Origin of the sequence: Ewingella sp. CoE-038-23 (assembly GCF_040419245.1) — a bacterium.
GTDB lineage: Bacteria > Pseudomonadota > Gammaproteobacteria > Enterobacterales > Enterobacteriaceae > Ewingella > Ewingella allii.
The window spans coordinates 3732925-3790595 of sequence record NZ_JAZHOH010000001.1; the positions used below are offsets into that span (position 1 = coordinate 3732925).

Here is a 57671-nt window from a genome sequence, read left to right on the forward strand (position 1 = left end):
TAAAGTTAGAGAGGCCATCGCCGACACCATTCGCGTTTCGCATCAGCAGAATATCGAGCCGCAGCAGCTTCACGCCATGTTGGCAATCCAGCAACAGCGCGACCGCCGCATGGCTGAACGGCTGCTAGCCGCGCCAACGCCGGCTTTGCTGATCGTCGGTGGCTATCATGCCAAACGTAATGTCGGGGTGCCGGTGCATCTTCGCGATTTACAGCCTAAGGCGCAGGTGACGGTAGTCATGCTGGCGGAACAGGGGGCGGAAGTGGATAACCAGCAGGCGGATTATGTGTGGATAACCCCGGCGGCGGGTAAAAAGCAATAATAATAAGAAGAAAGAAGCCGCCCCCGGCCAGAGCCAGAGGGCGGTGAATGTCTTAAGCCAGCGCTTTTTCAGCTTTCTTCGCCGCGCGGCGGAAAGTGATAATACAGAGCACAAAGCCAACCAGCCCCAACGACCCGGCCGCCAGCGGAACCGCCGTCAGACCCAGGCCACGAGCGATAACCGCGCCGCCTACCCAGGCCCCCAAGGCATTACCGACGTTAAAGGCGGCGATGTTGAGAGTCGACACCAGATTCGGCGCATTCTTGCCATAAGTCACCACGTTAATTTGCAGCGCAGGCACGGCGGCAAAGCTGACCATCGCCCAGAAGAACAGCGTCACTTCCGCCGCCAGCAGGTTCACGCTGGTCCAGCTAAACAGTGCCGAGAAGATGGCAATCAGCAAGAAGATCAGGGTCAGCGTAGCGCCTAAACGCCAGTCAGCCAGACGTCCGCCAAGCACGTTACCGATAGTCAGCCCCAGGCCGATCAGCAGCAGAGTCCAGCTCACGCCGTGCTCGGACACGCCGGTGATTTCCGTCAGCATCGGCGCAATATAGGTGAACAGGGCAAACATCGCGGCGGAGAAGAACACGGTGATCGACAGCGACAGCCACAGGCCCAAACCACGCAGCGCGCCCATCTCTTTGCGCAGGTCCGTCGGCTCTTCGTCTTTGGTGTCCGGCAGTTTTTTATAGAGTGCAAACAGCGATGCCACGCCGATAATTGCCACCGCCCAGAAGGTAGAACGCCAGCCGAGCGCCTGGCCCAGCGCGGTACCTAAAGGTACGCCCAGCACGTTCGCCAGCGTCAGGCCGGTAAACATCAGGGCCACGGCAGACGCGCGGCGGTTCGGCGCCACCAGATTGGCCGCCACCACGGCACCAATGCCGAAGAAGGCGCCGTGACACAGCGCCGTGATAACCCGCGCCAGCATGAGGAAGCCGTAGCTGTAAGAGAGCGCACACATCAGGTTGCCGAAGATGAAGATAGTCATCAGCAGCAACAGCGTTTTTTTACGCGGCAGTTTGGCGGTCAGCACGGCCATGATAGGCGCGCCGATGGCCACGCCCAGCGCGTAGCCACTGATAAGCCAACCCGCCAGCGGAATACTCACCTGTAAATCATTGGCCACATTGGGCAACAGCCCCATGATGACAAACTCAGTCGTGCCGATCGCAAATGCGCTCAGCGCCAGTGCCAGTAACGAAACAGGCATAGGAAACTCCCCATTAATTAATTATTTACCCAACGAACACCACTAAAGCGGGCTGACTCGTGCAGTCAGTCCGCGAAAAGTAAGCAAGAGATCAAGATATCAGGATGGTGAAACGGGCCGCTAAAACCCGTCGCAAAGTACATTGCTGCGTTAATTCATTTGTTAGCGCAATGTTGTATCTTGCCAACAGAAATACCACGCAGATCACACTTTTGACCAGTTAGCGGCCGAATCAACGGCACAAATTGTTAGGGAATAAGTGATAACTCACTGATAAATAATCAGTTAGAAGATGTGTGCAAATATTTCGAAAAATGGAGTTTAGGCCCCGGCCATGACCCAGCGAGGATTTCCGGCAAACCATGCCACCAGAAAATCCAGCAAGGCGCGCAATGCGGCTGGCATTTGGCGGCGCGACGCATAGATGGCGTAAATCCCCAAGGTTTGCGGTTGCCATTGCGGCAGCAGCGCCACCAACTGCCCGCTGGAAATTAGCGGCGCGGCGGAGTAGTAGGGTTGCATCACAATCCCTGCCCCCTCTACTGCCCCGCTCAGCAATACCTGCGACTCGTTGGCGCTAAGATTGCCACTCACCGGTATCGCCAGCTTTTCGCCTTGGCGCTCCAACTGCCACAGGCTTTTGCCGAAATAGCTGTAGGTCAGGCAGTTATGCAGCGCCAAATCCTCCGGCTTTTGCGGGGTGCCGTGGGCCGCCAGATAGGTAGGAGAGGCGCAGATCACCGAGGCACACTCGGCCAGCGGCCGGGCAATCAGGTTCGGATCGAGATCATTGGTAATGCGCAGCGCCAGATCGATTCGATCTTCCACCAGATTGATCGCCTTACTCTCCAGTTGCAGATCAATACTCACCTGCGGGTGTAGCCGCAAGAACTCGGTCACGGCGATCGCCACCGCCCCCTGCCCGAAGGACTGAGAGCAGCTCAGGCGCAGCAGGCCGCGCAGCGCGTCATCTTCGCTCTCCCCCGCGCAGGCCATTTCCGCCGCCACCGACAGCATTTTCCGGCAGCGCGCCAGCGTGTTCTCCCCGGCATCGGTCAGGCTGAGTTTGCGCGTGGTGCGGTGCAGCAGGCGCGCGCCGGACCACTTCTCCATTTCAGATAAATAGCGCGTGACCATCGCACGGGACATATCCAGCGATTCGGCGGCGCTGACCATGCTTCCCCGTTCAACAATGGCGACAAAGACTTCGGCTGCGGTGATCCTGTCCATATCATTCATCCGATTTACGCAATAAACAGTTGCGCATTATCCGGTTTTTCTCTCGATTTATGCAACGTAAAGTAGCGGCATTAACCCACATTATTTGGCGACAACGCCCAACCTCCGAGGACACATTATGCGCCTGAAAAAATTGGCTCTTACCGCCGCGCTGCTTCTGGGCACTAGCCTGACGGCTCGCGCTGCCGACATGAAAATGGACGTTTACAATCCGGGTCAAAACAGCATTTTTGCCGTTTCCTCAGAAATTGTCTCTGGCGAGAAAGACGCCGTGCTGATTGATGCCCAGTTCCAGCGCAACGATGCGCAGAAGCTGGTGGAGATGATCAAAGCCAGTGGCAAGAACCTCACCACTATTTACATCAGCCAGGCAGATCCTGATTTCTACTTCGGCCTGGATACCCTGCACGCCGCCTTCCCTAAGGCCAAAATCGTCGCCACTCAGGCGACAATTGATGAAATCAACGCCACCAAAGACGGCAAAGTGGCGTTTTGGGGCCCGCAGTTGAAAGACAACGCGCCAAAAACGGTGATTGTCCCTGAGCCGCTGAAAGGCAATTCTTTCGAGCTGGAAGGCAAAAAGTTTGAAATTAAAGGGCAAACTCCCGCCCGCACCTTTGTATGGATACCGGCGCTAAAAACCGTAGTCGGCGGCGTTATTGTGGATGGTAATACCCAGCATCTGTGGGTCGCAGATACACAAACGCCTGAATCACGCCAAGCCTGGATTGCCACGCTGGACCAGATCACGGCGTTGCAGCCAACTACGGTGGTGCCGGGCCACTTCCTGCCCGGTGCGGCACAGACGCTGAAGTCGGTCGAGTTCACCAAGCAGTATTTACAGACGCTGGAGAAAGAACTGCCAAAAGCTAAGAATGCGGAGGCGCTGGTGAAAGCCATGAAAGGACATTACCCGGCACTGAAAGGCGATGAGTCATTAGAAATGAGCGCCAAAGTGCTGAAAGGCGAAATGAAGTGGCCGCAGTAAAATAAGTCAATTTTTGCATAAAACGATTTGATGGGTCCTTAAAAGTGGACCCATTTTTTAACGTCATAACAAAACCAGGTTACTGAGCAATAATTAGCAGACTGATAAGAATACACCTCGAAAAATACTCAATAATCCTGTCCCAATCTCCTTCTTAAGAATTTCCTCACACTATTAACGCCAATCGATAAATCTTCAATTTTCGAACAAATAGTTTTTACGGGACTATTTCTCCATAAATTTCCGCCAGTAAGGCAAATAGTGCTCTCTAAATAGAGAAAATCGGCTTTTTGGCGGCGTTGTCGATTCTTCCAGCAGTATCTTCAGAAAACTCTTACTTCCAACCCTCAAATAACCAAACTCTAATTATCTTATTGTTTATTATAACTATTTAATTAATTATGTTCAGTATTATCTTAATAACCAATCACTTCAAACGATCAGTGAAAGCATTTCAATCGTCAAAACCTATTAAAAGTAATCCCAAACATCGGGTTAAACGATTTGTTTCGAACTTTATATAATTTATATTGATTGTTAATTATTCATAAAAAACTCACCAACCTTTTGCGCAGAAAATTCTTTTCTGGGCTTATGCTTTATGCTTTTGGGTGGTTTTTTTCTCTGTGTGAATCGCCTTTTTGACTGGATTATTTGTGTTACATGGAAGGCTATCATGCCAAGAGTTATTATATGGAGTGAATGTCAATTCACTCAACTGGCGCTTGAGACACTTATTCTAAAGTTGCCTTTCCACGTTGATGTTTTAAATTTCCCACAAAATAAAAATAATATTATTTTCGACTCTTCTGACTATTTTATCCTTGACCCTTCACATAAAAGCTTCTCTCGATGCTATGAGTTTTTATTAGCGCATCACGAGAGAATGGATGATAACCGGATGATTTTTTACTCTGAGTCGCTGGACGCTACCATCATGTCCACGCTGCTGAAAAGAGGAATTCGTTCTTTTTCTAAAAACAACAACTTACAAGAGACGACCAGCCTCATTACCAAGTTTATCCTGCTGAAAGATATTTCAGACTTATGCGATCAGCACTTTCTGGTGATCACCAAAATGGAAATAAAGATTCTTTCTATGCTGGTATCAGGCGTTTCTATCCGCGATATCTCAATGATATTAAAAAGAAGCATCAAAACGGTCAGTGCACATAAATGCAATCTATTTAAAAAAATAGGCATAACGAATAATCAGGAACTATTCTTTCTCTTTAACCACAGCGTTGCGGATATGACTGCGCTCTAGAGCGATAGTCTGGCGATGTTGCAAATACCAGCCGCGATAAATATAGAGAAAGAAGAATGGACCCAGCTTCGGCGTCAGAATTCTATTTTGTTTTCGAGCCCATCGTCGACCCGGCAGGCAATGTGCTGGGTTTTGAAATGCTCACGCGGCAAAATTCGCTCAATGGGCCATGCCGAAGCATTGAACATCTATTTTCTCAGCTGCATCCTGAACACAAGTTCGATATTTTTTACACCCAATTGAATACGCTGAGCCATCAAGCGGAGTTCTTCTTAGAGCACCGGTTTAGCGTCTCTTTAAATGTGGATACGGAGATTGCCGAGGGCATCGTTCGCTCCGTGGCATTAACCAATAGACTCAAATCTATGGGTTTTATTCGTTTAGAGATCAACGAGCACTTCTCAGAACTCTTCCACCCAAGCCCCCAGCCTCTGCTCAGCAAGTTAGCCGCCTGCTGCCCACTTTGGCTCGATGACTTCAGCGCCGATCATCAACGCTTATCGCCCGTCATGCTCAACCAGTTTGAGTGCATTAAAGTGGATAAACATTTCTTTTGGCAGCATCAGGGCAGCGAGGAGCTGAAGTCGGTGATTCAGCAGCTAGGCCGCAGCTGTCAGGGCGTCATTGTCGAAGGGGTGGAAACCTCCGAGCAGCTCAGAGGTTTAAAATCACTGAATATCAAGGGGATGCAGGGTTATTTATGGCCTGCCAGATTCCAACATAATCTGCAAAGCAGAGTGAGTATCGACTGATTAAGGCTGTACGCGAACAAATGTCCCCGCAGCCTGCACGTTCATGCCAAAGCCACAGTCACCGTCGGTATGCAATTTGACAGTTTCTGGCGCGAATTCCATGCTCACTTTACACTCTCCGCCGCCCGCGTTCTGGTCATCTGCCTGATTGTAAACCGCTTTGCCGTCTTTCACGGCCGTCACCACCGAGAATTCGCCGGTATTCGGCCCGTAATAGAGCGACATCAGCCCCATGTACATGCCGCTGAAATCGATTTTAAACTGGGCTTCTTCCGCTTTGACATCCACTTCGTTCCAACTGCCGTAACCGGCATATTGCCAATACTGCCCGGCCACGCTGGGTGCGGCAGGCAAGGCATCGAGCTGGGGTTGGATTTGGCTAAGATTAAATTGTGATTTTTTATCATCCGGCGCCAGCATCAGCCAGGCTTTAGCTTTGCGATATTGCCCCTGACGGATATAGGTCAGCGCGATGTTGTTGTAGGCCGTGGCGATAGTGTCCTGCGGCTTGTGGCAAAACTCGCTCCAGGCCACCTGATCGCGGAATAGCTCGCGCGCTTTGTCATAAGCGCCTTGCTGATAAGAGACTTTCCCCGCCGCCGCGTAAATCCCCGCCTTCAGACAATCCTTTTCAATATCAGGCTCATCGATTTTCGCCAATACCTGAAGACTGACAGAACAGCCCGCCACCAGCAGCAAATTCAACCCCAATTTCATCGAACACCTTTTTCTTATAACCAAATGGAACTTTTTGCAGGAAAAACATCCTTACATGTGTGCCATTGCCCTCTCGCGCTGGCTGACCCATTCTGGGATGATTACGCATTCACAACATGAATATATTGAAACATGGCTATTTATGACTAACAAACCTGGGAAATCGGCACCTTGGCGTGCTGTCTGGCAGTTGATTAAGCCTTATTGGCTTTCCGAAGAGAAGTGGCGTGCCTGGGGCATGTTATCCGCCATCATTATCCTCTCATTGGCCGGCGTCTATCTGAGCGTCCAGCTAAATGAATGGAACAGAGTCTTTTACGATGCGCTGCAAAATCGTAATTACCCCGTATTCAAAGCCCAGCTGTTGAAATTCACCTGGCTTGCACTGATCTTTATCGTCATTGCCATCTACAAAGTCTATCTGACCCAGGGCCTGCAAATGAGCTGGCGTCGCTGGATGACCGAAGAGTATATGGACAAGTGGCTGGGCAATCACGCCTATTATTACACGGAGTATCAGCATCAGGTCGATAACCCCGACCAGCGTATTGCTGAGGACCTCAACGCGCTGACCAGCGGCACCCTTTCGCTGGTGCTTGGCCTGCTATCCAGCGTGGTCACGCTGTTCTCCTTTGTCTTTATTCTGTGGTCGATCAGCGGCCCGCTGACCTTTATGTTTTCCTCCCATGAATTCACCATTCCGGGCTACATGGTGTGGTTCGCCCTGCTCTACGCGGTGGTCGGCTCGGTGATTGTCTGGTGGGTGGGTAAGCCATTGGTTCGTTTAGGATTCAACCAAGAATGGTTCGAAGCAAACTTCCGTTTTGGCCTGATCCGTATCCGTGAGAACAGCGACGCCATCGCCCTTTATCACGGTGAGAAGAGTGAACGCGACCAGCTGAGCAGCAAGTTTGAATCCATCAAAACCAACTGGTGGTCGATTATGAAAGTGACCCGTCGCCTCAACGTGGCGTCCACTTTCTATGCCCAGTTCGCTAACATCTTCCCGATTCTGGTGGCTTCGCCGCGTTACTTCTCCGGCGCCATCCAGATGGGTTCCTTGATGCAAATCTCCTCGGCCTTTGGTCAGGTGCAGGGCGCATTGTCGTGGTTTATCGGCGCCTTCACCGATTTAGCCAGCTGGAAAGCCTGTGTTAACCGTCTGGCCGGTTTTAACGCCGCCATTGAACAGGTGAACGCCCAGCCGCGCGGCATTGACGTGCGCGAATCCGACAAACTGGATCTACAACTCGACGATTTAACCCTCAAGCTGCCGAACGGCACCGCGCTGTTCAGCAATGTCTCCGCCAGCCTGCAGGCCGGTGAGCGCGTGCTGATCGCCGGCCCGTCTGGCTGCGGTAAGTCCACCCTGCTGCGCGCTATCGCCGGTATCTGGCCTTACGGCGCGGGCAGTATTCACCTCGCCGCAGGCAAAAATTATTTGTTCCTGCCACAGCGCAGTTATATTCCGATTGGCACTTTGCGCGAAGCGCTAAGCTACCCGCAGTCAGATCGTGAATACACTGACGACCAGCTGATTACCGTGTTGGAACAGTGCTGCCTGCCGCATCTGCAAAGCGTGCTGGATGACTATGCCAACTGGAGCCAGCGCCTGTCGCCGGGTGAGCAACAGCGCCTGTCGTTTGCTCGTGCACTGCTGATTAAGCCTGCCATTCTGTTCCTCGACGAAGCCACCAGCGCGCTGGATGACGAAACCGAGCAGCGCATGTACAGCTTGTTAGTCAGCGAATTGCCTGGCACTTCGGTGATAAGCGTAGCGCACCGCAATACCGTCGCCAAGTACCACCAGCACTGCTGGCGCTTCAAACGCAGCGAAGAGGGCGGCAGCCACTTCTCGGCGTCCGCGCTATTACCTGAGTAAGCTTTAACACTCGCCTTCCTTGCCTCTTCTCGCCCCTGCGCGGGGAGAGGCAAGACAAAACCCATCCTAGCGCACAATTCTCCGCCTCAAATTTGTTCAATTGTATACCCCGCTATACAATTAATTTTGACAACCGGAGGGCTGATGAAAATCGACAAAACCTCGTTCGTACCGCTTTATCTACAAATAGAACAGCAGCTTACTGAACGGATCAGCGCCGGAGAGATCAAACCTGGCGATCCGATCCCCACCGAAGCCGCGCTGTGTGACATTTATGGCGTCTCGCGCATGACAGCGCGCAAGGCGGTGGACTATCTGGTGCGCCAAGGTCGGGTCGAACGTTTTCGCGGGCGCGGCACCTTTGTGGTGAAAAAGGCACTGACGCGCAAAGTGAACCTGCCTCTCGACCGCCACCTGACCTCCAGCGAGCTGGCGGTTGAAATCAACGCGCCGATTGAAAACCGCGTGCTGGCTTTCGAGTGCGTCTCGGCCACGCCCGACATCGCCAACGCGCTGCAAGTCCCGGTCGGCACGGCCCTGCACTTTATGGTGCGCCTACGCCTGCTGGGGGAAGAGCCTTTTGTTTATGAGCAGTGCTGGCTACTGGCGGATCTGTTCCCCGACCTGACACCACGGCATCTGGAAACCTCGAAATACGCCTATCTGCGCTCTAGAGGTTATGAACCGGCAGGCAGCAATAAGCAGATATCGGCAGAACTTCCCGCCAATGAAATCCGTCTGGCCCTGCACCTGTCGCGCGATGAGCCGGTGCTACACGCCCACGCCATCTCGGAATTCACCGACGGTACGCTGTTTGAAGTCTCAGACGTGTATTACAACCAGAAGCACTACAGCTTCAGCATTCGGGCCAGAGTCAAAGGCAAAGAGCAAAAATAAAGGCTGACCCCAGGGCCAGCCTTCTTACTTCTTACTCTTCTTCAACACGCATTAGCTAATACCGGAAAGCTCGGCTTTCACCAGATTCGCCACCTGCTCGACCTGCGGGCCGTAAATCACGTGCACGTCATTGTCAGTCACGCGCTTCACGCCCATCGCCCCGGTTCTCAGCAGCTTGTCATCTTGCACCTGCGACATATCCTTCACCTTCACGCGCAGGCGGGTAAAGCAGCAATCCACCTGAGAGATATTGCCTTCGCCGCCCAGCCCAAGAATGATGTCTTTGGTCTTCTGGTTGCCTTCGGCGGGCTTGGCGCGCTCTTCGGCATCATTCTCATCTTCACGCCCCGGCGTTTTGATCTGCATGCGTAAGATCACCCAGCGGAAGCTGAAGTAGTAGATTGGCGCGTAGATGATCCCAAGGATCAGCGGGTACCACCAGTGGGTTTTCGCCCCGCCCAGCACCCCAAAGATCAGGAAGTCTATCGCCCCACCCTGCACGTTACCGATCATCACGTGGAACATCTGCATCAGCACAAATGAGATCCCGGTCAGCACGGCGTGCAGCACGTAGAGTACCGGCGAAACAAAGATAAAGCAGAACTCCAGCGGCTCGGTGATCCCGGTGGTGAAGGAGGCCAGCGCCCCGGCTAGCATCAAGGCTTTCACCCGCCCTTTGTGCTCGGGCCGCGCGCAGTGATACATCGCCAGCGCCGCCGCAGGCAGTCCAAACATCATCACCGGGATTTTACCCTGCGCCAGGAAGCGCGTGGCCTGCTGGGTGACGGTATCGGTAATAGCGCCGGGATTGGCCAGCGAGGCGTTGAAAATATTCAGCGCGCCGACGATGCTCTGATTATCCACCGTCGTCACCCCGCCGATTGGCGTGAAACGCACGGTTTCGTTGATGATGTGATGCAAACCGGTGGGGATCAGTAAACGCTCAGAGGTGGCGTAAATAAAGGTGCCTATCTCGCCGGTGCGCCCGATTAACTCTCCCACCCACTGAATGCCCTCAGCGACGGTCGGCCAAACCAGCGACATCAGCACGCCGACGATTGGCAGCACCAGCACGGTAATAATCGGTACAAAGCGCCGACCGCCGAAGAAGGCGATGGCCGTCGGTAAGGTGATGGTGTAGAAGCGATTGTGTAGCCACATGGTGATCAAACCGACCAAGACCCCGCCCAGCACGCTCATGTTATAGGTGAAAATACCCAGCGTTTGGGTGAACTCAGCGGCGTAAATCATCGCCTCACTTTGCGACATGCCCTGCGCGGTAAGGTGCGCCACGCTGATGGTGTCTGGCGTAATATTCTGCGCCAGTAAGCTATAATTAACCCCAACGTGCAGCCCCACAAAGCCGATCACTGCAGAGAAAGCCGCCGTGGCTTTCTCTGCATTGGCCAGCCCCATTGCCGTCGCAACGGCAAAGAAAAGCGGCAGGTTGGCGAACAGCGCGCCGGAAACCTGACGAATAAAGCCGATCACCAGTTGTAAGGATTTTATCTCAGCGAACGCTTCGCCGGTCACCGCAGGGTTCTGCAATGCCGCCGCCAGCCCCAAAAATATCCCGGCTGCCGCGATCACCGAGATCGGTGTCATCAGCGCTTTACCCAGATCGTGGATTTTGCTGCCTAATTTGATCATCCGTTCCCCTTAATCAGTTGGCGAAAAAAGAACCACCTATTGAGTAAAGACCATAATGTATAGTTGTATAGACATAATGACCGAGAGTATGAATGGGATCACAGTTTGGGGGGGAGTTGGAGCTGGTTGATATATCGCCTCAAGAAATCTAAAACCTCCTTTTTTTCATTCATGATTTGCCGATTAGTGAAGCGCAGCACGGTCATTCCTAAACCGCCAAGAAAATGTGTTCTCACTTCATCAGCTGATTTTTCTTCATCAGAAAAATGGCTATCTCCGTCAATCTCTACGATAAGCCTGACTTCTGATGCATAGAAATCAACAATGTAGCGCCCGAATCCCTGTTGACGGCGAAATTTGACACCGAGTGATTTACCTCTCACTGCCTGCCAGAAAATAAACTCGGGATAGGTTAAGTTGTGTCTCAATTTCCGCCGAAAAACCTTTTGCTTCGAATCATTGAACATGACATTCGTTCCCTGTGTGAATACCCCATCCCAGCCTTCCCCTTTCCAGGGGAAGGAGTCGCCCCAGCATAAAATTAACTGCGGTGCCTAGACTGAATTTTGGAAGAGTTATGCGAGAGACATTCCAATAATCATCTGATATTTAATAAGAAATAGGAGCCTTAGCTCCTCCCCCTGATAAGGGGGAGGCTGGGAGGGGGTATTGCAGACATCACCAAACTCACCCAATACCACCAAGAATCCACAGCCACCCCCCCAACTTCCTACAAAACATCTCCTTATGTTAAAATTGTTAAAAATATTACTACCCATAACAGCCTTACTTTTACCGCGCCTCTCCAAACGCGGGTTAATCAAGACTCTTTAAGGAAGCACTATGGCTATCTCTCGCCGCGATTTTCTCAACGGTGTGGCTATTACCGTCACTGCCGGCATGACGCCGTGGCAGGCGCTGCAGGCCTCGCCGCAAACCGCGACGCAAACGCTCTATTATCCGCCTTCGCTCACTGGGCTGCGCGGCAACCATCAGGGCTCTTATGAGGCGGCGCACCTGCTTGGGCGCGAAGGCAAAAAAGTGGATCCTTCCAGCCTGCCGATTGAGGGTGAATTTGATCTGGTGATTGTCGGCGCGGGCATCAGCGGGCTGGCGGCGGCGTGCTTCTGGCAGGAGCAGCATGGCAAGCAGCAACGTATCCTGCTGCTGGATAACCACGACGACTTTGGCGGTCACGCCAAGCGCAATGAATTTCACGTCGAAGATAAAACTATTCTCGGCTACGGCGGCAGTGAGTCTTTTCAGTCACCGCGCACCAATTTCAGCCCGGTGGCGATGGGCCTGCTGAAGACGCTGGATGTCGATGTCGAGCGCATGGCGAAAGACTTCGACCAGACCTTCTACCCGGACCTGCACCTCAGCCGCGGCGTCTATTTCGACCGCAAAAACTTCGGCGTGGATAAAATCGTCAGTGGCGATCCGGGCCGCGCCGTGGCCGATGACATCCCGCCAGAGCGCCTCAACGGCCGCGACATCAGCGACTTTATTAGCGATTTCCCGCTGTCGGACGCCGACCGTAAAGCCTTGATTGCGCTGCATACGGAGTCGAAAGATTATCTGGCAGGCATGAGCAAAGAGCAGAAAATCGAGTGGGTCGATAGCCACAGCTACACCCAGTTCCTGCGCGAAAAAGTGGGCTTGAGCGAAATCGCCATTCGCTACTTCCAGCAGCGGACCAACGATTTTCAGGCCGTGGGCATTGACGCCACCTCGTGCAGCGACGCGCGGATCTGCGCCCTGCCGGGTCTGGAAGGCATGGGCTTACCGCCGCTAGACGCCGAATCCCTCGCCGACCTCGACGAGCCTTACATCTTCCACTTCCCGGATGGCAACGCCGGTCTGGCGCGGCTGATGGTGCGCCATCTGATCCCGGAAGTGGCGCCGGGCAGCACCATGGACGACGTGGTGCTGGCGAAATTCGATTACAGCCAGCTCGACCGCGACGGCGCGCCGGTGCGCCTGCGCCTCAACAGCACCGGCATGCACGTCGAAAACATTGAGCATCAGGGCAAGCCTGCGGTGGAAGTCACCTACATGACCGGCAGCAAGCTGCACCGCGTGCGCGCCGGGCAGGCGGTGATGGCGGGGTATAACATGATGATCCCCTATCTGGTGCCGGAGATGCCGGAAGAGCAGAAAGCCGCGCTGAAGGAGAACGTCAAAGCGCCGCTGGTTTATTCCAAAGTGGTGATCCGCAACTGGCAGCCGTTCATCAAGCTTGGTGTGCATGAGATTTACTCCCCCGCCGCGCCCTACAGCCGCGTCAAGCTCGACTATCCGGTCAACATGGGCGGCTACCAGCACCCGCGCGACCCTAACCAGCCCATTGGTCTGCATATGGTTTACGTGCCGACCCTGCCGGGCAGCGGCCTCAGCCCGCGCGAGCAGTCGCGCAAGGGGCGCGCGCTGTTACTGGGCACCTCGTTTGACGCCCACGAGAAGATGATCCGCGAGCAGCTGCAAGGCATGTTCGGCGAAGCCGGTTTTGACCATGAGCGCGACATCATGGCGATCACCGTCAATCGCTGGTCCCACGGCTACTCCTACTTCCTCAGCGGCATGTTCGATGATGAAGCCGAAGCGCAGAAAACCATTCAGCGCGCCCGCCAGCCGGTCGGCCGTATTACCATAGCCAACTCCGACGCAGACTGGAGTCCGTACGCCAACTCGGCCATCGATCAGGCGTGGCGCGCCGTCAACGAACTGACCGCCATGAAGAAGGTGAACGCATGAAAAAGTTGATGATGTTTACCGCGCTGATGGTGGCCAGCTCCTCGGCGCTGGCGATGTCCGAAGGGGAATATGTCGCCAAAGCTGCCGACTGCGCCGCCTGCCACACTGCGCCGCAGGGCCGCGACATGGCGGGCGGGCTGCGCTTTGCCACGCCGATTGGCGACATCTACTCCACCAATATCACGCCAGACAAAACCGCCGGAATCGGTAATTACAGCTTTGACGATTTCGACAAAGCCATGCGCCAAGGCATCGCCAAAGACGGCCACCCGCTCTACCCGGCCATGCCTTACACCTCCTACGCCAAAATGAGCGACAAGGACATGCGCGCGCTTTACACCTATCTGATGGATGAGGTGAAACCCCAGCCAGAAGCCAATCGCGAAAACCCCATCAGCTGGCCACTGTCAATGCGCTGGCCGCTACGGGTGTGGAACTCGCTGTTCCTCTCCTCCGGCGAATTTAAGCCACGGGCCGACCAGAGCGAGGAGTGGAATCGCGGCGCGTACTTGGTGCAAGGCGCGGGGCACTGCGGTGCCTGCCATACGCCACGGGGCTGGGCGCAGCAGGAGAAAGCCGAGGATGAAAGCGACGCTAAATTCCTCAGCGGCGGCGAGCTGGACGGCTGGTACGCCCCTTCCCTGCACGGCATAAAAGGCAGCCAGCAAGAGCTGGTCACCCTGCTTAAAACGGGCCGCAACACCCACGCGGCGGTCAGCGGGCCAATGGGCGAGGTGATCACCAACAGCACGCAGTTCATGACCGACGCCGACCTCAACAGCATGGCGGTTTATCTGCTGAGTCTGAAGTCTGAGCCAGCAGCCTCTCCAGCAAAACCGGCACAAGTCACCGCCAGCGGCCAGCAGACCTACGCGCGCTACTGCTCGACCTGTCACGGCACTCAGGGCGAAGGTCAGGACTTCAACATTCCGGCGCTGGCGGGCAATGTGACGGTCACCTCGCCGAATCCACAAACCCTGTTGCGGGTTATCCTGAGTGGCGGGCAGACGCCAGTCACCGCCGAGCATATGTCGAAAACCATGCCGGGATACGGCTGGGCGCTGAACGATCAGCAAGTGGCGGAGCTGACTAACACGCTGCGCGACAGCTGGGGAAATCAGGCCGAAGCCGTCACCGCCGAACAGGTGAAAGCGGCACGCGACGCCTCAAAATAGGCCCAAAACCAAAGCAAAAAGGCCAGCTCAGCGCTGGCCTTTTCTTTAGCTGAATCTAAAACCTTACTGACCTACATCGCCATTCCAGCCGCCGCCCAGCGCGGCAATCAGCTTAACGCTGGTGACCATCTGGGTGCTGAGCAGGGACAGGACGTTTTGCTGCTGGCTGAGGCTGGTGTTCTCAGTGGTGGCGACGTCGAGATAGTCAATCATCCCCGCCTGATATTGGTTGTAAGTCACCCGCGCCGACTCCTTGGCAGCGTCGGCGGCGCGCTGCTGGGCCAGCGTCTGGGCATCCAACGTGCGCAGCTCGACCAGATAATCCTCCACTTCCTGCAACGCCCCTAACACGCTCTGGCGATAGGCGGCCACCTGCGCGTCATAGGCCGCCTCGGCCTGCGCTACGCGGCTGCTGGTCGCGCCGAAGTCGAGCACCGTCTGGCTCAGTTCCGGCCCCAACGACCAGACGCGGTTCGGCAGGGAGAACAGGTTGTGGAAGGCGTCGCTGGCAAAACCGCCGCTGGCGCTGAGGGTCAGATCCGGATAATAGGCCGCAGTCGCCACGCCCACCGCCGCGTTGGCCGAGGCCATGTTGCGTTCGGCAATAGCGATATCAGGGCGGCGCTGCAACAGCTGTGACGGCAGGCCCGGCGGGATCGACGGCAGGGTGAATTTGATCTCCCGCGCGGTCAGGGTGAACTGTGCCGGAGGCTTGCCAATCAGCACCGCGATGGCGTGCTCCAACTGGGCGCGCTGCCACTGGGCCTCCAGCGCCGAGGCGCGGGTGCTTTCCAGCTGAGTTTGTGCCTGAGCCAGCGTGGCGCGCGAGGTATTACCGCCTTCATACTGGTTCTGGATCACCGTCAGGTAGCGCTCGTAGGCGGCAATGCTGCGCTGATAGAGCGCGATTTGTTCATCCATCACCCGCAGTTGGAAGTAATCCTGCGCCAGCTCAGACTGGGCGCTCAGCGTGGCGTTTGCCAGCTCGGCCTTGCTGGCCTGCGCGCTGGCCCGGTCCTGCTCCTCGGTGCGACGCAGTTTGCCCCACAGGTCGAGCTCCCAGCTGGCGCCAAGCTTGGCCGACTGCTGCTTGGTCACCGCCTGCGCCGTGCCGCTGCGCGTGCTGTCGCCGGTAGCACTAATCGTCGGGAACAGCCCGGCGCGCGCCTCGGAAACCAGCGCCTGCGCCTGGCGATACTGCGCGGCGTACTGGGCTACGTTTTGGTTGGAAATCTGTACCTGACTCAGCAAAGACGACAGCTCAGGGTCCTGATACACCGCCCACCAGTCGCCCTTGGTTTGGGTATCCTTCGGGATGGCCGCCGTCCAGCCCTTAGCCTCTTTAAACTCCAAAGAGAGAGGGGCCGAAGGCCGCTGATAGTCAGGCCCGACGGTACAACCCACCAGCAGCAATGCCAACGCCAGCGGGGCGAGACGGAAAACGGCGGAGCCGGAATTACGCAATGTCATCAAAGTCGTTTCGCTTTTCAATGAATTAGTCATGTGAACCTGCCGGTGACGATGGCTCATGGTGCGGGCGCAGGCGATGCCATAAACGGCGCGTCGCCCGGCTCGAACGGTCCATATAGAGATAGACCACCGGCGTGGTGAACAGGGTCAGAATCTGGCTCAGGGCCAGACCACCGGCGATCGCCAAGCCTAGCGGGCTGCGCAGGTCGGCGTCGCCGCCGCTGCCCAGCGCCAGAGGCAAGGCACCGAAGAAGGCCGCCAACGTGGTCATCAAGATCGGGCGAAAACGCATCAGGCAGGCCTGGGTGATCGCCTGCTGCGGCGTCAGCCCGAGGCGGCGCTCGGCGTCGAGCGCGAAGTCGATCATCATGATCGCATTCTTCTTCACGATACCAATCAGCAGCAAGATGCCGATCAGCGCGATCACCGTCAGCTGGGTATTGGTCAGCAGCATCAGCAGCAGCGCGCCAAGCCCGGCGGAAGGCAACGTGGACAGAATGGTCAGCGGGTGAATGTAACTCTCATAGAGCATGCCGAGCACGATATACACCGCCGCCAGCGCCGCCAGAATCAGCCACGGCATCATGCTCACCGACGAGTCAAAAGCCTGCGCCGTGCCGGCAAATCCGGCCTGAACCGTTTCCGGCAGGCCGATTTTCGCCATGGTGGTTTTAATCAGCTGTTGGGCATCCCCCAGCGCCACGCCGTCGGACAAGTTAAAGGCCAGCGTGGTGGTTGCCGACTGCCCCTGATGCGCCACCGACAGCGGCGCGTTGGCTCCGCTAAAGGTGGTGAAGGCCGATAGCGGCACCTGCGCGCCACTGTCCGTGACCACGTAAAGCTGGTTCAGCACATCAGGATTGCTGGTGTAGTCGTCGGTCAGATTCATCACTACGTGGTACTGGTTCAGCGTCTTGTAGATGGTGGCGATCTGCCGCTGGCTGAAGGCGTTATTGAGCAGCGTGTCGATCATCTTGACGTTAACCCCCAGCCGCGTGGCCTTGTCGCGGTCAATGTTCAACATCACTTCCTGCCCGCCGGTTTGCGAGTCAGAATCCACGCCGGTCAGCTGCGGCAGCTTCTCCAGCGCGGCTTTGACCTTCGGCCCCCACTCGCGCAGCAGCGAAAGGTCATCGGCTTGCAGGCTGTACTGGTATTGCGCGTTAGCACTGCGCGCGCCGACTCGCAGATCCTGTGCGGCTTGCATAAACAGCTGTGCCCCGGTCAGTTTGCTGGTTTTCGCCATCAGGCGGTTTGCCACTTGGCTGGCGGTGGCGGTGCGGTCTTTAATGTCTTTCAGGCGAACGAAGAACAGCGCGGTGTTGCGCGAACCAAAGCCGCCGCTGCCCGCCGAACTCATCACCGCGTCCACCGCCGGATCGTCTTGAATGATCTTGCTGTACTCCAGCAGCTTCGGCTGAATAGTCTGGAATGAGGTGTTTTGATCCGCGCGCATCATGCCCATCAGCATGCCGGTATCCTGCTCGGGGAAGAAGCCCTTCTCCACCACGGTGTACAGGTAGAAGTTAAGCATGATGGTCAACAGCAGGCCGAACATGGTGATCAACTGGTGGCGCATCACCCAGCCGAGTGCCGCCGCATAGCCCGCCAGTAGGCGATTAAGCCAATGTTCAATCAGGCGATAAATGCGCGGCTGGCGCTTTTCCACCGCAGGTTTACGCCGCAGAAAACGGGCGCACAGCATCGGGGTCAGGCTGAGGGACACCAGCATCGAAATCACCAGCGACACGGTGAGCGTGACGGCGAACTCGCGGAACAGCCGCCCGAGGATGCCGCCCATCAGTAGCAGCGGAATAAACACCGCCACCAGCGAAAGGGTCATCGACAGCACGGTAAAGCTGACTTCCTGCGCGCCTTTGATTGCCGCGCGCACTGGCCCCAGCCCCTCTTCGATATGCCGGGTAATGTTCTCCAGCACCACGATGGCGTCATCCACCACGAAGCCGGTGGCGATGATCAGCGCCATCAGCGACAGGTTATCCAGGCTGTAGCCCAGCAGGTACATCACCGAGCAGGTGCCAATCAGCGAGACGGGCAGCGCCAGCGCCGGAATGATCACCGCCTGCAGGTTGCGCAGGAAGACGAACACCACGGCGATCACCAGCACCGTGGCTTCCAGCAGGGTCACTTCGGTGGCGCGCAGCGAGCCAGAAATGGTGCCGGAACGGTCCAGCGCGATGTGCAGCTCAACGTCGCCCGGCAGGTTCTCTTCCATCTGCGGCAACGCATTTTTAATTGCCTGAATGGTTTCCAGCATGTTGGCCCCGGCCTGCCTCGTCACGCCCAGCATCACCGACGGCGTGCTGTTGTAGTAGCCTACGTTGTATTTATCTTCAACCGAATCATAGACATTGGCCACGTCGCTCAGACGAATGGCCGCGCCCTTGATATAAGTCACAATCAGGGTTTTATACTGCGCCGCCGTGCTCTGCTGGCCGTTACCTTCAATCATCCACGACTGGTTCGAGCCTTGCAGCACGCCCTTCGGCAAGTTAGTGGTGCTGTTAGCGATGGCGGCGCGAATGGTGTCGAGGGAAATGCCGTAATGGCTGATCGCCTCCGGGCGCAGGTCAATACGCACGCCGGGCAGCGCCGAGCCGACAATCGAAACCTGCCCCACGCCGTTCACCTGCGCGATTTTTTGCTGCAACTGGCTGGAGGCAATGTCGTACAGCTCGCCCTTGCTGCGCGTGGCCGAAGTCAGAGAGAGCATGATGATCGGCGCGTCGGACGGGTTGGCTTTGCGATAGGTCGGCAGCGACGGCATGCTGCTCGGCAGCAGCGCCCGCGAGGCGTTAATCGCCGCCTGCACGTCGCGCGCCGCGCCGTTGATTTCACGGTCGAGGTCGAACTGCAGCACCACGCTGGTGGTGCCCTGCGAGCTGCTGGAGGTCATCTCAGTGACGCCCGCAATCTGTCCCAGCGCGCGCTCCAGCGGCGTCGCCACCGTGGCCGCCATGGTTTCCGGGCTGGCTCCCGGCAGGCTGGCGCTCACCAGAATCACCGGCAGGTCCAACTGCGGCAGCGGGGCCACCGGCAGCAGGCGATAGCCAAGCAGCCCGAGCAGCAGCACCGCGCTGGTTAGCAGCAGCGTGGTGACGGGCCGGAAGATGAAAAAGCGCGAGATATTCATCTATTCGCCAGCCTGCTGTTGGTTCAGCTTAGCGGCGCGTTTGCGTTTCAGCCGCGGGTTCCAGCGGGTCGCCAGACGGTCAAACATCAGGTAAATCACCGGCGTGGAGAACAGGGTCAGCACCTGACTGAAGATCAGCCCGCCGACAATCACCAAGCCCAGCGGCTGGCGCAGTTCAGCACCCGATCCACTGGCGAGCATCAGCGGCAGTGCGCCGAGCAGCGCCGCCATGGTGGTCATCAAGATCGGGCGGAATCGCAGCAAACAGGCCTGATGAATGGCTTCGCGCGGCGACATGCCGTGCTTGGTTTCGGCCTCCAGCGCGAAGTCGATCATCATAATGGCGTTCTTTTTCACGATACCAATCAGCAAGATAACGCCAATTAGTGCGATCAGGCTGAACTCGGTATCGGCAAACAGCAGCGAAAGCAGCGCCCCCACCGCCGCCGACGGCAGCGTCGACAGGATAGTCACCGGGTGAATAAAGCTTTCATACAGAATACCCAGCACCACATACATGGTCAGCAGCGCGGCGAGGATCAGCCACAGGGTGTTGCCGGTGGCGCTTTCAAACGAGGCAGCGGCCCCCTGATAGCGCAACGTGATACTGTCCGGCACCTTCAGCTCGGCCAAGCTCTGCTTGACGGCGGCCTGCGCCTGCTCCAGCGAATAGCCGTCTTTGACGTTGAAGGAAACCGTCACCGTCGGGAACTGGTTTAATCGCGCCTGCAACAGCGAGCCGGTGCGCATATGGATTTTGGCAATCGAGGTCAGCTTGACCATGCCCGTCGCCGAGCTGGTGGAAGTGCCGGTGTCGGACGTCGAGGTGGTCGAGCCCGAGGCACTGGTGGTGGTGGTGCTGTTGGCATCGGTAGAGGCCGACGAAGACGAATTGGTATTGCTGGTCGCCAGATAGATATCGTCGAACGACGCCGGAGACTGCTGATATTGCGGCGCGACTTCCAGCACCACGCGGTACTGGTTCGACTGGGTAAAGATGGTGGACACCAGACGCTGGCCAAAGGCGTTATACAGCGCGGTATCGACATCCGACGCGGTAATGCCAAAACGCGCCGCGGCGTCGCGGTCCAGCTCGACATAGGCCACCTGCCCCTGATTTTGCAGGTTGCTCACCACGTCGCTGAATTCCGGCAGCTGGCTGAGCTTTTCAGTCAGTTTCGGCGTCCAGGTCACCAGATTTTCACTGTCGGCATCGTCGAGGGTGAACTGGTACTGGCTGGGCGTGACCTGATCGTCCACGGTTAAATCCTGCGACGCCTGCATATAGAGCGAAATGCCCGGCACCGAGGCGGTTTCTTGTTTCAGACGGGCAATAATCGCCGGAGCGCGCTCGTCGCGCTGGTCGAAGGATTTGAGGTTAATTTGCAGACGGCCGCTGTTCAGGCTGGTGTTATTGCCGTCCACGCCGATGGTGGAGGAGACGCTGTCCACCGCCGGATCTTGCAAAATAGCGGCAGTCAGCATCTGCTGGCGACGGCCCATTTCGCCGAAAGAGACGTCCTGCGAGGCCTGGGTGATCCCCTGAATCATGCCGGTATCTTGCGACGGGAAGAAGCCCTTCGGCACCATCACATAGAGCAGCGCGGTGAATACCAAGGTCGCCGCCGCCACTAGCAGAGTGATGCGCTGATGATTCAGCACCACGATCAGCAGACGGTCATAACCGGCTATCAGTCGGTCAAAAATTTGGCCGCCTTTGCGGTAGAACCGGCTCTGTTTCTCTTCGGGAATGTGGCGCAGCAAATAGGCGCAGAGCATTGGCGTTAGGGTCAAGGAGACCACCATCGACACCAATATCGACACCGCCAGCGTGATAGCAAATTCGCGGAACAGCCGCCCGACCACGTCCCCCATAAACAGCAGCGGGATCAGCACCGCGATCAATGAGAAGGTAAGAGAGATAATGGTGAAACCGATTTGCGCCGAGCCTTTGAGCGCCGCCTGCATCGGCGTTTCGCCCTCTTCCAGCCGCCGGGTAATGTTTTCCACCACCACGATGGCGTCATCAATAACAAAGCCGGTGGCGACGGTGAGCGCCATCAGCGACAGGTTGTTGAGGCTGAAACCGCAGAGATACATCACGCCAAAGGTGCCAATCAGCGACAGCGGCACCGCGACGCTCGGGATAAGCGTCGCCGCCACGTTGCGCAGGAACAGGAAAGTGACCATCACCACCAGCGCGATGGAGAGCATCAGCTCGAACTGCACATCGCTGATTGAAGCGCGAATGGTCTGGGTGCGGTCGGACAAAATAGTGACTTTGACCGAGTCTGGCAGCGCGGCCTGAAGCGTCGGCAACTGGCGCTTGATACCGTCGACCACCGCAATCACGTTGGCCCCCGGCTGGCGCTGAACGCTGATGATAATCGCTGGCTGCTTGTTGGCCCAGGCAGATAAATATTGGTTTTCCGGCGCTTCGGAGAGCGTGGCGAGGTCCCGCAGACGCAGCGCAGCGCCGTTTTGGTAGGTGACAATCAGGTTGCCGTACTCCGCCGCGGTGCGCAGCTGGTCGTTGGCGTCAATGGTGATGGAGTGGTGCTTGCCGTCGAAACCGCCCTTCGAGCCGTTAACATTACTGTTGCCAATCAGCGTGTTGATGTCTTCCAGCGTCAGATTGTGGGCCGCCAGCGCGCGCGGATTGACCTGCACGCGAATTGCCGGTTGATTGCCGCCGGCCAGCGTCACCATGCCGACGCCGGAAATCTGCGACAGCTTCAGCGCGACGCGGGTGTTCACCAGATCCTGCACTTTGGTCAGCGGCAGCGACTCAGAGGTGACTGCCATGGTCAGCACCGCGCTATCAGCCGGGTTAACCTTTTTGTAGGTTGGCGGGTTCGGCAAGTCCTTTGGCAGCAGGTTGTCCGCCGCGTTGATCGCCGCCTGCACTTCCTGCTCGGCGACGTCGAGAGAGAGGTCTAGCGAGAACTTCAGGGTGATAATCGACGAGCCGCTGGCGCTGGTGGAATACATCTGGCTCAGCCCGGCCATCTGCCCAAGCTGGCGCTCAAGCGGCGCGGTAATGCCCGACGCCATCACGTCCGGACTGGCGCCCGGGTAGAGCGTGGTCACCTGAATGGTCGGGTAATCCACCTGCGGCAAGGCCGAGGTAGAGAGCATGTTGTAGGCGAAAATGCCCGACAGCATAACCGCCACCATCAGCAGGATGGTAGCGACCGGCCTTTGGATAAAGAGGCGTGATGGATTCATTTCGACCCGCTGTCTTTGCCGGTGGTGGCCTTATCAACGCCGCCTTGTTCAGCGCGCTGTTTCGAGCTTCCGGCCTTGCTGGCGGTGGCTTCATCCTCGGCGCTGGCGGTTACCACCTGCACCTTGCTGCCATTATTCAGGTGGTCAATGCCGGTCGTCACCACCTGCTCACCCAGCTGAATGCCGGACAGAATCGCCACTTTGTCATCGCCAAAGGCCGGGCCAGATTTCACTTCGCGGCGCTCGACGGAGTTGTCGGCTTTCACCACATAGACGAAGTCGCCGTTGGCACTGAGCTGCAAGGCCGCCGCCGGAATCACCGTGGCTTTTTCCAGCGTGCCAACTTGCAGACGCGCGTTTACAAACTGATTCGGATAGAGCTTTTCATCCTGATTGTCGAACAGGGCTTTTAGCTTGATGCTGCCAGTGCTGGTGTCGATTTCATTGCTGATGAACTGTAACTTGCCCTGCCCGAGCACCTCGCTGCCGTCTTGGTCAAAGGCGGTGGTCGGCAACTGTTGCCCGCCACGCAGGGCTTTGAGCAGGGTTTGCAGATTGCTTTGCGGCACGCTAAAGGTGACGGCAATCGGCTGAGTTTGGGTGATGGTGACGATGCCCGTGGTGCTGCCGCTAGTCACCATATTGCCCGGATCGACCAGACGCAGGCCGACGTGGCCGCTGACCGGCGCGGTTATTTTGGCAAATTCGAGGTTCAACTTGGCGGCGGCGATCTGCGCCTGATCGGCCTTCACCGCACCGGCGTACTGACCGGCGGTCGCCATCTGGCTTTCTAAATCTTGTCGGGCTAAGGAGTCTTGCGCGTAGAGTTTCTTATAGCGCGCCAGGGTCAGCTCGGCGCTTTTCGCCAGCGCCTGATTCTGGGCTAAGTCGCCCTGATACTGCTCCAACGTCGCCTGATAACTGCGTGGGTCAATCTGCGCCAAGAGCTGCCCCTGCTCCACTTTCTGCCCTTCGGTGAAGTAGACCTTCATCAGTTGACCGTCCACCCGGCTGGTGACGGTCACCGTGGCATTGGCGACCACGGTCCCCAGCGCGCGCAAATAAACCGGCACGTCGGCCTGTTCCGCTTTCCCCGCCTGCACTGGCGTTTGCATCCCCGCCATGGCCGCACCGCGCATACCGCCACGGCCCTGCCCGGCATGCTTTTCTGGCGCGCTCGAACTGCTGTGATGGAAGGCAAAATACCAAACCAGAATAGCCGCGATAATCACCGCGATGACTAACCACAATCTATTGCGGTTCTTAGGACGAGAAGAGGTATTTGGCAGCATAAAGTTATTGGCTTCGCACTAATTATGAGAAGAAAGCAGCTGAAAACGATCCTTCAACCAGAGAGTTCCGTTACCCGGCATTTATTATCCCGAAAAATACCTCCGGCGGTTTTAGGACTACGCAAAGATTGCGTTAACAATTAAGAAAGTATATTTCGGGTGAATGGGTGGAATTCTAACATCTTCTTCACTACGGGGAAGTTGATTAAAACTGAGACACATTCTTAGACAAGCATATCTTTAGACTGCATTTTGCTCAAATGTAATGACATTAGCGTTACGTGGTGCTACTTTCACCCTCAACAAAGAGAGGTAGAAAATGAATCGAACGCCAACACGAGCTGTCTCTGGCAGCGACGACGTGAAGCGCAAACGGGAAGCGCTGAACCTGCGTATCCATCCCGATGAGCGCGATTTGATTGATCGCGCCGCAGAAGTAAAAGGTAAAAATCGTACTGATTTTATTCTTGAAGCTGCGATGCAAGCTGCAGAAGCCGCTTTACTGGATCAGGTAATGATATCTGTTGATCCAGATGCCTATGCTGAGTTCGTTGCTCGGCTCGACCAGCCCGCAAAAAGCAATGATCGCTTGCGCGCTTTACTGAATACACCGGCACCTTGGGATAAATAAATATGGCATTGGAAGCCCCTGTACCGCTGACGGACAAGCACAATATTCGCGCTTTTGATTGTGGGGAAAACAGCCTGAATGAATGGCTGATAAAACGCGCTCTTGCCAACCAATATAGCGGCGCGTCACGAACTTTTGTTGTATGCAACGCGGGCCGAGTAGTCGCGTTTTATGCCCTTTCATCTGGTGCTCTTTTTTGTGCCCATAGCACCGGCAAAGTTAAACGTAACATGCCAGATCCCATCCCTGTGGTGATCCTCGGCAGGTTGGGTGTTGACCAAGCTATTAAGGGGAAAGGTATCGGAAGCGCACTGGTGCGTGATGCTATTTTGAAGATAGTGGTCGCAGCAGAATCATTGGGGATACGTGCAATGGTGATCCATGCACTGAATAATCGAGTGAAATCCTTCTATGAGTCCCTCGGCTTCACGCCTTCCCCGACCGACCCTATGATTTTGATGGCAACGCTCAATGATCTCAAAGACAGCCTTTGAAATTTCCCCACTCTAAACCAACCTTTCCAGCCAGCGTAACGAACCCATTACAGAGCCAAATATCAAATAACAAAAACATTGATAATTTGTATTGTTTCACGCGCCGCCCTGTTGATATGTTGAGGGAAAGTGTTTTTCTCATCATTTTAATTTGAGTTAATAACAGAACTCGGCGGAGAGCTATGAGCGCGAATTTTCCCTCTAAACCGGTTATTGGTGTGACACTTGATAGTGAAGAGGCTGGAGGCTATGCCGATTTTCCATGGTATGCGTTACGGCAAAATTATATGACGAGTCTGGCTTCGCTCGGCGCGGTGCCGCTGGCGCTTCCCCATCACGGCGAGTTGGCTGAAGAGTATTTGTCGCTCTGCGACGCCATCGTGGTCACGGGCGGCGCGTTTGATGTTTCCCCCGCGCTGTTTAACGAGCAGCAGTCGAGCGACCAGATTCGCCTGAAACCTGCCAGAACCGAGTTCGAAATCGCCATTATCCAAGGGGCAATGCGCCGCAATATGCCCTTGCTGGGTATTTGCGGTGGGCAACAGCTGCTGGCGGTATTGACCGGCGGCACCCTGCATCAGCACATTCCCGACGCCCTGCCTGACGCCCTCGAGCACAGCACCACGGTAGATACTGAGAACGCTGGCGGCAAAAAGCGCGCGCGCCATCAGGTCGACATTGTGGCTGATACCCTGCTTGCTCGCTGCGTGAAGGCTGCTCGCTATGAGGTCAACAGCTCCCACCACCAGGCGGTGAAAAGCGTCGGCGAAGGTTGCCGCGTCAACGCCGTCGCGCCGGACGGGGTGATCGAAGGGATTGAGTGCGAAGGCTACGATTTTTGCCTTGGCGTGCAGTGGCATCCTGAATATCAGCAGCATGAGCAGGACCAGCGGCTGTTAGCCGCCTTCGTCAGCGCCGCCACCCATTATCAGCAGAACATGCGTAGCAGCGGCCGGGCCATGGCCTTGGCGATGAACCGTCTGGGCAAGGCTGAAGAATGAGCCGCCCACTGGCTGCGACCACCGAACAGGCCTTACGTGCGTTGGGCATTGACCCGCAGGTGATTGCTCACCGCGCGTTGCCGTTTTTCGAGGATATCGATCCCAGCCTGCTGGTCATTGCCGAGACGGACCAAACCGGCAAAGCCCATCGGCTGACGGCCCCCGCTGCCGATGCCTGGCTGACGATGAAGCGCGCCGCCGAGCTGGATGGCGTGGAGATTGTGCTGATTTCGGCATGGCGCGATGTGGCTTATCAATCCGGGCTGATTGAGCAGAAGCTGCAAGCCGGGCTTTCGCCCGAGAAGATTTTCAGCTCGCTGGCCCCTCCAGGTTGTAGCGAACACCACACCGGCCGTGCGGTGGACATCAATACCCCCGATTGTGACGAAGTCACCGGCGTTTTCGGCGAAACCGAGGCTTTCCGCTGGCTTAGCGGCAACGCGGCGCGTTTTGGTTTCACCCTCTCCTTCCCGCCGAATAACCCTTGGGGCTTCATTTACGAACCCTGGCATTGGTGCTGGAACCCTTAATCCACCTCGCTTGCCCGCCATGTAATACACAAAACTCCGTTGTTTTTAGTTGAAGCTATTCGTCAATTTATGTATTTTTATGCAAGTTAAGTGCATAAAACAACAAACACAACAGGAGTTACCATGTTTAAGTCCTTTATTCTCGCCGGGTGCCTGCTTTCCTCTCTCGCCACTTCTGCTTTCGCGGCACAGCAAACCTACGTGGTTGGCTCAGGTGGTACATACCGTCCGTTCGAATATGAAAACAACCAGAAAGAGCTGGAAGGTTTTGATATTGATATCATTAAAGCCATCGCCAAAGCCGAGAACTTCAACGTGAAACTGGTGAATACGCCGTGGGAAGGTATCTTCGCGACGCTGAACTCTGGCGACCGCGACATCATCATTTCCGGTATCACTATCACTGACAAACGTCAGCAAATGGTTGATTTTTCTACTCCTTACTTCCCGGCCGAGCAGTCCATCGTGGTGCCAGCGGATTCAAAAGTAGACTCCGTCGCGGCCTTGAAAGGCCAGAAAGTGGGCGTAGTTAACTCCAGTACCGGCGACATCGTGGTGTCTGACGAGCTGGGCAAAAACAGCACAGATATCAAACGTTTCGACAACACCCCGCTGATGCTGCAAGAGCTGTCTGAAGACGGTATCGGCGCGGCGGTTGGCGACGTGGGCGTGGTGAAGTACTACATCAAATCCCATCCTGAGAAAGCGCTGAAGCTGGTTCCGGACAGCAAATTCCAGCGCCAGTACTTCGGCATCGCGGTGGCGAAAGGTAACACCGAGCTGCTGGGCAAAATCAACGCCGGTCTGAAAACCATTATTGCCGACGGTACCTACGCCAAGATTTACGCCAACTGGTTCGATAGCAACGTTCCTACCCTGCCAACTAAGTAATTACGCATAAAAAGGGGGCTTCATCGGCCCCCAATCAAGGAAAAGCATGACCGGATTTCGTTGGGAGATCATCTCCGAATATGCCCCGCTGTTTGTTCAGGGCGCGTTGATGACCATCAAATGCACCATTATTTGCGTTATTTTGGGCACCGCCTGGGGGCTGTTATTGGGTCTGGGTCGCATGGCCCGCGCCGATGATGGTCCGTGGAAACTCATTTTGCGCTTCGCGGTCCAGTGGCCGGTGCGCGTTTACGTCAGCGCCTTCCGCGGTACGCCGCTGTTTGTGCAAATCATGGTGGTGCACTTCGCACTGGTGCCATTATTTATTAACCCGCGTGACGGCATTTTAGTCGCCAACGGCCTGATGTCCTCGGACTTCGCTCGCTCTCTGCGGTCGGATTACGGCGCGTTCCTCTCCTGCGTGGTGGCGATCACCCTAAACGCCGGTGCCTACGTGTCGGAGATTTTCCGCGCCGGTATTCAGTCAATCGACAACGGCCAGATGGAAGCGTCCCGCGCGCTCGGCATGGGCTGGGGCAAAACCATGCGCAAAGTGATTTTGCCGCAGGCGTTTCGCCGCATTCTGCCGCCGCTGGGCAACAACGCCATCGCCATCGTTAAAGATTCCTCGCTGGCCTCGGCTATCGGGCTGGCTGATCTGGCCTACGCCGCGCGTACCGTTTCCGGCGCTTATGCCACCTATTGGGAACCCTACCTGACTATCTCCTTAGTCTATTGGGTACTGACGTTCCTGCTGTCGCTGCTGGTTCAACACATGGAAAAGAGGTTCGGCAAAAGTGATTCACGTTAAGGATTTACAGAAGCAGTTTGGCGAAACTCACGTCTTGCGCGGCATCTCTTGCGATATCGCGGAGCAGGAAGTGGTCTGCGTGATTGGCCCGTCAGGCTCTGGCAAAAGTACCTTCCTGCGCTGCTTAAACGCGCTGGAGAAGCCAAACGGCGGCGAAGTAGTGGTCAACGGTTTTGCGGTGCACGACCCGAAAACCAACCTGAACACGCTGCGTTCCGGCGTGGGCATGGTGTTCCAGCGCTTCAACCTGTTCCCGCACATGACGGTGCTGGAAAATCTGATCATGGCGCCTATGTCTTTGAAAGGGTTGTCGAAAGCCGAAGCCGTGTCGCGCGCTGAAAAGCTGCTGCAAAAGGTCGGTCTGATCGACAAAATCGACGCCTGGCCTTCCAGCCTGTCCGGTGGTCAGCAGCAGCGCGTAGCGATTGCTCGCGCACTGGCGATGGAACCGGCGTTGATTCTGTTTGATGAGCCGACTTCGGCGCTGGACCCGGAGTTGGTTGGCGAAGTGCTGGCGGTGATGAAACAGCTGGCGCTGGAAGGCATGACGATGGTGATCGTTACCCACGAAATGGGCTTTGCCCGCGAAGTGGCCGACCGCGTGGTGTTTATCGATCAGGGCGTGATCCAAGAGCAAGGCACGCCGGAGCAGTTGTTTACCAATCCAACCAATCCGCGCACCAAGTCGTTCTTGAGTAAGGTGTTGTAATCACGGCCGATAGTGGAAAAGGGCACCTCGCGTGCCCTTTTTTATGGCTGTTTAGGCCACGTCGCTCAGGCCATAGCCGTGGAATTTGCGCAGCACTTCATCAATGGCTTCATCACTCAGCAACGGCACTTCCGGCGTGACGGCCAGCGTCAGCAGATAGAGCCTCGCCAGCACCTCGACCTCTTGCGCCAGCCACAGCGCTTTTTCTAAGGTTTTCCCGCAGGTTATCATGCCGTGATGCTGCAACAGCGTGGCTTTATAGCCGGTCAACGCCGTCACCGCATGGTCCGACAGCGCCTGAGTGCCATAGGTCGCATACCCCGCGCAGGGGATCTTTTTGCCACCCGCCGCTGCCACCATGTAGTGGATCGCCGGGATCTCTCTATTCAGAATCGCCACCGCCGTGGCGTGTACCGCGTGGTTATGCAACACCACGTTTTCCGCCGGTTTGGCTTGCAGAATCGCCAGATGAAAACGCCATTCGCTGGAGGGGGTTTTACCCCTTTCGGCATTGCCCTGACCATCGACAAACACGATGTCGTCTTCGCTCAACTGCTCGTAGGGCACGCTGGTCGGCGTGATAAGCATGCCGTCGCCAAAGCGAACGCTGATATTCCCAGAGGTGCCTTGGTTCAGGCCCATGCGGCTCATTTCCAGACAGGTGTCGATTATCTGGCGTGCAATAACGTTTCTTTCCATGGTGATTTCCTCGGCGCGGCAAACTGCGATGTGGTGACGTTGCGCCTATCTTCTGGTGCGATGCCGGCTGGCAACAGTTGGCCGCGTGGATGTGTGACCGTCTTCAAAATATCGCTGAAAAAAGCGCGATTTCACCCACGCCGATTAACCTCTCCAGCGCCCGTTTTCAGCGCCTTTGCGGCAAACGGGCAGTTAGCGCATCCTTGACTTGGCGGGCCGAAAAGTGCCATTTATTGAGCCGCCGAATGTCGAATAAGGGTTTGCAGTGAAGATGAATAAGCAGGCACGGCTGGATGAAATTGTTGCCTTACTCAAAGGCAATGCCTCTCTGCGGGTCAATGATCTCGCTGAGTCACTGAATGTCAGCAAAGAGACGCTACGCCGGGATCTCAAATATCTGCAACTCAAAGGCCTGCTGGTGAGGGAGTATGGCAAAGCGAAAAGCCTGAAACGCCCCTTCGACGACCCCAGCGTGGCCTTTGAATCACGCTCGAAAAGCCACGCCCAGCGCAAAAGCCTACTGGCGGATAAAGGTATTGAGTGGATAACGCCGGGGATGTGCATCGCGTTGGATGCCAGTTCAACCTGCTGGCACTTGGCGAAGAAACTGCGCGACCAACCGCTGACGGTGTACACCAACAGCTACCGAATTTGCCACGAGTTAGAGAAAAAAGCGCAGATTGAGATTTTATGCTCTGGCGGCACGCTGGACAGAAAATACGCCAGTTATATTAATGATTCGCCGCTGCACATGGTGCGCAATATCGACATCGATTTATTCATTTTCTCCTGCGACGGCGTGGATGCCGACGGCAATATCTGGGACACGGATAACGGCAACACGCTGTTTAAAAAATTTATGCTGAAGAAGAGCCTGCAAAGCATTTTGCTGGTGGATTCCAGCAAAATTGAGCGCAGCGGTGAGGTGATTATCGGCCAGGTTTCGGCCGTGACGACGGTTATCCGCCAATAATTTAACGGGGATAATAGGTATCGTAATCGAAGCTGACCTGCTGGCGCGCCTCGTCGGCTGAGCCATAAACACCAATTCCCGCCCAGGCAAACATCGCCGCGCCCGACACCGTGGTTTCCGCCTTTGCCAGCACCTTCACCGGCAGTTGCAAAGTATCAGCCTTTATCTGATTCCACAGGGCATTGCGGCTGCCACCGCCGACTAAGACCAGCTCCTGAGTGTTAAATCCGGCCACCTGCTCCAGCATCGCCAACTGCTCGCGCAGGCGCACAGACAGCGCCTCCAGCGCCGAGCGATAGAGATGGCCGCGCTGGGTGGAAAGCGTGACGCCCTGCCACCCGGCCTGCTTATCACCCATCAGGTCGCTGCGCATGGTCACCCCTTCACTCCCCGCCGGAATACGCCCGGCCTCCAGCAGCATCTGTTCATAAACCTGCGGCGCGGGCACCTCAGGCCAATAGAGTTTGCGGATCCACTCCAGCACGCCGGAAGCCAGATATTGGCAACCGGGATTAAAGTAGCCATGGGCGCTGTCCAGCTCACAGGTCGCCGCGTGGTGAGATTGCAGCAGATCCGTATTGATGCTGGCCGAGCGGACCATCAAAATCTCCCAAGTGCCGGATGACAGCACCGGCTGGTTGATGCCCACGCCCGAGCCGTAAAGGGCAAATTGGGTGTCGTGGCCGGTAGAAATCACCGGAATGCCCGGCGTCAAACCCAGCCGCGCCGCCATCTGCGGCTGCAATTCGCCAATTTTATCTCCGGCATTAATCATGCGCGGGAACAGCGAAGCGTCGATGCCCACCAGTTTCAGCAGCCGCTGGCTGAACACTTCCTGAGTGACGTCCAGCAGCTGGCTGGTGCCCGCCATGGTTCTTTCGGTGGTCATTTCGCCGGTCAGCTGGAAGCTAATCAGCGACGACATAAACAGCCACGCGTGGGCGCGGTCGAGCAAGTCTGGAGCATTTTCGCGCAGCCAAATCAGCTTATACAGCGTGTTGAAGCTGTAAGGCGCGATGCCGGTAATGGCCTTAAGCTCGGCGGCGGGAATGTATTTATCGATGTTGTTCATCACGGCTTCGGTGCGCGGGCATTTCCAGCTGATCACCGGGTAAAGCAGCTCGCCCTGACGGTCCACCAGCGCGCCGTCGACGCCAAAGGCCGTGACGGTCAGGGCGCGCACCGGATGGTCGGGCAGCTTGGCCACCAACGACTGGCAGCAGCTTTCGAGGCTTTGCATAATTCTCGCCAGCGGCCAAATGTGCCACAGCGGGTTTTCTGCCGGGTTCAGCGTAAAATTTTGCTCATGGGCGCTGGCCAACACATTGCCTTGGCTATCGATGGCCATCGCGCGAATATTGGTGGCTCCACAGTCCAGAACAATCACGATCTCTTTTTGCATCTTTTCCCCTCACCTCGGCGCATCCTCTGTAGGGATGGTTATCACTTCGCGGAAGATTGGAAAGAGGCATCCCGCCTCATCGGGTGATTGCGCGGCTAATCTGTGAAAAGGATCACTAAAAACCGGGATTTAGCGGCAAAATCGCAGCGCGCGTTCTGCCCGTTTTCACGCGATGGTGGGCAAGCGGGCAGTGTTGCGCAATATGCTCAATCGGGGGCTGTAATGACGCCTGCGCCAGCGATATAGTAGCCGCCGGGCAAGAGCGTCAGAGGAACAAATATGCGGCAAAATCAGTTAGACGGCATAGTGTCATTTATCGTGGTGGCGGAAGAGTACAGCTTCTCTGCGGCGGCGGCGCGTCTTGGTGTTTCCCCTTCTGCCGTTAGTCAGTCAATCCGCACCTTGGAGCAGCGGCTGGGCGCCACGCTGTTCAACCGCACCACGCGCAGCGTGTCGCTGACCGACGCCGGTAAGCAGTTTATGGAGCGCGCCCTGCCCTGTGTGCAGGAGTTGGTGTCAGCCAGCGAAGAACTTGGCCAGTCTGGCGAAACCCCCACCGGGCTGCTGCGCATTAACATTCCCCGCAGTGCCCATCTGATTCTTCTCCAGCCGATTTTGCGCCGTTTTCTTGACGCCTGGCCGGGGATCCAGCTGGAAGTGATGATCGAAAATGCGCTGGTAGACATTGTCGGTCGCGCCTTCGATGCCGGGATCCGTTTCGGCACGATGGTGGATAAAGACATGGTGGCCGTGCCGCTCGGGCCGCCGCTGAAAACCTATATTGTCGCGACGCCCGAGTATCTTGAACGCCACGGCATGCCCGAAAAACCTACCGATCTACTGCATCACGACTGCATCGTTTTCCGCCACAACACCAGCGGCCAGCGCGAACGCTGGAGCCTGAGCAAAGATGGCGAAGAGCTGACTCTGCCGGTCAATGGTCGCTTTATTATCAACGACTCGCTGGCGATGATGCAGGCCACCCTCGACGGCGTGGGTGTTTCATGGATGATCAGCGGCTACGTGGAAAACCTGATCGCCGAGGGGCGGCTGATTTCGATCCTTCCCGACTGGTGCCCGCAGGTGCCAGGTTTTTGCCTCTATTATCCCGACCGCCGCCAAATGTCGTTGAAACTGCGCGTGTTTATCGACTTCTTAAAGCAGGAGCTGGCCACCTCCGGCTCGACCATCGCCAAAGATAGCTTCGCCCATCAGTTCTAATTGTGAAGTTTTTCTTCATGACTCGACAACCATTATACGGATTATCGCCCCGCGACCTGAGGAGTAGCCTGTAACGAGTTCTACAGGCATCCCTTCTGATAAATAAGGTCGCAAAATGACAGATTCATCTTCCGCAAAAACGCTTCTGATCACCGGTGTTTCCTCTGGATTTGGCCGCGCCTTGGCCGAGCAGGCGCTCAAAGAGGGCCACAAAGTGGCAGGCACGCTGCGCAATATGCAGGACGCCAAGGCGTTCGAACAACTCAAACCAGGCAGCGCCTTCGGCTATGTGCTTGATGTCACTCACAATGAGCTTATCGCCGCCACCATCGCCGATATCGAAGCCGAGGTCGGACCGATTGACGTGCTGGTGAATAACGCCGGGTATGGCTACGAGGGCCTGGTGGAGGAAGCTTCGCTGGACGCCGTGCGCCAGCAGTTTGAAGTCAACGTGTTTGGCGCGGTGGCGATGATTCAGGGCGTGCTGCCCTATATGCGCCAGCGCCGCGCGGGGCACATTCTCAACGTCACCTCGATGGGCGGCATTATCACCATGGCGGGCCTGGGCATCTATCACGGCAGCAAATTTGCGCTGGAGGGCATCTCGGAAAGTCTGGCGAAAGAGGTCAAAGGCTTGTGGATTCACGTCACCGCCGTGGAGCCGGGCGGCTTTCGCACCGACTGGGCGGGCCGCTCGATGACCCGCGGCGAGCGCAGCATCGGCGACTACGATGACGTTTTCGAGCCGCTGCGCCAGCGCCGTCAGGAGTACAGCGGCAAGCAACTGGGCGATCCTGTCAAAGCCGCGCAGGCAATGCTCAAACTGATCGCCACGGAAAACCCGCCGATGCACCTGCTGCTGGGCAGCGACGCGGTGAAACTGGTTGGCGAAAAGCTGGCGTTTTTGCAGCAGGAGTTCAGCGAGTGGGAAGCCGTTTCGCGTTCAACCGATTTCCAATAATCGCTGGCTAACTCCCTTCGACAAGAGGCTCCCCGAGCCTCTTTTTTTATGCGCATTTTCTTGGCTGACTTTCACATGCAATCTGGTCATAAATTGATACAGTAGGAAGAAAATCAACTAAAACGAGCATTTATCATGACTACCTCTCTGATTAACCAGTTAAAAGACGTGGTTGGACATAGCCACGTGCTGACCAAAGCCAACGACAAAGTGCCCTACACCAAAGGTTTTCGCGTCGGCAAGGGCGAGGCGCTGGCCGTCGCGCTGCCGAATTCACTGATAGAGATGTGGCAGCTGCTGAAAGTCTGCGTCGCCCATGATGTGATCATTCTGATGCAAGCCTCCAACACCGGCGTCACCGGCGGTTCCACCCCGGACGGCAATGATTATGACCGCGATATCGTGATTATCAGCACTCGCAAAATTAACGGTTTGCATCTGCTGGATAATGCCAATCAGGTGCTAGCCTTCCCCGGCACGACCCTCACCGAGCTGGAAAATGCCCTGAAGCCTTACCAACGCGAGCCGCACTCGGTGATTGGCTCCTCCTGCATCGGGGCGTCGGTGATTGGCGGCATCTGCAATAACTCTGGCGGTTCGCTGATCCGCCGTGGGCCTGCCTTCACTGAAAAATCGCTCTATGCCGCCATTGATGAGCAGGGCCAGCTGCAGCTGATTAACCATTTGGGCATTGAGCTGGGCGAAACGCCCGAAGAGATCCTCGCCAATCTGGTCAGCCAAAAATACACCACCGGCGACGCGGCGGACTGGCAGGGGCGGATTTGGGCCGATGATTATGAGAAAAAGCTGCGCGATGTCGATTCTGACCAGCCGACGCGCTACAACGGCAACCCTGAATATCTGCACGAAAGTGCCGGCTCCAGCGGCAAGCTGGCGGTATTCTCGGTGCGCCTGCCGACCTTTGAAAGCAGCCGTGGCACCACCACGTTTTACATCGGCGCCAATGACGAAACCGAGCTGGTGGAGCTGCGCCGCTTCTTGCTAAAAAGCCTTAAAGCCTCGCCGTTGCAGGCTGAATACATTCACCGTCAGGCCTTTGATTTAACTATTCGCTATGCCAAACACGTGTATAAGGCCATTGGCAAACAGGGCGCGGCAAAGATCCCCGAAATGTTCGCGCAAAAAAACCAGATTGATAAAATCGTTCGCGCCATCCCGATCCTGCCAAACCACGCGTTTGACAGCCTGATCCAGCTTTACAATCGCGTCACGGCAGACGGCGTGGAGCCGCGCATCATGGATTTCCACCACCAGTTTGAGCATCACCTGATGCTGAAAACCGAGCAAAAAGACGCGCCGGAGCTGAAAGAACTTTTGCAGAGTTTCTTTGCCAGCCGGCAGGGTAAATTCTTTGAGTGCAGCAGCGCCGAAGAGAAGAATGCGTTTTTGATTCGCTTCGGCGTCGGGGCCTGTACCGTCTACTATTGCGAAGGCAAGGGGCTGGATATCAACCAGCGTCTGGTGGCGTTCGACGTAGCGCTGCGCTCCAACGACCCCGAATGGCGGCTGAAACTACCGGCTCATTTACAACAGCAGGTGCTGCTGGAGTCCTGCTGCGGCCACTTCTTCTGTTTCGTCAATCATCAGGATTATATCCTCAAACCCGGCTATGACCCGACTGCCTTCAAGCACGGCGTGCTGGAGTATGTCGAAACGCGCGGGGCGAAATACCCCGCCGAGCACAATGTCGGCAACCAGTACCACGCCTCGCCGGACTACGAGCGGCATATGCACCAGCTTGACCCAACCAACAGTTTCAACGCCGGGGTCGGCAAAACCAGTAAGAAGAAGTTCTGGCGGGTTTAAGCCTTCCTAACCGCAAATCATCTTCACCGCGCCATCGGCAATCTCGGTCAGTTCTGCGCGAGATTGCCCGGCCCGCGCCCGTATCGAAATACTGTGTAAAACCGATGAAGCCAGCATCGCCAAGGTCGCGGCGCTGGCCTCTTGGCCTAGCTCTCCGGCGTCAATGGCAGTCTGAATTCGCCCGGTAAGAAAAGCATCCAGTTTGCCCATCCCCTCGAGCAGAAAAGCTTTAATCTCAGCATCTTCAATGGCTTCCGTGGCGGCGGTGCCAATCATAAAGCAGCCGCGAGGCTGTCCCTCGCCCGAGAAATAGATCTCCAGTTGGCCTTGGTAGAACTGTATCAGCGCCTGCCGCAGCGTGAGGCCGTCATCGCCCAGCGCGGCGTCCATGGCGGCGGCGGCCTGCGACCAATAATGGCCCAGCGCCTTGAGGTAGAGCGCGTGCTTATCGCCAAATGCAGCATACAAACTTGGGCGATTCATGCCCGCCGCGCTGGCGATGCTGTCCAGCGACGCCGCTGAAAAGCCGGTATTCCAAAATACGCCCAACGCCTGCCCTAAGGCTTCCTCAGGGTTATAGGCGCGAGGACGCCCGCGGCCTTTTGACTCCTTCGCTTTATTTTGTTCCATGTTGTACAAAATTCCTTGAATTCGGTTAGCGGATCGATATTCTTACATTGTCGCACAAAAATAAAAACTGTGCCTGTCTGAGCTGAAATCGCTCCAGGTTTTCACCACGCACTCTGAGAAAAGTGATAGTTACCATGACCCAAGCCGCTGATAACACTGCCACTCAAACCCGGCAACGCCTCCACTTTACACGCCCGATACTGCTGGTGGGATTGCCCGTGCTGCTCACGCTGGTGGGCGGCGGCTACTTTCTGGCAACGCTAAATTCGGTTTCCACTGATAACGCGTATGCGCGAGTGGCGAAAACCGCCATTAACGCCAGAGTGTCGGGGCAGGTGGTCAATATTGCCGTGGTGGACAATGAGCCGGTGCGCAAGGGTCAGGTGCTGTTCCAGATAAACCCAGAGCCATTACAAATCGCAGTAAACCGGGCGCAGGCCCAGCTCAGCGTGGCTCGCCTGCGGATTGAAGGGCTGAAAACCAGCTACCGCGAACAGCTGGCGGAGCTGCAATCAGCCCGCGAACAGGCCGATTTCGAGCAAAAGGATTTTGCCCGTAAAAAAGCCTTATTGGCGAATCAGTTTGTGTCGCAGTCGATGTACGAGCGCGCCGATACCGACCTGAAAGTCGCCCGCCAGCGCATCGCCTCCATTGAACAGCAGGTGGCGAATATTCTGGTATCCCTGAATGGCGATCCAAATATCCACGTCGACAGCCACCCGGCGGTACGCGAGGCCCAGAGCCAGCTCGACGAGGCCCAGCTTTACCTCTCTTACGCCACCGTCAGCGCGCCAGAAGATGGCATTGTCACCAAGGTTGACGACTTACAGGTCGGCAACTTTATCAATAGCGGCGCGCCGGCCTTTGCCCTGCTGTCAAAGAAACACGTGTGGATTGAGGCCAATTTCCGCGAAACCCAAATCAGCCAGATGCGCGCCGGGCAGTCGGCGACCGTGCATCTCGACAGCTACCCAGACCGGGCTTTTAAGGCCCGCGTGGTCAGCATGAGTCCGGGAGCTGGGTCTGACTTTTCCCTGCTGCCGCCGGAAAATGCCACGGGTAACTGGGTCAAAGTGGTGCAGCGCGTGCCGGTGCGCCTGGAACTGGAGGAGATAGCGACGCAAATCCCACTGTTTTCCGGCACCAGCGCCAGCGTACAAGTGGAAACCGGCAAGCATAGTTGGTGGCAAGCCTTAAGCGGGCTGATAGCAAAATGAGTCGCCGCGCGCTGCGTTTTGCCGCCCTGCTGGCGACCTATCTTCAGGCGATGAACCTGTCCATCCCCAACTCGGCACTGCGTTTTATTCAGGGTGGCCTGTCGATGGCGGACGATCAGGCGGGCTGGATTTTCACCTCTTATCTGGCCGCCAGCGGCATTACCCTGCCGATTGCCCAGTGGCTCGCGGGCCGTTTTGGCTTGAAGAGGACCTATCTGGCGGCCTTAGCCACCTTTGCTTGCGGCCTATGGCTGGCGGCCACGGCCAATACCCCACTGGGATTTATCGCCACGCGTATTGTTCAGGGCGCGGCCAGCGGCATTATTGCGCCCCTTTCCATGGCGATTGCGTTGGAAACCCTGCCCCCGGAGCGTCGCCCCCATTTTGCAGCGAGCTGGACCGCCATCGTGCTGCTCGGCATTGTCAGCGGCCCGGCGATTGGCGGCTGGCTGGCCGACGACTTTGGCTGGCCGTCGCTGTTTCTCACCAGCATTCCCTTGGTGGCGTTTATCGCCTTAGTGACCAGTCTGGATCTGCTGGAGAAAAAATCCGCGCAGCCCGCACGCTTTGATTTCTTTGGCTTTATCAGTTTTACCGCCGCCATTATCGGCCTGCAAATGGTGCTGGATCGAGGCGAACGGCTGGAGTGGTGGGACTCGCCAGAGATTTGGCTGGAAGCCGCCACGGCGCTGCTTGGGTTCTGTTGGTTGGTGGTGCACGTGCTGACTTCACCAAGCCATTTCCTCAGCAAAGCGCTGTTTCGCGATCGCAATTTTGTCTTGTGCACACTGCTGTTTTTCGCCGCCGGTTTTGTGCTGCTGCCGACCATGGCGCTGACTTCGCCGATGCTCGAGGAGCTGCTGGGCTACCCGCCCATGACGACCGGCCTGCTGACCCTTCCTCGCGGCATCGGCATTGTCGGTGGGTTTGTATTGATGAGCCGCGCGCCGAGGGGGATTGACCGTCGGCTGGCGGTAGCGGCGGGAACCGCCACGGTGATTTATGCCAATGCCACGATGCTCGATTACTCGCCGTTAATGGATTGGCCGCCGGTGGCGATTGCCGGAGCGATTCAGGGCCTTGGGCTGGGGGTGTTAATGCCAGCTCTGAGCCATGTCGCCTTTAGCACCCTTGCCCCGCAGCTTCGCCCAGAAGGGGCCGGGCTGTTTAATTTAGCCCGCACCTATGGCAGCACTCTGGGGGTCGCCGTGGTGCAGGCGCTGTTTTTCAACCATACGCAGGCGCTGCACCTGGCTTTCGCCAGCCACCTGACGCCGTATTACTTCGCGGCTGATCGCATCCCCGCCGCCAATCTGCCACAGCTGGCGGCGCTGAATGAAGCCATCACCGGCCAGGCGGCGTTTATCGCCCTGATCGGCCAGTTCAAAACGTTAATGGTGGTGATGCTGGTGGTGAGTCCACTGGTGCTGCTGTTACGAAAACCCAGCCCGTAAATAGAACCCAAGAGGTCAGAATATGAGTACCCAAGACAGGCTCCGCGAGACAAGATTCCCGATTCAACACGGCAGCGGCGCGATGCCAGCGGCAGGGTTTGGCACGCTATTTAAGGATCTTAGCGTCACCACGCAGGCAGTAACAGAGGCGCTGGAGGCCGGTTTCCGCCACTTCGACTGCGCCGAGCGCTACCAAAATGAAGCTCAGGTTGGCGCGGCGTTTCAGCAGGCATTAGCCTCTGGAAAGGTTAGCCGCGAGCAGCTGTTTGTCACCACTAAGCTGTGGAATACCCACCATCGCCCGGAATATGTCGCCCCGGCTTTGGAGGCCAGCTGCCGCCGTTTGCAGGTGGACTATGTGGATTGTTATTTGATTCACACGCCATTTGCTTTCCAGCCGGGAGACAATCTCGACCCGCGCGACGCCGAGGGGAAAGTGATTTATGACTCTGGCGTGACCTTACTCGAGACATGGCGGGCGATGGAGAAGCTGGTGGACGACGGGCGCTGCAGGGCTATCGGTTTGTCCGACATCACCCTGCCCGCGTTAAAACAGATTGTCGCCGACGCGCGCATCAAACCGGCGGTGGTGCAGGTGGAGTCCCACCCTTACCTGCCCGAGTGGGAGCTGCTGGAGTTTTGCCAACAGCAGGGCATTATCCTGCTGGCATTCGCCCCGCTGGGGCACGGCATGGAGCCGCGAGTGTTGGAGAATAACGTGATCACCACAATCGCTCAGCAGGTGGAGAAAACCCCGGCGCAGGTGGCCTTGGCTTGGGCGGCGCAGCGCGGCACAGCGTTCCTGACCACGTCTACCCGCCGCAGCCACATTGAAGAAAACTGGGATATTTCGACCCTGCCGGAGAGCGCGCTGAGCAGAATGAAGCAGGAGATTACTACCCGCATTCGCCTGAACTCGGTGGTGGAGACGGGCGTGCCGGGCTTTATTCCCCAGAAGAAAAACGACTGATTGAATCAACAATGCCTCCCCGTTTACTGGGGAGGTTTGGGGGATTTTGCCGGGCGAAAGGAAAAAGTCAGGCCACGCGCCATCTTCTGCGGCGGTTTTTCTCTTCATACATCTGGGCGTCGGCTTCGCGCAGCGCCATGTCCGGCGTGCTGTCCGTTGGGTTGATGGCCACCGCGCCGATGCTCGGCCCGGCGTAATCAATCAGACAAGATTGCAGCTGATATTCGCCGGTCAGCAGTTCGGACAGGCGCTTTTTGAAAGCCTGCGCCGCCTGTTGAGCTTCGCTAAACTCCATCGGCCCGGCCCCCGCGACCACAAACTCATCGCCGCCCACGCGGGCCATCACTTCATCGCCGCGCACGCCCTCTTTCAGCCTCTCTCCCACCGCCACCAGAAAATCATCCCCCACTTCATGGCCGTGGAGGTCATTGATCTCTTTAAAATCATCCAGATCGGCAAAGGCAATCAGCACATAGCGCGAAGTGGCGTGGGCCTGAGAAAACAGGGTCGGCAGCTGGTTGAACAGCGAACGGCGGTTCGGCAAGCCGGTCAGCTCATCGGTATAGCTGGCGGTGGTCAGCGCGTCGTTGGCGAGCTGTAATTTCTTCAACAACTGCTCGCTCTGGATCTGTTGAGCAATCAGGTTGGCGAACAGCTGAAGCACCTGCTCGCTGCGCTCGGACAATTCGCGGTGTTCAGAGCTGGCGGCGCACAGCGTGCCGTACAGCGAGCCGTCGGCCAGCGTTACCGGCGTGCTGACATAGGTGGTGATCCCCAGCGCCCTCGCGGCTTCTGAATCCCCCCAAATCCCAGCAACGTCGCAGGTGTAGCGGCGGCCTTCGTCCAGCGCGCGCTTGCACAGGGTGTCTCCCCAAGGCACCGACAGCCCCTCGGGGATATGCATATTGCTGCCATTGCGGGAAAACAGAATGTGCTGCTGCCCGCCATCTTCGTCAATACGAGTCAGGTAGGTGGACTCCATATTGGTCACCAGCTCGAGCATCTCCAGCAACTGCCGAACCAGTCCTTCGAGCGTATATTCTGCTTCTAACGCTGTCGAAATGCGTTCGAGAAGATTATCTGTCATATGTCATGAAACCTTTGGTGGAGAGAGTCGAGCGGGTGCGAATTTTGAGAGCGAACGTTTTAACATAAATTGCGCGCCCTCGACACGGGAGTTGAGCAAAAAATAATCGTTTAGCCATCAGGCGAGAAAGCTTCGCGTTCAGTTTGCGGCAATAGAGTAACAAGCTAGACTCTCGGCTGACAAACGTGGACCATAAGCTACCCCCTATGGTTAACGACACTTTTCCTTGAGACTTCAATGAGAGACACCAAACAACCTTTTGCCACGCGCAAACGCCCCATGAAACTGATGACGTCGGTCATTTTGATGATTGGCGCAGTGATCCTCTCCGTCCTGCTGGTTGTACATCTGCTCTATCTTATTCAGGTCAGCGATACCACCCGCGACGGCGTGAAAGAGAAGGCGCTGGCGGTGGCCCGCACGCTGGCTGACCTGCCGGAAATCAGGCGCGGGCTGACTCAGCCTTCGGACAGCGGCATCATTCAGCCAATTGCCGACGCGGCGCAGAAGAGAAATGACCTGCTGTTCGTGGTGGTGACCAACATGAGCGGCATTCGCTTCTCGCATCCAAATAAAGAGGTGATCAGCCGCCGCTTTATTGGTGACGATATCAATCCAGCCTTGCAGGGCAAAGAAAATGTGGCGATCAATCACGGGGTGTTGGTGGAGGCGCTGCGGGTGTTCACGCCAGTTTATGATGACCAGCACAAGCAAATTGGCGTGGTGGCGATTGGCATTTCCCTCAGCAAAGTGACCGAGCAAATCAATAAGAGCCGCTGGAGCATTTTGTGGACCGTGCTGTTTGGTACGCTGGTCGGCGCACTGGGGACCTTCGCCTTGGTGAAGATGCTCAAACGCATCTTGTTCGGGCTGGAACCTTATGAAATATCGACGCTTTTTGAACAGCGGCAGGCGATGTTACAGTCGATCAAAGAGGGGGTGATTGCCGTAGACCAAGACGCGCGGGTGACGCTGATTAATCAGGAAGCGCGCCACCTGTTTGGCGAAACCGCCCCCGAGTTTTCCATTAATGTCGAAAACATCGGCGGCTCCCAGCCACTGATCCATAATCTTAACGACGTGCTGCAAACTGGCGTGCCGCGTCAGGATGAAGAGATCAATGTCAAAGGCCGTTTACTGCTGAGTAATACCGTGCCGGTGCGCAGCAATGGGGTGATTATCGGCGCTATCTGTACCTTCAGGGATAAGACCGAAGTCAGCCAGTTGATGCAGCGCCTGAGCGGCATGGTAAACTACGCCGATTCGCTGCGTGAGCGCTCGCACGAGTTTATGAACAAGCTGCACGTGATCCTCGGGTTACTGCACATGAAGAGCTACACGAAGCTTGAGGATTACATTCTCAAAACGGCCAATAACTATCAGACAGAAATTGGCTCGTTGCTGTTAAAAATCAAATCGCCTGTTATTGCCGGTTTCTTGTTAAGCAAGATGAAACGCGCCACGGATATGCACCATCAGCTGACGCTCAGCGATGATAGCCTGCTGCCCGACAATGCCAATGAAGATCAGGTGGCGGCGCTGATCACCGCGCTAGGTAATTTGATTGAGAATGCGCTGGACGCTCTGGGCCAGCAGCCGAACGGAGAGATAAGCGTGTTGCTGCATTACCAGAATGGCTGGCTCGCTGGCGTGGTCAGCGATGACGGCCCCGGCATTCCGCCTGAGCATATTGATGCTATTTTTGAGAAAGGGTTTTCGTCGAAAGGTGAAGAGCGCGGCGTCGGGTTATCCCTGGCGAAACAGCAAATTGAGAACCTTGGCGGAAGCATAAGCGTTGAGTCAGAACCTGACGTATACACCCAATTTTTTGTACAACTCCCGTGGGATAGTGAGAGGAAACCGGCATGATCAATGTGCTGATAGTCGATGATGATGCCATGGTTGCAGAGCTTAACCGCTGTTATGTGACTCAGATTGAAGGGTTTACCTGCACTGGCGTGGCCTCAACCTTACAACAAGCCAAAGATCTGGTGTTGAATCCTCAACATCCTATCGACCTTATTTTGCTTGATGTCTATATGCAGCAGGAGAACGGGCTGGATTTGCTTCCCGTACTGCGCGATGCCGGTCGGCCAATCGACGTGATTGTGATCTCCTCCGCCGCCGATGCCGCCACCATAAAGAAGTCACTGAACTACGGCGTGGTGGATTACCTGATCAAGCCTTTCCAGTTCCCGCGTTTTGAAGAGGCCCTGACCCACTGGCAGCAGAAGAAAACGCTGATGGATCACCATCAGTATTATGAGCAGTCTGACGTGGATCGCCTGATACACGGCGAGCCGCAGACCACGTCTGACAACAAAAAGCTGCCGAAGGGCTTAACGCCGCAGACCCTGCGCACCCTGTGCCAGTGGATTGACGCCCATCCTGACACCGAGTTCTCCACCGATGAGCTGGCGCACTCGGTGAATATCTCGCGCGTTTCCTGCCGTAAATACCTGATTTGGCTGGCTGACAGCCATATCCTGTTCACCAGCATTCACTACGGGGTGACGGGAAGGCCGGTCTATCGCTATCGGCTGCAAGAAGATCATCACGCCCTGCTAAAACAGTATTGCCAGTAGTAATTGGGGAATTAGCGCAGCAGCTGGTAGCTATTATCCAGCAGCGTGAAGCCAAACTGGCGCTGTGATGAGCAGACAATCTGCCGCTGTTTAGTGACAAAAATCGCCTCGATATGTGCAAGGTCTTGCAGATACTCGAGGCTTTTTTCTACCCCCATGCCATACAGCAGCGTGGTGTAGATATCGCCGTCGATGGAATCCTCAGAAATCACCGTCACGCTCTGTAACTCGTTATCCAGCGGATACCCGGTTTTCGGGTCGAGAATATGATGATAGCGGCGGCCGTCCAGCTCAAAATAACGCTCGTAGATACCCGACGTAACCACCGATTTGTTGCTGACGTGGATCACGCCTAGCAGCGCATCTTCGGCGGCAAACGGCTTTTTCAGCCCAATCCCCCACCCCTGTTCCCCACTGGCGCCCAGCGTCTGGACATTGCCGCCGAGGTTAATCAGCCCGTGCGGCACCTGCTCGGACAGCAGGAAATCCCTCACCACGTCGGCAATATAACCTTTGGCTATCGCGCCTAAGTCGATCTCCATTCCGGCGTATTGCAGGAAGACGGAGCGCGCGGTGTCATCGAGCACCACGTCATGGGGATTGGTCAGGGCGAGCAGGCTTTGCAGGTCGCTGGCGGCGGGCACGCTGTGGCCGCTAAAGCCAATTTTCCAGCGTTTTACCACAGGGCCGATAGTGAAGTTGAACAGGCTGTCTTCGAGCAAACTCACGGCCTTGGCGCGTTTTATCAGCTCGTAAACCGGCGGGCTAACCACCACCGGGTGGCTGCCCGCCGCGTGGTTTATCGTCATCACTTCAGAGTGCGGGCGATTGACCGTGAAGATGTTCTCTTGCTGTTTGATCAGCCGGAAAACGCGTGACGCCAGACTCTCATTATGTTCAAACAGCTTGAGCAGAATGGGGGAACCCATCAGCACGGCGGAGTAAGCATAAATTCGATCGTCTGGCGTCATAGCGTTATCTCGTCAATCAAGTGGATAAAGCCTGCGCGCCGGGGAGGCGACACAGGCTATTCGCCGTTATTTCATCGAGAAGCGAGCGGCGTTGCGTCCTGCAAGAATACCGAAGATGATGATATCCGCAACGGCATTACCGCCAATTCGGTTGCCGCCGTGGATGCCTCCGACCACTTCACCGGCTGCGAAAGCGCCGTTCAGCGCCTGCTGCTGGCTGTCCAGCACGCAGGTTTCGGTGTTAATGGTCACGCCGCCCATGGTGTGGTGAACCCCCGGCGCGATGCGGATGGCGTAGAACGGCCCCTGATTGATTGGGTGGCGCATCGCCGTGGTGCGGCCGAATTCGGCGTCGTGCTGCTTATCCACTGCGACATTGTAAGTCTCGAGGGTGGCGAGGAAGGCGTGGAAATCCATCTCCAGCTTGTTAGCCAGCTCGCGCGGAGACTCGGCGCTAATCACAAAACCGCGCGCGATATACTCATCGGCAGCCTTGTTGTTCAGTCGAACTTGCTCATCAAATACCACGTAAGCATATTTTTCCGGCTGGGCAATGATTTGCTCCGAGACTTTGTCGCGGGTTTCCATCTCATTAAAGAAGCGTTTACCGGCCTGATTGACCAGAATCGCCCCGCCGCCGCGAATGGCTTCTGAAATCAGGTAAGAGGTGGTTTGCTCAACCGTTGGGTGGATTTGAATTTCGCCCATATCCACAGTATCTGCGCCGATGTTCTGCAAAATCGCGATACCGCCGCCGGTTGCGCCTTTATGGTTGGTGGTGACGAAGCCGTCCAACTCAGGGCGATATTTCACCACCATGTCGCGGTTGGCGCTGAAGCCACCAGTGGCCACAATCACGCTTTTAGCATTGATGGTCAGCACTTCGTTTTCATCGTTTAACAGCTCTACGCCCTGCACTGCGCCCTGCTCATAACGAATCTGAGTCACCGAGGTATCGAGCATCACGTCGATATTGCGTTTGTTGAGGTTCTTCACCAGGCCGCTAATCAGGAAGCCACCCACCGCGCTGCGATCCGCCGGGCGATGAGTACGGTCGATGCTCATCCCGCCGGTGATGGTGATATCACTCAGCTCGATGTCGTGTTCGGCTAGCCACTCCACGGCCTGCGGCGCGCGCTCGACGAACTCTCTCAGCAAGACCTGATTGTTCTTGAACTGGCCGCCTTTCAGGCTCTCTTGGTAGAACAGCTCTTTGCTGTCTTCAATGCCTTTGAGTTTCTGGAAACGCGTTTCCGCCGCGTTCATGCCGACAGAGGCTTTGATGGTGTTGCCGCCGATGGTGGACATTTTCTCCACCACCAGCACTTTCGCCCCTTCATCACAGGCTTGGATCGCCGCGGCCAAACCCGCACCGCCGCTGCCGACCACCACCACGTCATAGCTTTGCGGCGCTGACGGGCTGCCGCCCTCTTCCAGCAGCTGGGCTTTGCAGGATTTAGCAATAGCTTTTGAAACGGCTTTCTTCACGGCTTCGCTTTGCGTGGTCGCGCCGGTGACGGCGTCCACGTGCGGGCTGTTAGCATCCAGAATGCGGCTGCGGATGATTTCGAAGCTGGTGGTGAAGGCCACGTCTAGCTCGGCATCGGCATCCAGCTCGATGTCAGCAATGCGGTCAGTTTCCAGACTGACGTTAATGGCCAGCTGATGGGTATCGTCCTGCACTTTTTCATTAAAGACGCCGGCTTTGAATTTTTTCGACGTCATGCTCATGTCGCGGATCATCGCGTCGACCAGCGAGAAGCGCCACAGCGGCTGCGGGATGGTCAAAGCTTCGCGCTGGGTGCTGTCGATAAATAGCTCGAGTTTCTTATCTTGGGTGATGCGATCCGCCCAATCTGGATAAGCGATGCAGGCTTTGCCGACCGCCACCATGTCATAACCGTGCTCCAGCGCCAGCTCGGCATCTTCCATATTCACCACGCCACCGACGCCCATCACCGGCACTTTAGCCAGCGTCTCAGAGCGCATCGCGACATATTTGTCGATCAGCGGCGTTGGATCTTGGCTATCAACAATCGAAGGACGTAGGGTATAGCCGACGGAGAAGTGCAGGTAATCCACACCGCGCGCCGCCAACTTTTCCAGCAGGTACATGGTGTCAGCGAAGCGAATGCCCGGCTCTTCAATCTCTTCTGGTGAGAAGCGGTAGCCGATAATGAAAGAAGGATCGGCGTATTGCTGCGCCATCTGGTGGGTGATTTCCAGCACCGCTAGCGGGAATTTGGCGCGGTTTTCGCGGCTGCCGCCCCATTGGTCGGTGCGCTGGTTGGAGTTTGGTGAGAAGAACTGCTGAATCAGGTAGGTGTTGGCGCCGTGGATCTCCACGCCGTCGAATCCGGCTTCAATGGCGCGACGCACGCCTTCGCCAAACTTAGCAATCATGCCGTCCACTTCTTCCGTGGTCAGCGCGATGGGGGTGGCGGCACCTTCACGCGGCGCGGCCAGCGCGCTCGGCGCGACCGGAGACTGGCCGCCAATCAGTTTTGGCTCGGTCATGCGGCCGCCGTGATAAATCTGCAATACGGCTTTTGAACCTTTCTCTTTGATTGCTTGCGCAATTTTAGCCAGCCCCGGCACTTTGCTGTCGGTGTCGATACCAATGGCGCCGGGGAAGGCCAGACCTTTGTCGTCGATAAAGCAGCACTCGACGATAACCGTGCCGATGCTACCAGCACGGGCGCGGTAGTATTCCACCAGCTCGCTGTTGACTGAGCCGTCGTAAAAGCCGGTGCAGGTGGTCATCGGTGCCATCAGCAAACGGTTTTTCAACGCGGTGCCGTTTGGCAGAGTAATAGGACTCAATAACCGATCGCGATTTTTCATAATAATTAACTCCAACCTAAAGTGTTTAATATTTTGTGAATTCGGTATCGGATTAATTAATTCTTTTTAGTTAGTCTCCGTTCTCATAGTATTAATATATTACTTTCTTTAGTTTCATAATCTCTAACCTTAGTTATTTAACTATTTACCTATTAATATCCCGCTGCATTTATTAATGCATTGTTAAATGACAAATAGAATGATCACATTTAATCAAACACTCACCAGCTTTATATTTAATTAGGAAAAAATGCTTTATCAAGAATGAGACGCAATAACCCGACACAAGCCATCAATTAAAATAACCCTTTAAAATCATAAAACTAAAATCAACCACACTTCCCCAGAGTATGACCAATGATTACGGGAGCAAGCATTTCATACTAAAATTCCTATCTTAATTTCACTTAGTATCACTCCCACCAAAATTAACCTTTATTTTTGTGCATGATTAAAAAGAAAAATATAAATAGCTTTTCTTGATCCAGATCAAAAGTAATAAACAGGAAAATCGCATTATATAAATAACTTCTCCCCATTAAGGGGGATAACCCTACCAAATAATGAATATCAATAATGGAGCAACGTAAATGCCGCCATTAAATAGCTTAAGAAAGTTAAGTAACTAAAAAAATCAAAAATACGCTGACTTTATTACGCACATCAACCCAACAGAGCCGTTAAGAGCCCGCAGTGACCTCCCTGCCGCTCGCGAGATCTTGGGTACTCAGAATTCTCAACTACTTGTTAGGTCAAACCTATGACTGATATCTCTAAAACGATGGTGACACCTCCGGTTAGCAAAGTTTCAGGCGGTAAAAAAAACCGCCTGATGATGATGCTTATGCCCATTCTGGTAACCGTAATTCTGTTGTTTATCCCAGTCCCTGAAGGCTTGCAGCCTCACGCATGGCACTTCTTCGCCGTGTTCGTCGGTGTCATTGTCGGTCTGATTTTTGAGCCTCTGCCTGGCGCGGTGATTGGCCTGACCGGCGTGGTGGTGATTGCGCTGTTCAGCCAGTGGCTGCTGTTTAGCCCGGCTGAGCTGGCTGACCCGAAATTCAAAATGGCGGCGCAGTCCTTTAAATGGGCAGTGAGCGGCTTCGGCAACTCCACCGTGTGGCTTATCTTCGGCGCATTCATGTTTGCCGCGGGCTACGATAAAACCCAGTTCGGTCGCCGTCTGGCACTGATTCTGGTGAAATATCTTGGCCGCCGCAGCCTGACGCTAGGTTACGCCATCGCCTTCGCGGATCTGCTTCTGGCGCCTTTCACTCCGTCAAACACGGCGCGCAGCGGCGGGACTATTTACCCAATCATTGCTAACTTACCGCCGCTGTACGGTTCAAAACCGAATGACCCAAGTGCGCGTAAAATCGGCTCTTATCTGATGTGGGTCGCTATCACCGCAGCCTGTATCACCAGCTCCATGTTCCTCTCCGCGCTGGCACCTAACTTGCTGGCACTGGGCATCGTTAACAGCATCACCGGCATCAATATCTCTTGGGGAATGTGGTTCTTCGCCTTCCTGCCAGTGGGTCTGTTGTTACTGCTGACCATGCCGCTGCTGGCTTACTGGCTCTACCCGCCGGAAGTCAAAGTGAATGATGAAGTGCCGCGCTGGGCCACCGCCGAGCTGGCCAAACTGGGCAAAATGTCCCGTCATGAAATCCTGCTGCTGGTCTTTGTATGCTGCGCCCTGATGATGTGGATTTTCGCCGCCAGCTTCATTGAACCTGCGATGGCTGCCCTGTTGGTAGTGGTGCTGATGCTGTGGACCGGCGTATTGAACTGGAACGACATCACCAGCAACAAACCGGCGTGGAACACCTTCGCGTGGTTCGCCACATTGGTGGCTCTGGCCGACGGCTTATCTCGCACCGGCTTCATCTCTTGGTTAGGTAAAGAAGGCGCGCTGCTGATGGGCGGCATCTCTCCGGGAACAGCGACCATCGTGCTGCTGCTGGCGTTCTACCTGCTGCACTACCTGTTTGCCAGCACCACCGCGCACACCACGGCGCTGCTGCCTGCGATGCTGACCATCGGTGCCGCTATCCCAGGCATCAATCTGCAAGTCTTCTGCCTGCTGATGGTGACGTCTCTGGGTGTGATGGGGATCATCACTCCATACGGTACTGGCCCAAGCCCGATTTACTACGGCAGCGGTTATCTGCCAACCAAAGACTACTGGCGCCTAGGCACCATCTTCGGCGCACTGTTCTTAGCCGCCCTGCTGTTTATCGGCTACCCTTGGATGGCCATGCTGTTCTAAAGGAGGATTAATTTGACACTCAAGCCATTAACAGAGCTTTTACTCAAATAAAACATCCCCAGCCTGTTGCCAGCCAATCACCTTGGCTGGCAACATACACACGAATAAAAACGTCGCCCCCGATCTACCCGAAGATCACTCCAGGAAATCGCTGTACCCATGGCGGCAATAACGGATTAAGTGAGAAAACAATGTCGAATAAAACTTTCCATTATCAAGATCCATTCCCTCTCGCCAAAGAGGACACCGAATATTATCTGTTAACCCGTGACCACGTTTCCGTTAGCCAGTTTGATGGCGAAGAAGTGCTGAAAGTCGCGCCAGAAGGTCTGACTTTGCTGGCACAGCAAGCCTTCCACGACGCCTCTTTCATGCTGCGCCCGGCTCACCAGAAACAAGTGGCGGCCATTCTTGATGACCCGGAAGCCAGCGAGAACGACCGTTACGTCGCGCTGCAATTCCTCAGAAACTCCGAAATCGCCGCCAAAGGCGTGTTGCCAACCTGTCAGGACACCGGCACGGCGATCATCATGGGTAAAAAAGGTCAACGCGTCTGGACCGGCGGTGGCGACGAAGCCGCGCTTTCCAAAGGCGTGTACAACACCTTTATCGAAGATAACCTGCGCTACTCGCAAAACGCCCCGCTGGATATGTATAAAGAGGTGAACACTGGCACCAACCTGCCAGCGCAGATCGACCTCTACAGCGTAGATGGCGACGAATACAAATTCCTCTGCGTCGCCAAAGGCGGCGGCTCGGCGAACAAAACCTATCTGTATCAAGAAACTAAGGCGCTGATCACTCCGGCCAAGCTGAAAGATTATCTGGTCGATAAAATGCGTACTTTGGGAACGGCTGCCTGCCCGCCGTACCATATCGCCTTCGTGATTGGCGGGACGTCAGCAGAAGCCACGCTGAAAACCGTTAAACTGGCCTCTACCCACTATTACGACGGTCTACCGACCGAAGGTAATGAGCACGGTCAGGCGTTCCGCGACGTACAGCTGGAAAAAGAGCTGCTGGTGGAAGCCAATAATCTCGGCCTCGGCGCACAGTTCGGCGGCAAATACTTCGCGCACGATATCCGCGTGGTTCGTCTGCCACGCCACGGCGCATCTTGCCCAGTCGGCATGGGCGTTTCCTGCTCCGCCGACCGTAACATCAAAGCTAAAATCAACCGTGACGGTATCTGGATTGAGAAACTGGAAGACAATCCGGGCAAATACATCCCTGAAGCCTTGCGCCAGCAGGGTGAAACCGGTGTGGTTGAAGTTGACCTGAACCGTCCGATGAAAGAGATCCTCGCGCAGTTGTCTGAGTATCCGGTCTCAACTCGCCTCTCTCTGAGCGGCACCATCATCGTTGGCCGCGACATTGCGCACGCCAAGCTGAAAGAGCGTCTGGATAACGGCGAAGGCCTGCCACAGTATGTTAAGGATCACCCGATTTACTACGCGGGTCCGGCCAAAACCCCTGAAGGTTATGCTTCCGGCTCCCTCGGCCCAACCACCGCAGGCCGCATGGACTCCTACGTGGACCTGCTGCAATCCAACGGCGGTAGCATGATCATGCTGGCGAAAGGCAACCGTAGCCAGCAAGTGACCGACGCCTGCCACAAGCACGGTGGTTTCTACCTCGGCAGCATCGGCGGCCCGGCGGCAGTGCTGGCTCAGCAAAGCATTAAGAGCCTCGAATGCGTCGAGTACCCTGAACTTGGGATGGAAGCTATCTGGAAAATCGAAGTGGAAAACTTCCCGGCGTTCATTCTGGTGGATGACAAAGGTAACGACTTCTTCGAGCAAATCCGCATCAACCAGTGCGCCAAGTGCGTTGTGAAATAAGCTCGCTAGCGAGAAGCTGAAATGCAAAAAGCCCGCCGAACATGGCGGGCTTTTTTATGGTCTGCAGCAAGAAAATTCAAGCGCCACGCCCATAAAAAAAGGCCGGATAACCGGCCTTCAGTGTGGAGAATAAGTCGATTAGTTAGTGACTTTATTCTTCAGGTCTTCGCTACCCTGCTTGGTTTTGTCCCAGGCTTTTTCCGAACCTTCTTTGGTTTTATCCCAGCCTTTTTTAGTGCCTTCTGACACTTTGCTGGTGGTAGAGTCGCGCTTACCTTCAGCGGCGTGCTTAGCTTTCAGCTTCTGCTCTTCGCCTTTATTCTGCTCTTTGTGCAGTTTTTCTTTAGCGGTATCTGCACCTTTGTGCGCTTCAGCGACAGTCTCATCAGTTGCGTGGCTGACGGTATCGGCAGCAAACACAGGTGAAGCCAGTAAAATCGCGGACAGAGCAATAATTGCCTTTTTCATAATACTCCCTCATTGGACAGATACGTTTATTTCAACCTGATAACAGCATGAACCCGTTTTACCGCATACGCTGTAAGAATAGGCCTAAAGTTCTCCGTTGGATAACTTTTGCAGCACCTAAAGAGTAACTCCATCATTTTTATGAAAAGAAAGTTTGGCCTTCGCCCCGCGTTAAAGCGTAAACGGCTATAGCGTTCTTTTTTGCGATTGGGAAAGTGAAGTGCTGAATACTAGATAAATGGATATCTCCCCTCTTTAAGTAAGAGAATCGCTAAATAACTTTTAGTTTTAATAACTAAACGATTAAGTAAAACCAAAAAAAAAAAAACAAAAAAACTCATACCAATGATTTATTTACCCTTTATTCATCTGAGATAAATACTCGCTATTTCATTTACCTTTAATTTAGTTTCGCAGGATTATACTCTCTCACTCTATAACCAATTAGGAATAACCCAACCTTTTAGCGCAAGGAGTACTCGACGAATAGATAAAATCATAGCCATCAAAATACATATAAAATATAAATAATATTAAAAATCATTATTCAAGGAATGAATATATGCTCAGGGAATCATTATTATCCGTTTGTGGATGGAAAGAATGTACAGCTTCTGATTATGCCAATATCTATATGCTCTATGGTGGCAGTAGTAATACTCATCCAGAGATTATTGATTTCATTAATTCGGAAAACCGCCATAAACTGCGCTATTTTGCTAAACAGGAACACGGCGAGAAGGTCGCTGCCATCTTTACTAACGACAACATGGACCTGTGCCAGCCGCCAACCGCATCATCACACCAGCATGTTAACTTCGATGAGACGATTTTTCCTGCCAAACCGAGTTCGCGGTTTATCTTACCTTTCAAATCGAAAATCATCTCTGACGTTAATAAAGAAAATATTATCAATTTGCTGCCTAACGTTTTTAATAAACGCAGCGTTTGCCTGGTAAAAGATAAATTCTGTTCAAAGACGCAAAAGAACAGAAGAAATGAAATACATAGTTTTCAACGTAGTGGCGGGGAAATTCGCTCCATAAAAGATTTCACACCCGATGAAATCTGTCATATTTATAAGAAACTCTTCGCTATGCGATGGGGGAAAAGCTTTAGAGATGATTATTTTAACTCTCTCAAATTATTTTCAAATAGATTTCAGAAAATGCTTTTTGGGCACGTCCTGCTGATTGATAACCAGCCGTGCGCCATTGATTATATTGTTAAAACCGACTCCCCCGAATGGTTATATTTTGATGTTGTGAATGGCGGGCTGGATCCTAAATACAAACACCTCAGCCTGGGCAGCATACTCATGTGGCTGAATATCCAAGAGGCCAAGACTGTGGCGCAGACTGCGCAAAAAGCGATGCGAGTGAATCTCGGCAAACCCACAATGGAGTACAAAAAGAGATGGGCACATTGCCATACGCTTTATCGAACGTTGTGAAAGGCGAGAGGGATAAAAGAGAGTACTTGGAGCGGGTGAAGGGAATCGAACCCTCGTATGCAGCTTGGGAAGCTACCGTTCTACCATTGAACTACACCCGCTTTGGTGTGCGTGGGCATTATAACCCGTTACGTGCGGCGAGCAAGGCGTGTTTTGCGATATGCGCTTGAGATTTAAGCAATTAGCCTTGCCGACTGCTTCTGGCATGAAAAAGGGAGCCGAAGCTCCCTTTTATCACACTCGCCGTTGCGAACTTATTTCGTTGGGCGCAGCGCCGGGAACAGAATAACGTCGCGGATGGTATGGCTGTTGGTGAACAGCATAACCATACGGTCGATACCGATACCCAAACCAGCCGTCGGCGGTAGACCGTGCTCCAGCGCGGTGACGTAGTCTTCGTCGTAAAACATCGCTTCGTCGTCGCCTGCGTCTTTCGCTGCAACCTGATCGGCGAAACGCTGTGCCTGATCTTCTGCATCGTTCAGCTCGGAGAAGCCGTTACCGATTTCACGACCGCCGATGAAGAACTCGAAGCGATCTGTCACTTCTGGGTTCTCGTCGTTACGGCGCGCCAGCGGAGAAACCTCTGCTGGGTATTCGGTGATGAAGGTCGGCTGGATAAGCTGCGCTTCAGCGGTCTCTTCGAAGATCTCAGTCACGATGCGACCAAGGCCCCAGTTCTTCTCAATCTTGATACCGATGGACTCCGCGATCGCCGTGGCTTTCGCCATATCGTCGAGATCAGCCACGTTGGTTTCAGGACGGTATTTGCAGATGGCTTCTTTCATCGTCAGCTTGGCAAAAGGCTTGCCGAAGTCGAAGGTCTGGTCGCCATAAACGATCTGCGGATTGCCGTCATTGACTTGCTCAGCCAGCGTACGGAACAGGCTCTCGGTCAGGATGATCAGGTCTTTGTAATCCGCGTACGCCATATAGAGTTCCATCATAGTGAACTCTGGGTTATGACGCGGAGAAACGCCTTCGTTACGGAAGTTACGGTTGATCTCAAATACGCGATCAAAGCCGCCAACCACTAAACGCTTCAGGTACAGTTCCGGCGCGATACGCAGGTACATGTCGATATCAAGCGCGTTATGGTGAGTGATGAACGGACGAGCCGCAGCGCCGCCAGGGATCACTTGCATCATAGGCGTTTCTACTTCCATAAAGCCCTGATTGACCATAAAGGTACGGATCGCAGCCATGATTTGTGAACGCACTTTGAAGGTTTTGCGCGATTCGTCATTAGCAATCAGGTCGAGGTAACGCTGACGGTAACGCGTTTCCTGATCCGCCAGACCGTGGAACTTGTCCGGCAGCGGACGCAGCGCCTTGGTCAGCAGACGCAGTTCAGAACAGTGGATAGACAACTCACCGGTCTTCGTTTTGAACAACTTACCGCGAGCACCCAGAATATCGCCCAAGTCCCACTTCTTGAATTGTTCGTTGTAAATGCCTTCGGCCAGATCATCACGAGCAACGTAAAGCTGAATACGACCGCCCACGTCCTGCAAGGTAACGAAAGAGGCTTTACCCATAATACGACGCGTCATCATGCGGCCAGCGACGGTTACTTCAACGCCTAAATCTTCCAGCTCTTCGTTCTCTTTGCTGTCGTATTTGGCGTGAATTTCGTCAGAAATGCTGTCACGACGGAAGTCGTTAGGGAAAGCGATGCCGGTTTCACGCAGTGCAGCCAGCTTCTCACGACGCGCCTTCAGCTCGTTGTTCAGATCTGGTACTTGCTCAGCGCCCTGCGCTTTTGATTGCTGTTCAGCGGACGGTTGTTGCTCAGACATTTTGGTTCCTCATAACCCGGCTTTCAAACTTGCTTCAATGAATTTATCCAGGTCGCCATCCAAAACGGCCTGCGTGTTTCGTGTCTCAACGCCAGTGCGCAGATCTTTGATACGTGCATCATCGAGCACGTAAGAACGAATCTGGCTACCCCAGCCGATGTCTGACTTGTTGTCTTCCATCTGCTGTTTATCAGCATTTTTCTTTTGCATCTCAAACTCATAAAGCTTGGCTTTCATCTGCTTCATGGCCTGATCTTTGTTCTTATGCTGAGAACGGTCGTTCTGGCATTGGGTCACAATGTTGGTTGGAAGGTGGGTAATACGTACCGCAGATTCCGTTTTGTTAACGTGCTGACCACCCGCACCTGACGCGCGGTATACGTCGATACGCAGGTCGGCAGGGTTAATTTCAATCTCGATATCGTCATCCACTTCTGGGTAAACGAAGGCCGAGCTGAAGGAGGTGTGACGACGGCCGCCGGAGTCGAACGGGCTTTTACGTACCAGACGGTGGACGCCGGTTTCAGTGCGCAGCCAGCCGAAAGCGTAGTCACCGGTTATTTTGATGGTGGCTGATTTCAGGCCCGCGACGTCGCCGTCGGACTCTTCAATCATCTCAGTTTTGAAGCCTTTGGCTTCGGCCCAGCGCAGGTACATACGCACCAGCATGCTGGCCCAGTCCTGGGCTTCTGTGCCGCCGGAACCGGCTTGGATATCCAGATAGCAGCTTGCGCTGTCGTATTCACCGGAGAACATGCGACGGAATTCCAACTGCTCCAGCTTGGCGGTCAGTTGGTCGAGTTCTTCTACGGCTTCGTGGAAAGTCTCTTCGTCGTCAGCTTCAACCGCCAGTTCCAGCAAGCCTGACACATCGTCACGGCCCTGAGTTAACTGGTCGATGGTTTCAACGATAGCTTCCAGTGCGGAACGCTCTTTGCCCAGCGCCTGTGCGCGCTCTGGCTCGTTCCAAACGTCCGGCTGTTCCAGCTCGGCGTTAACTTCTTCTAGGCGCTCTTTCTTGGCATCATAGTCAAAGATACCCCCTAAGGACGTTTGTCCGCTCGGACAGGTCCTGAATTCGGTTTTTTACCGGATTAATTTCAAACATGATTTTCGCGTCTTACGTTGATTCGGAGTTGGCCCAATGCCATTCGAACCGCTGATTCTAGCGGAATTAGCGGCCCTTTTATAGCAAGTTGCTGTTTTTTTAGCGCCGTCGGTTTGACGACGCCAAGGCTATCGGCAGGGGTGAAAATGGCCTATTTCGGCCACAAATGCTGAATAATCAGCTGAACGCTGCGATTTCCGCGATATTCATTAATATCCAGCCGATAGGCCAGTTCAACTTCTCGCACGCTACTGTCCGGCCAAAAAGTCGGATCGATGTTGAACGCAATGCCGTCGAGCAGCGGCCCGCCGCCAATAGGCTCAATCATCAGTTTTAGATGGCGCTCTTTGAGCAGCTTTTGTTGCAAGATGCGGAAACGCCCGTCGAAGGTTGGCTCGGGGAAGGACTGTCCCCAAGGGCCGCCGTCGCGCAACAGCTCGGCGGTATCAATGGTCAGCTCCTGACCCGCCAGCTCGCCGTCAGACCAAATCACGCCTTCCAGATGCGAGGGATCCAGCCATTCGCCGACCAATTGTGCAAACCGATCGCGGAACTCATCAAATTTGGCTTCTTCCAGCGACAAGCCTGCCGCCATTGCGTGCCCGCCAAACTTCATCATGAGACCCGGATGCAAGGTATCAATACGCTCGAGAGCGTCGCGCATATGTAAACCGGCAATGGAACGGCCGGAGCCTTTCAATACGCCGTCGCCAGCCGGAGCAAAAGCAATGACCGGCCGATTGAAACGCTCTTTGAGGCGTGAAGCCAAAATGCCCACCACGCCCTGATGCCACTCTGGGTGATACATTGCCAGACCAT

46 protein-coding genes and 1 tRNA gene (2 of these 47 only partly in view) are annotated in these 57671 nt (G+C 55.3%); 27 read left to right on the forward strand and 20 right to left on the reverse strand.

Annotation, left to right across the window (positions count from 1 at the left end; all coding sequences use genetic code 11):
- Positions 1-322 carry the 3' end of a ChaN family lipoprotein gene (locus V2154_RS17915; protein ID WP_353503280.1) on the forward strand. Its footprint begins 515 nt before the window's first position, so only the last 322 of its 837 coding nucleotides appear in the window; its start codon lies beyond the left edge, outside the window; it ends in the stop codon at positions 320-322.
- Positions 323-374: 52 nt separating this feature from the next.
- Here the strand turns inward: V2154_RS17915 and V2154_RS17920 are convergent, their stop codons facing one another.
- Together V2154_RS17920 and V2154_RS17925 are read right to left on the reverse strand one after the other, a co-directional pair.
- Entirely contained in the window at positions 375-1538 is a 1164-nt protein-coding gene (locus V2154_RS17920) for an MFS transporter (protein WP_353503281.1), read from the reverse strand.
- Positions 1539-1859: 321 nt separating this feature from the next.
- Positions 1860-2768 carry a LysR family transcriptional regulator gene (locus V2154_RS17925; RefSeq protein WP_353503282.1) on the reverse strand — a complete coding sequence of 303 codons (909 nt, stop codon included), beginning with the start codon at positions 2766-2768 and terminating at the stop codon, positions 1860-1862.
- Between the two features lie 127 nt (positions 2769-2895).
- Between V2154_RS17925 and V2154_RS17930 the strand changes: the two genes are divergently transcribed.
- From V2154_RS17930 to V2154_RS17940, 3 genes are all read left to right on the forward strand, one after another.
- Positions 2896-3765, forward strand: coding sequence for an MBL fold metallo-hydrolase (locus V2154_RS17930; RefSeq protein WP_353503283.1), 870 nt, complete (start codon positions 2896-2898; stop codon positions 3763-3765).
- 676 nt (positions 3766-4441) lie between these two features.
- Complete coding sequence (locus tag V2154_RS17935) at positions 4442-5032, forward strand: helix-turn-helix domain-containing protein (protein ID WP_353503284.1); 591 nt, start codon at positions 4442-4444, stop codon at positions 5030-5032.
- Positions 5033-5088: 56 nt separating this feature from the next.
- Positions 5089-5784 (forward strand): EAL domain-containing protein, encoded by a 696-nt coding sequence (locus V2154_RS17940; protein ID WP_353503285.1) that lies wholly within the window; start codon positions 5089-5091, stop codon positions 5782-5784.
- Here V2154_RS17940 and V2154_RS17945 read toward each other — a convergent pair whose 3' ends face one another.
- Positions 5785-6501, reverse strand: coding sequence for a tetratricopeptide repeat protein (locus V2154_RS17945; RefSeq protein ID WP_353503286.1), 717 nt, complete (start codon positions 6499-6501; stop codon positions 5785-5787).
- A 142-nt stretch (positions 6502-6643) separates the two neighbouring features.
- On the opposite strand from V2154_RS17945, the gene V2154_RS17950 reads away from it, so the two are divergent.
- Entirely contained in the window at positions 6644-8383 is a 1740-nt protein-coding gene (locus tag V2154_RS17950) for an ABC transporter ATP-binding protein/permease (protein WP_353503287.1), read from the forward strand.
- Positions 8384-8527: 144 nt separating this feature from the next.
- Positions 8528-9280, forward strand: a complete 753-nt coding sequence (locus V2154_RS17955; RefSeq protein ID WP_353503288.1) for a GntR family transcriptional regulator — start codon at positions 8528-8530, stop codon at positions 9278-9280.
- A gap of 51 nt (positions 9281-9331) precedes the next feature.
- On the opposite strand, the gene V2154_RS17960 is transcribed toward V2154_RS17955, so the two are convergent.
- Positions 9332-10930 carry a PTS transporter subunit EIIC gene (locus tag V2154_RS17960; RefSeq protein ID WP_353503289.1) on the reverse strand — a complete coding sequence of 533 codons (1599 nt, stop codon included), beginning with the start codon at positions 10928-10930 and terminating at the stop codon, positions 9332-9334.
- Between the two features lie 98 nt (positions 10931-11028).
- Entirely contained in the window at positions 11029-11397 is a 369-nt protein-coding gene (locus V2154_RS17965; protein ID WP_353503290.1) for an endonuclease domain-containing protein, read from the reverse strand.
- 376 nt (positions 11398-11773) lie between these two features.
- On the opposite strand from V2154_RS17965, the gene V2154_RS17970 reads away from it, so the two are divergent.
- Positions 11774-13684 (forward strand): NAD(P)-binding protein, encoded by a 1911-nt coding sequence (locus V2154_RS17970; RefSeq protein ID WP_353503291.1) that lies wholly within the window; start codon positions 11774-11776, stop codon positions 13682-13684.
- Positions 13681-14859, forward strand: a complete 1179-nt coding sequence (locus V2154_RS17975) for a c-type cytochrome (RefSeq protein WP_353503292.1) — start codon at positions 13681-13683, stop codon at positions 14857-14859. Before V2154_RS17970 ends, V2154_RS17975 begins: the two co-directional genes overlap by 4 nt.
- A gap of 63 nt (positions 14860-14922) precedes the next feature.
- Here the strand turns inward: V2154_RS17975 and V2154_RS17980 are convergent, their stop codons facing one another.
- The 4 genes from V2154_RS17980 to V2154_RS17995 are packed head-to-tail and all read right to left on the reverse strand — an operon-like array spanning position 14923 to position 24003.
- Positions 14923-16329, reverse strand: coding sequence for an efflux transporter outer membrane subunit (locus V2154_RS17980; protein WP_437342039.1), 1407 nt, complete (start codon positions 16327-16329; stop codon positions 14923-14925).
- Positions 16330-16354: 25 nt separating this feature from the next.
- The gene (locus V2154_RS17985) at positions 16355-19483 is read right to left on the reverse strand and encodes an efflux RND transporter permease subunit (RefSeq protein WP_353503294.1); all 3129 of its coding nucleotides are present in this window, start codon (positions 19481-19483) and stop codon (positions 16355-16357) included.
- The gene (locus tag V2154_RS17990; RefSeq protein ID WP_353503295.1) at positions 19484-22711 is read right to left on the reverse strand and encodes an efflux RND transporter permease subunit; all 3228 of its coding nucleotides are present in this window, start codon (positions 22709-22711) and stop codon (positions 19484-19486) included.
- Positions 22708-24003, reverse strand: coding sequence for an MdtA/MuxA family multidrug efflux RND transporter periplasmic adaptor subunit (locus V2154_RS17995; RefSeq protein ID WP_353503296.1), 1296 nt, complete (start codon positions 24001-24003; stop codon positions 22708-22710). Before V2154_RS17995 ends, V2154_RS17990 begins: the two co-directional genes overlap by 4 nt.
- A gap of 319 nt (positions 24004-24322) precedes the next feature.
- Between V2154_RS17995 and V2154_RS18000 the strand changes: the two genes are divergently transcribed.
- The 7 genes from V2154_RS18000 to V2154_RS18030 all read left to right on the forward strand — a co-directional run bounded on the left by V2154_RS18000 (position 24323) and on the right by V2154_RS18030 (position 29070).
- The gene (locus V2154_RS18000) at positions 24323-24634 is read left to right on the forward strand and encodes a type II toxin-antitoxin system TacA family antitoxin (protein ID WP_353503297.1); all 312 of its coding nucleotides are present in this window, start codon (positions 24323-24325) and stop codon (positions 24632-24634) included.
- A 2-nt stretch (positions 24635-24636) separates the two neighbouring features.
- Positions 24637-25128: a GNAT family N-acetyltransferase gene (locus tag V2154_RS18005; RefSeq protein WP_353503298.1), complete on the forward strand. Its 492-nt coding sequence runs from the start codon at positions 24637-24639 to the stop codon at positions 25126-25128.
- A 182-nt stretch (positions 25129-25310) separates the two neighbouring features.
- Positions 25311-26129 carry a gamma-glutamyl-gamma-aminobutyrate hydrolase family protein gene (locus tag V2154_RS18010; protein WP_353503299.1) on the forward strand — a complete coding sequence of 273 codons (819 nt, stop codon included), beginning with the start codon at positions 25311-25313 and terminating at the stop codon, positions 26127-26129.
- On the forward strand, positions 26126-26659 hold the full coding sequence (locus V2154_RS18015; RefSeq protein ID WP_353503300.1) for a M15 family metallopeptidase: 534 nt from the start codon (positions 26126-26128) through the stop codon (positions 26657-26659). The genes V2154_RS18010 and V2154_RS18015 overlap by 4 nt, the downstream gene beginning before the upstream one ends.
- Positions 26660-26782: 123 nt before the next feature.
- Positions 26783-27550 (forward strand): basic amino acid ABC transporter substrate-binding protein, encoded by a 768-nt coding sequence (locus tag V2154_RS18020; RefSeq protein WP_353503301.1) that lies wholly within the window; start codon positions 26783-26785, stop codon positions 27548-27550.
- 46 nt (positions 27551-27596) lie between these two features.
- Positions 27597-28361, forward strand: a complete 765-nt coding sequence (locus tag V2154_RS18025; RefSeq protein ID WP_353503302.1) for an amino acid ABC transporter permease — start codon at positions 27597-27599, stop codon at positions 28359-28361.
- The gene (locus V2154_RS18030) at positions 28348-29070 is read left to right on the forward strand and encodes an amino acid ABC transporter ATP-binding protein (protein WP_353503303.1); all 723 of its coding nucleotides are present in this window, start codon (positions 28348-28350) and stop codon (positions 29068-29070) included. The genes V2154_RS18025 and V2154_RS18030 overlap by 14 nt, the downstream gene beginning before the upstream one ends.
- Positions 29071-29121: 51 nt before the next feature.
- On the opposite strand, the gene V2154_RS18035 is transcribed toward V2154_RS18030, so the two are convergent.
- Complete coding sequence (locus V2154_RS18035) at positions 29122-29769, reverse strand: L-fuculose-phosphate aldolase (RefSeq protein WP_353503304.1); 648 nt, start codon at positions 29767-29769, stop codon at positions 29122-29124.
- A 271-nt stretch (positions 29770-30040) separates the two neighbouring features.
- Here V2154_RS18035 and fucR point away from each other — a divergent pair, with 271 nt between their 5' ends.
- Positions 30041-30742, forward strand: coding sequence for an L-fucose operon activator (gene fucR, locus V2154_RS18040; RefSeq protein ID WP_353504025.1), 702 nt, complete (start codon positions 30041-30043; stop codon positions 30740-30742).
- Position 30743: 1 nt separating this feature from the next.
- Here the strand turns inward: fucR and fucK are convergent, their stop codons facing one another.
- Entirely contained in the window at positions 30744-32144 is a 1401-nt protein-coding gene (fucK, locus tag V2154_RS18045) for an L-fuculokinase (RefSeq protein ID WP_353503305.1), read from the reverse strand.
- A gap of 279 nt (positions 32145-32423) precedes the next feature.
- On the opposite strand from fucK, the gene V2154_RS18050 reads away from it, so the two are divergent.
- The 3 genes from V2154_RS18050 (at position 32424) to dld (ending at position 36153) form a co-directional block, all read left to right on the forward strand.
- Positions 32424-33365 (forward strand): LysR family transcriptional regulator, encoded by a 942-nt coding sequence (locus tag V2154_RS18050; protein WP_353503306.1) that lies wholly within the window; start codon positions 32424-32426, stop codon positions 33363-33365.
- Between the two features lie 115 nt (positions 33366-33480).
- Positions 33481-34326 (forward strand): oxidoreductase, encoded by an 846-nt coding sequence (locus V2154_RS18055; RefSeq protein ID WP_353503307.1) that lies wholly within the window; start codon positions 33481-33483, stop codon positions 34324-34326.
- Between the two features lie 135 nt (positions 34327-34461).
- Positions 34462-36153 (forward strand): D-lactate dehydrogenase, encoded by a 1692-nt coding sequence (dld, locus tag V2154_RS18060; protein ID WP_353503308.1) that lies wholly within the window; start codon positions 34462-34464, stop codon positions 36151-36153.
- Positions 36154-36159: 6 nt separating this feature from the next.
- On the opposite strand, the gene V2154_RS18065 is transcribed toward dld, so the two are convergent.
- A complete protein-coding gene (locus tag V2154_RS18065; RefSeq protein WP_353503309.1) occupies positions 36160-36783 on the reverse strand; it encodes a TetR/AcrR family transcriptional regulator in 624 nt (207 codons plus the stop codon).
- Positions 36784-36917: 134 nt separating this feature from the next.
- On the opposite strand from V2154_RS18065, the gene V2154_RS18070 reads away from it, so the two are divergent.
- Genes V2154_RS18070 through V2154_RS18080 form a run of 3 tightly spaced genes read left to right on the forward strand, consistent with a single transcriptional unit; the run spans position 36918 to position 40424 of the window.
- Positions 36918-38000, forward strand: a complete 1083-nt coding sequence (locus V2154_RS18070) for an HlyD family secretion protein (RefSeq protein WP_353503310.1) — start codon at positions 36918-36920, stop codon at positions 37998-38000.
- Positions 37997-39454 (forward strand): DHA2 family efflux MFS transporter permease subunit, encoded by a 1458-nt coding sequence (locus V2154_RS18075; RefSeq protein ID WP_353503311.1) that lies wholly within the window; start codon positions 37997-37999, stop codon positions 39452-39454. The genes V2154_RS18070 and V2154_RS18075 overlap by 4 nt, the downstream gene beginning before the upstream one ends.
- Positions 39455-39476: 22 nt before the next feature.
- Entirely contained in the window at positions 39477-40424 is a 948-nt protein-coding gene (locus V2154_RS18080; RefSeq protein ID WP_353503312.1) for an aldo/keto reductase, read from the forward strand.
- 67 nt (positions 40425-40491) lie between these two features.
- Here V2154_RS18080 and V2154_RS18085 read toward each other — a convergent pair whose 3' ends face one another.
- Entirely contained in the window at positions 40492-41511 is a 1020-nt protein-coding gene (locus V2154_RS18085; protein WP_353503313.1) for a sensor domain-containing diguanylate cyclase, read from the reverse strand.
- A gap of 237 nt (positions 41512-41748) precedes the next feature.
- Here V2154_RS18085 and V2154_RS18090 point away from each other — a divergent pair, with 237 nt between their 5' ends.
- Together V2154_RS18090 and dcuR are read left to right on the forward strand one after the other, a co-directional pair.
- On the forward strand, positions 41749-43380 hold the full coding sequence (locus tag V2154_RS18090; protein WP_353503314.1) for a sensor histidine kinase: 1632 nt from the start codon (positions 41749-41751) through the stop codon (positions 43378-43380).
- Complete coding sequence (gene dcuR / locus V2154_RS18095) at positions 43377-44096, forward strand: two-component system response regulator DcuR (RefSeq protein ID WP_353503315.1); 720 nt, start codon at positions 43377-43379, stop codon at positions 44094-44096. Before V2154_RS18090 ends, dcuR begins: the two co-directional genes overlap by 4 nt.
- Positions 44097-44107: 11 nt before the next feature.
- Here the strand turns inward: dcuR and V2154_RS18100 are convergent, their stop codons facing one another.
- Positions 44108-45067 (reverse strand): FAD:protein FMN transferase, encoded by a 960-nt coding sequence (locus tag V2154_RS18100; RefSeq protein WP_353503316.1) that lies wholly within the window; start codon positions 45065-45067, stop codon positions 44108-44110.
- A gap of 66 nt (positions 45068-45133) precedes the next feature.
- A complete protein-coding gene (locus V2154_RS18105) occupies positions 45134-47911 on the reverse strand; it encodes a flavocytochrome c (RefSeq protein WP_353503317.1) in 2778 nt (925 codons plus the stop codon).
- A gap of 760 nt (positions 47912-48671) precedes the next feature.
- Between V2154_RS18105 and V2154_RS18110 the strand changes: the two genes are divergently transcribed.
- Positions 48672-50183: an anion permease gene (locus V2154_RS18110; protein WP_353503318.1), complete on the forward strand. Its 1512-nt coding sequence runs from the start codon at positions 48672-48674 to the stop codon at positions 50181-50183.
- Between the two features lie 191 nt (positions 50184-50374).
- Positions 50375-52024: a class I fumarate hydratase FumA gene (gene fumA, locus V2154_RS18115; RefSeq protein WP_353503319.1), complete on the forward strand. Its 1650-nt coding sequence runs from the start codon at positions 50375-50377 to the stop codon at positions 52022-52024.
- 138 nt (positions 52025-52162) lie between these two features.
- Here fumA and V2154_RS18120 read toward each other — a convergent pair whose 3' ends face one another.
- Positions 52163-52492 (reverse strand): KPN_00521 family repetitive protein, encoded by a 330-nt coding sequence (locus V2154_RS18120; protein ID WP_100936908.1) that lies wholly within the window; start codon positions 52490-52492, stop codon positions 52163-52165.
- Between the two features lie 562 nt (positions 52493-53054).
- Here V2154_RS18120 and V2154_RS18125 point away from each other — a divergent pair.
- Positions 53055-53945: a GNAT family protein gene (locus V2154_RS18125; protein ID WP_353503320.1), complete on the forward strand. Its 891-nt coding sequence runs from the start codon at positions 53055-53057 to the stop codon at positions 53943-53945.
- Between the two features lie 27 nt (positions 53946-53972).
- Here V2154_RS18125 and V2154_RS18130 read toward each other — a convergent pair.
- The 4 genes from V2154_RS18130 to recJ all read right to left on the reverse strand — a co-directional run.
- Positions 53973-54046 (reverse strand) — tRNA-Gly (locus V2154_RS18130).
- Positions 54047-54199: 153 nt separating this feature from the next.
- Positions 54200-55744: a lysine--tRNA ligase gene (lysS, locus tag V2154_RS18135; RefSeq protein ID WP_353503321.1), complete on the reverse strand. Its 1545-nt coding sequence runs from the start codon at positions 55742-55744 to the stop codon at positions 54200-54202.
- Between the two features lie 9 nt (positions 55745-55753).
- Positions 55754-56852, reverse strand: a protein-coding gene (gene prfB, locus V2154_RS18140) for a peptide chain release factor 2 (protein ID WP_100936909.1) whose coding sequence is annotated in 2 segments (ribosomal slippage) — positions 55754-56776 and positions 56778-56852 — 1098 coding nt in all. Because the reading frame shifts where the segments join, the coding sequence is not laid out codon by codon here.
- Positions 56853-57003: 151 nt separating this feature from the next.
- Positions 57004-57671 carry the 3' portion of a single-stranded-DNA-specific exonuclease RecJ gene (recJ, locus tag V2154_RS18145; RefSeq protein WP_353503322.1) on the reverse strand. 1066 nt of this gene lie beyond the right edge of the window, so only the last 668 of its 1734 coding nucleotides appear in the window; its start codon lies beyond the right edge, outside the window; its stop codon occupies positions 57004-57006.

Coding starts and splice junctions, on each gene's coding strand:
- V2154_RS17920 (WP_353503281.1), bottom strand. CDS start 1,538: ATGCCTGTTTCGTTACTGGCACTGGCGCTGAGCGCATTTGCGATCGGC.
- V2154_RS17925 (WP_353503282.1), bottom strand. CDS start 2,768: ATGGACAGGATCACCGCAGCCGAAGTCTTTGTCGCCATTGTTGAACGG.
- V2154_RS17930 (WP_353503283.1), top strand. CDS start 2,896: ATGCGCCTGAAAAAATTGGCTCTTACCGCCGCGCTGCTTCTGGGCACT.
- V2154_RS17935 (WP_353503284.1), top strand. CDS start 4,442: ATGCCAAGAGTTATTATATGGAGTGAATGTCAATTCACTCAACTGGCG.
- V2154_RS17940 (WP_353503285.1), top strand. CDS start 5,089: ATGGACCCAGCTTCGGCGTCAGAATTCTATTTTGTTTTCGAGCCCATC.
- V2154_RS17945 (WP_353503286.1), bottom strand. CDS start 6,501: ATGAAATTGGGGTTGAATTTGCTGCTGGTGGCGGGCTGTTCTGTCAGT.
- V2154_RS17950 (WP_353503287.1), top strand. CDS start 6,644: ATGACTAACAAACCTGGGAAATCGGCACCTTGGCGTGCTGTCTGGCAG.
- V2154_RS17955 (WP_353503288.1), top strand. CDS start 8,528: ATGAAAATCGACAAAACCTCGTTCGTACCGCTTTATCTACAAATAGAA.
- V2154_RS17960 (WP_353503289.1), bottom strand. CDS start 10,930: ATGATCAAATTAGGCAGCAAAATCCACGATCTGGGTAAAGCGCTGATG.
- V2154_RS17965 (WP_353503290.1), bottom strand. CDS start 11,397: ATGTTCAATGATTCGAAGCAAAAGGTTTTTCGGCGGAAATTGAGACAC.
- V2154_RS17970 (WP_353503291.1), top strand. CDS start 11,774: ATGGCTATCTCTCGCCGCGATTTTCTCAACGGTGTGGCTATTACCGTC.
- V2154_RS17975 (WP_353503292.1), top strand. CDS start 13,681: ATGAAAAAGTTGATGATGTTTACCGCGCTGATGGTGGCCAGCTCCTCG.
- V2154_RS17980 (WP_437342039.1), bottom strand. CDS start 16,329: ATGACATTGCGTAATTCCGGCTCCGCCGTTTTCCGTCTCGCCCCGCTG.
- V2154_RS17985 (WP_353503294.1), bottom strand. CDS start 19,483: ATGAATATCTCGCGCTTTTTCATCTTCCGGCCCGTCACCACGCTGCTG.
- V2154_RS17990 (WP_353503295.1), bottom strand. CDS start 22,711: ATGAATCCATCACGCCTCTTTATCCAAAGGCCGGTCGCTACCATCCTG.
- V2154_RS17995 (WP_353503296.1), bottom strand. CDS start 24,003: ATGCTGCCAAATACCTCTTCTCGTCCTAAGAACCGCAATAGATTGTGG.
- V2154_RS18000 (WP_353503297.1), top strand. CDS start 24,323: ATGAATCGAACGCCAACACGAGCTGTCTCTGGCAGCGACGACGTGAAG.
- V2154_RS18005 (WP_353503298.1), top strand. CDS start 24,637: ATGGCATTGGAAGCCCCTGTACCGCTGACGGACAAGCACAATATTCGC.
- V2154_RS18010 (WP_353503299.1), top strand. CDS start 25,311: ATGAGCGCGAATTTTCCCTCTAAACCGGTTATTGGTGTGACACTTGAT.
- V2154_RS18015 (WP_353503300.1), top strand. CDS start 26,126: ATGAGCCGCCCACTGGCTGCGACCACCGAACAGGCCTTACGTGCGTTG.
- V2154_RS18020 (WP_353503301.1), top strand. CDS start 26,783: ATGTTTAAGTCCTTTATTCTCGCCGGGTGCCTGCTTTCCTCTCTCGCC.
- V2154_RS18025 (WP_353503302.1), top strand. CDS start 27,597: ATGACCGGATTTCGTTGGGAGATCATCTCCGAATATGCCCCGCTGTTT.
- V2154_RS18035 (WP_353503304.1), bottom strand. CDS start 29,769: ATGGAAAGAAACGTTATTGCACGCCAGATAATCGACACCTGTCTGGAA.
- fucR (WP_353504025.1), top strand. CDS start 30,041: ATGAATAAGCAGGCACGGCTGGATGAAATTGTTGCCTTACTCAAAGGC.
- fucK (WP_353503305.1), bottom strand. CDS start 32,144: ATGCAAAAAGAGATCGTGATTGTTCTGGACTGTGGAGCCACCAATATT.
- V2154_RS18050 (WP_353503306.1), top strand. CDS start 32,424: ATGCGGCAAAATCAGTTAGACGGCATAGTGTCATTTATCGTGGTGGCG.
- V2154_RS18055 (WP_353503307.1), top strand. CDS start 33,481: ATGACAGATTCATCTTCCGCAAAAACGCTTCTGATCACCGGTGTTTCC.
- dld (WP_353503308.1), top strand. CDS start 34,462: ATGACTACCTCTCTGATTAACCAGTTAAAAGACGTGGTTGGACATAGC.
- V2154_RS18065 (WP_353503309.1), bottom strand. CDS start 36,783: ATGGAACAAAATAAAGCGAAGGAGTCAAAAGGCCGCGGGCGTCCTCGC.
- V2154_RS18070 (WP_353503310.1), top strand. CDS start 36,918: ATGACCCAAGCCGCTGATAACACTGCCACTCAAACCCGGCAACGCCTC.
- V2154_RS18075 (WP_353503311.1), top strand. CDS start 37,997: ATGAGTCGCCGCGCGCTGCGTTTTGCCGCCCTGCTGGCGACCTATCTT.
- V2154_RS18080 (WP_353503312.1), top strand. CDS start 39,477: ATGAGTACCCAAGACAGGCTCCGCGAGACAAGATTCCCGATTCAACAC.
- V2154_RS18085 (WP_353503313.1), bottom strand. CDS start 41,511: ATGACAGATAATCTTCTCGAACGCATTTCGACAGCGTTAGAAGCAGAA.
- V2154_RS18090 (WP_353503314.1), top strand. CDS start 41,749: ATGAGAGACACCAAACAACCTTTTGCCACGCGCAAACGCCCCATGAAA.
- dcuR (WP_353503315.1), top strand. CDS start 43,377: ATGATCAATGTGCTGATAGTCGATGATGATGCCATGGTTGCAGAGCTT.
- V2154_RS18100 (WP_353503316.1), bottom strand. CDS start 45,067: ATGACGCCAGACGATCGAATTTATGCTTACTCCGCCGTGCTGATGGGT.
- V2154_RS18105 (WP_353503317.1), bottom strand. CDS start 47,911: ATGAAAAATCGCGATCGGTTATTGAGTCCTATTACTCTGCCAAACGGC.
- V2154_RS18110 (WP_353503318.1), top strand. CDS start 48,672: ATGACTGATATCTCTAAAACGATGGTGACACCTCCGGTTAGCAAAGTT.
- fumA (WP_353503319.1), top strand. CDS start 50,375: ATGTCGAATAAAACTTTCCATTATCAAGATCCATTCCCTCTCGCCAAA.
- V2154_RS18120 (WP_100936908.1), bottom strand. CDS start 52,492: ATGAAAAAGGCAATTATTGCTCTGTCCGCGATTTTACTGGCTTCACCT.
- V2154_RS18125 (WP_353503320.1), top strand. CDS start 53,055: ATGCTCAGGGAATCATTATTATCCGTTTGTGGATGGAAAGAATGTACA.
- lysS (WP_353503321.1), bottom strand. CDS start 55,744: ATGTCTGAGCAACAACCGTCCGCTGAACAGCAATCAAAAGCGCAGGGC.